Annotated in this window: 60 protein-coding genes and 2 pseudogenes (1 of these 62 running past the window's edge); 33 read left to right on the top strand and 29 right to left on the bottom strand. The window is 43.8% G+C overall.

Translation table 11 applies throughout. From position 1 onward, the window contains the following. A protein-coding gene (locus F6K53_RS14525; RefSeq protein WP_293066518.1) for a HEAT repeat domain-containing protein crosses the window boundary here: on the top strand, positions 1-1,003 show its 3' portion. 2,795 nt of this gene lie to the left of the window's left edge; only the last 1,003 of its 3,798 coding nucleotides appear in the window; the start codon falls outside the window, past its left edge; the stop codon is at positions 1,001-1,003. A gap of 254 nt (positions 1,004-1,257) precedes the next feature. Here the strand turns inward: F6K53_RS14525 and F6K53_RS14520 are convergent, their stop codons facing one another. The 3 genes from F6K53_RS14520 to F6K53_RS14510 form a co-directional block, all read right to left on the bottom strand. After that, a complete protein-coding gene (locus F6K53_RS14520; RefSeq protein WP_293066521.1) occupies positions 1,258-1,968 on the bottom strand; it encodes a CatA-like O-acetyltransferase in 711 nt (236 codons plus the stop codon). A 497-nt stretch (positions 1,969-2,465) separates the two neighbouring features. Further along, entirely contained in the window at positions 2,466-2,618 is a 153-nt protein-coding gene (locus tag F6K53_RS14515) for an element excision factor XisH family protein (protein WP_293081181.1), read from the bottom strand. Further along, on the bottom strand, positions 2,615-2,680 hold the full coding sequence (locus F6K53_RS14510; protein ID WP_293081196.1) for a hypothetical protein: 66 nt from the start codon (positions 2,678-2,680) through the stop codon (positions 2,615-2,617). Before F6K53_RS14510 ends, F6K53_RS14515 begins: the two co-directional genes overlap by 4 nt. A gap of 43 nt (positions 2,681-2,723) precedes the next feature. Here F6K53_RS14510 and F6K53_RS14505 point away from each other — a divergent pair. Together F6K53_RS14505 and psbA are read left to right on the top strand one after the other, a co-directional pair. Then, positions 2,724-2,849: pseudogene (locus F6K53_RS14505) on the top strand (photosystem II protein D); the annotation flags it as partial. A gap of 488 nt (positions 2,850-3,337) precedes the next feature. Then, on the top strand, positions 3,338-4,417 hold the full coding sequence (psbA, locus tag F6K53_RS14500) for a photosystem II q(b) protein (protein ID WP_271968296.1): 1,080 nt from the start codon (positions 3,338-3,340) through the stop codon (positions 4,415-4,417). A 292-nt stretch (positions 4,418-4,709) separates the two neighbouring features. On the opposite strand, the gene F6K53_RS14495 is transcribed toward psbA, so the two are convergent. The 3 genes from F6K53_RS14495 to F6K53_RS14485 form a co-directional block, all read right to left on the bottom strand. Next, a complete protein-coding gene (locus tag F6K53_RS14495) occupies positions 4,710-5,099 on the bottom strand; it encodes a CVNH domain-containing protein (protein WP_293019211.1) in 390 nt (129 codons plus the stop codon). 625 nt (positions 5,100-5,724) lie between these two features. Next, complete coding sequence (locus F6K53_RS14490) at positions 5,725-7,626, bottom strand: iron uptake porin (RefSeq protein WP_293019212.1); 1,902 nt, start codon at positions 7,624-7,626, stop codon at positions 5,725-5,727. Positions 7,627-8,125: 499 nt separating this feature from the next. Continuing rightward, positions 8,126-8,338 (bottom strand): hypothetical protein, encoded by a 213-nt coding sequence (locus tag F6K53_RS14485; RefSeq protein ID WP_293071338.1) that lies wholly within the window; start codon positions 8,336-8,338, stop codon positions 8,126-8,128. 308 nt (positions 8,339-8,646) lie between these two features. On the opposite strand from F6K53_RS14485, the gene F6K53_RS14480 reads away from it, so the two are divergent. From F6K53_RS14480 to F6K53_RS14450, 7 genes are all read left to right on the top strand, one after another. Then, on the top strand, positions 8,647-9,063 hold the full coding sequence (locus tag F6K53_RS14480) for an element excision factor XisH family protein (RefSeq protein ID WP_293071339.1): 417 nt from the start codon (positions 8,647-8,649) through the stop codon (positions 9,061-9,063). Further along, a complete protein-coding gene (locus F6K53_RS14475) occupies positions 9,051-9,386 on the top strand; it encodes a XisI protein (protein WP_075900259.1) in 336 nt (111 codons plus the stop codon). Before F6K53_RS14480 ends, F6K53_RS14475 begins: the two co-directional genes overlap by 13 nt. An 88-nt stretch (positions 9,387-9,474) precedes the next feature. Continuing rightward, the gene (locus F6K53_RS14470; RefSeq protein ID WP_293081178.1) at positions 9,475-10,764 is read left to right on the top strand and encodes an AAA-like domain-containing protein; all 1,290 of its coding nucleotides are present in this window, start codon (positions 9,475-9,477) and stop codon (positions 10,762-10,764) included. Next, on the top strand, positions 10,761-14,210 hold the full coding sequence (locus F6K53_RS14465) for a CHAT domain-containing protein (RefSeq protein WP_293071341.1): 3,450 nt from the start codon (positions 10,761-10,763) through the stop codon (positions 14,208-14,210). The genes F6K53_RS14470 and F6K53_RS14465 overlap by 4 nt, the downstream gene beginning before the upstream one ends. A gap of 297 nt (positions 14,211-14,507) precedes the next feature. Next, the gene (locus tag F6K53_RS14460; RefSeq protein ID WP_293071342.1) at positions 14,508-14,762 is read left to right on the top strand and encodes an AbrB/MazE/SpoVT family DNA-binding domain-containing protein; all 255 of its coding nucleotides are present in this window, start codon (positions 14,508-14,510) and stop codon (positions 14,760-14,762) included. A 302-nt stretch (positions 14,763-15,064) separates the two neighbouring features. Further along, complete coding sequence (locus tag F6K53_RS14455; protein ID WP_293019222.1) at positions 15,065-15,271, top strand: type II toxin-antitoxin system HicB family antitoxin; 207 nt, start codon at positions 15,065-15,067, stop codon at positions 15,269-15,271. After that, the gene (locus F6K53_RS14450) at positions 15,261-15,413 is read left to right on the top strand and encodes a hypothetical protein (protein WP_293066560.1); all 153 of its coding nucleotides are present in this window, start codon (positions 15,261-15,263) and stop codon (positions 15,411-15,413) included. Before F6K53_RS14455 ends, F6K53_RS14450 begins: the two co-directional genes overlap by 11 nt. A gap of 176 nt (positions 15,414-15,589) precedes the next feature. Here F6K53_RS14450 and F6K53_RS14445 read toward each other — a convergent pair whose 3' ends face one another. Continuing rightward, entirely contained in the window at positions 15,590-16,189 is a 600-nt protein-coding gene (locus F6K53_RS14445; RefSeq protein WP_293066557.1) for a PAS domain-containing protein, read from the bottom strand. A gap of 401 nt (positions 16,190-16,590) precedes the next feature. Continuing rightward, complete coding sequence (locus F6K53_RS14440; protein WP_293081175.1) at positions 16,591-17,790, bottom strand: HEAT repeat domain-containing protein; 1,200 nt, start codon at positions 17,788-17,790, stop codon at positions 16,591-16,593. 531 nt (positions 17,791-18,321) lie between these two features. On the opposite strand from F6K53_RS14440, the gene F6K53_RS14435 reads away from it, so the two are divergent. The 4 genes from F6K53_RS14435 (at position 18,322) to F6K53_RS14420 (ending at position 21,249) form a co-directional block, all read left to right on the top strand. Next, positions 18,322-18,885, top strand: coding sequence for a globin family protein (locus F6K53_RS14435; protein ID WP_075900247.1), 564 nt, complete (start codon positions 18,322-18,324; stop codon positions 18,883-18,885). A 29-nt stretch (positions 18,886-18,914) separates the two neighbouring features. Continuing rightward, complete coding sequence (locus F6K53_RS14430) at positions 18,915-19,559, top strand: cytochrome c3 family protein (protein ID WP_293019230.1); 645 nt, start codon at positions 18,915-18,917, stop codon at positions 19,557-19,559. Next, positions 19,556-20,395: a cytochrome c3 family protein gene (locus tag F6K53_RS14425; protein ID WP_075900243.1), complete on the top strand. Its 840-nt coding sequence runs from the start codon at positions 19,556-19,558 to the stop codon at positions 20,393-20,395. The genes F6K53_RS14430 and F6K53_RS14425 overlap by 4 nt, the downstream gene beginning before the upstream one ends. 209 nt (positions 20,396-20,604) lie before the next feature. Then, positions 20,605-21,249, top strand: coding sequence for a DUF3365 domain-containing protein (locus F6K53_RS14420; RefSeq protein ID WP_293066549.1), 645 nt, complete (start codon positions 20,605-20,607; stop codon positions 21,247-21,249). 126 nt (positions 21,250-21,375) lie between these two features. Here F6K53_RS14420 and F6K53_RS14415 read toward each other — a convergent pair whose 3' ends face one another. Further along, entirely contained in the window at positions 21,376-21,570 is a 195-nt protein-coding gene (locus F6K53_RS14415; RefSeq protein ID WP_293066547.1) for a hypothetical protein, read from the bottom strand. Between the two features lie 6 nt (positions 21,571-21,576). Here F6K53_RS14415 and F6K53_RS14410 point away from each other — a divergent pair, with 6 nt between their 5' ends. Beyond that, positions 21,577-22,188 (top strand): hypothetical protein, encoded by a 612-nt coding sequence (locus tag F6K53_RS14410; protein ID WP_293066544.1) that lies wholly within the window; start codon positions 21,577-21,579, stop codon positions 22,186-22,188. Here the strand turns inward: F6K53_RS14410 and F6K53_RS14405 are convergent. Further along, positions 22,182-22,373: a hypothetical protein gene (locus F6K53_RS14405; RefSeq protein ID WP_293066541.1), complete on the bottom strand. Its 192-nt coding sequence runs from the start codon at positions 22,371-22,373 to the stop codon at positions 22,182-22,184. The two genes, F6K53_RS14410 and F6K53_RS14405, sit on opposite strands and share 7 nt — an antisense overlap. Positions 22,374-22,388: 15 nt before the next feature. Between F6K53_RS14405 and F6K53_RS14400 the strand changes: the two genes are divergently transcribed. Next, the gene (locus F6K53_RS14400; RefSeq protein WP_293066538.1) at positions 22,389-22,862 is read left to right on the top strand and encodes a thioredoxin domain-containing protein; all 474 of its coding nucleotides are present in this window, start codon (positions 22,389-22,391) and stop codon (positions 22,860-22,862) included. Between the two features lie 231 nt (positions 22,863-23,093). Here the strand turns inward: F6K53_RS14400 and F6K53_RS14395 are convergent, their stop codons facing one another. Next, positions 23,094-23,558, bottom strand: a complete 465-nt coding sequence (locus F6K53_RS14395; protein ID WP_293066535.1) for a pentapeptide repeat-containing protein — start codon at positions 23,556-23,558, stop codon at positions 23,094-23,096. 339 nt (positions 23,559-23,897) lie between these two features. Here F6K53_RS14395 and F6K53_RS14390 point away from each other — a divergent pair, with 339 nt between their 5' ends. The 3 genes from F6K53_RS14390 to F6K53_RS14380 all read left to right on the top strand — a co-directional run bounded on the left by F6K53_RS14390 (position 23,898) and on the right by F6K53_RS14380 (position 28,082). Next, positions 23,898-25,673, top strand: a complete 1,776-nt coding sequence (locus tag F6K53_RS14390) for a cytochrome c biogenesis protein ResB (protein ID WP_293081172.1) — start codon at positions 23,898-23,900, stop codon at positions 25,671-25,673. A gap of 61 nt (positions 25,674-25,734) precedes the next feature. Continuing rightward, on the top strand, positions 25,735-27,459 hold the full coding sequence (ccsA, locus tag F6K53_RS14385) for a cytochrome c biogenesis protein CcsA (RefSeq protein ID WP_293073578.1): 1,725 nt from the start codon (positions 25,735-25,737) through the stop codon (positions 27,457-27,459). Between the two features lie 173 nt (positions 27,460-27,632). Continuing rightward, complete coding sequence (locus F6K53_RS14380; RefSeq protein WP_293073575.1) at positions 27,633-28,082, top strand: Rieske (2Fe-2S) protein; 450 nt, start codon at positions 27,633-27,635, stop codon at positions 28,080-28,082. 303 nt (positions 28,083-28,385) lie between these two features. Here F6K53_RS14380 and F6K53_RS14375 read toward each other — a convergent pair whose 3' ends face one another. The 4 genes from F6K53_RS14375 to F6K53_RS14360 all read right to left on the bottom strand — a co-directional run bounded on the left by F6K53_RS14375 (position 28,386) and on the right by F6K53_RS14360 (position 31,666). After that, positions 28,386-28,682, bottom strand: coding sequence for an SDR family NAD(P)-dependent oxidoreductase (locus tag F6K53_RS14375; RefSeq protein ID WP_293081169.1), 297 nt, complete (start codon positions 28,680-28,682; stop codon positions 28,386-28,388). A gap of 323 nt (positions 28,683-29,005) precedes the next feature. Then, positions 29,006-29,587: a TetR/AcrR family transcriptional regulator gene (locus tag F6K53_RS14370; protein ID WP_293071350.1), complete on the bottom strand. Its 582-nt coding sequence runs from the start codon at positions 29,585-29,587 to the stop codon at positions 29,006-29,008. Between the two features lie 9 nt (positions 29,588-29,596). After that, positions 29,597-29,761, bottom strand: coding sequence for a hypothetical protein (locus tag F6K53_RS14365; protein WP_293071351.1), 165 nt, complete (start codon positions 29,759-29,761; stop codon positions 29,597-29,599). Between the two features lie 615 nt (positions 29,762-30,376). Beyond that, positions 30,377-31,666 carry a glycosyltransferase family 4 protein gene (locus F6K53_RS14360; RefSeq protein WP_364304089.1) on the bottom strand — a complete coding sequence of 430 codons (1,290 nt, stop codon included), beginning with the start codon at positions 31,664-31,666 and terminating at the stop codon, positions 30,377-30,379. 948 nt (positions 31,667-32,614) lie between these two features. Between F6K53_RS14360 and F6K53_RS14355 the strand changes: the two genes are divergently transcribed. Together F6K53_RS14355 and F6K53_RS14350 are read left to right on the top strand one after the other, a co-directional pair. Continuing rightward, positions 32,615-33,979: a tetratricopeptide repeat protein gene (locus tag F6K53_RS14355; RefSeq protein ID WP_293071352.1), complete on the top strand. Its 1,365-nt coding sequence runs from the start codon at positions 32,615-32,617 to the stop codon at positions 33,977-33,979. Positions 33,980-34,452: 473 nt separating this feature from the next. After that, positions 34,453-34,806 (top strand): hypothetical protein, encoded by a 354-nt coding sequence (locus tag F6K53_RS14350; RefSeq protein WP_293071353.1) that lies wholly within the window; start codon positions 34,453-34,455, stop codon positions 34,804-34,806. Between the two features lie 116 nt (positions 34,807-34,922). Here the strand turns inward: F6K53_RS14350 and F6K53_RS14345 are convergent, their stop codons facing one another. Together F6K53_RS14345 and F6K53_RS14340 are read right to left on the bottom strand one after the other, a co-directional pair. Then, a complete protein-coding gene (locus F6K53_RS14345) occupies positions 34,923-35,087 on the bottom strand; it encodes a hypothetical protein (RefSeq protein WP_293071354.1) in 165 nt (54 codons plus the stop codon). After that, the gene (locus tag F6K53_RS14340; protein ID WP_293071355.1) at positions 35,071-36,069 is read right to left on the bottom strand and encodes a DNA cytosine methyltransferase; all 999 of its coding nucleotides are present in this window, start codon (positions 36,067-36,069) and stop codon (positions 35,071-35,073) included. Before F6K53_RS14340 ends, F6K53_RS14345 begins: the two co-directional genes overlap by 17 nt. Positions 36,070-36,214: 145 nt before the next feature. Here F6K53_RS14340 and F6K53_RS14335 point away from each other — a divergent pair, with 145 nt between their 5' ends. After that, positions 36,215-36,685 (top strand): NaeI family type II restriction endonuclease, encoded by a 471-nt coding sequence (locus F6K53_RS14335; protein ID WP_293071356.1) that lies wholly within the window; start codon positions 36,215-36,217, stop codon positions 36,683-36,685. Positions 36,686-37,265: 580 nt separating this feature from the next. Here the strand turns inward: F6K53_RS14335 and F6K53_RS14330 are convergent. Both F6K53_RS14330 and F6K53_RS14325 read right to left on the bottom strand, forming a co-directional pair. Next, a complete protein-coding gene (locus F6K53_RS14330; protein ID WP_293081166.1) occupies positions 37,266-38,717 on the bottom strand; it encodes a BCD family MFS transporter in 1,452 nt (483 codons plus the stop codon). 10 nt (positions 38,718-38,727) lie between these two features. Further along, positions 38,728-38,874: a hypothetical protein gene (locus tag F6K53_RS14325; protein ID WP_293071358.1), complete on the bottom strand. Its 147-nt coding sequence runs from the start codon at positions 38,872-38,874 to the stop codon at positions 38,728-38,730. Positions 38,875-38,945: 71 nt separating this feature from the next. Between F6K53_RS14325 and F6K53_RS14320 the strand changes: the two genes are divergently transcribed. Continuing rightward, positions 38,946-39,182 carry a hypothetical protein gene (locus F6K53_RS14320; protein ID WP_293071359.1) on the top strand — a complete coding sequence of 79 codons (237 nt, stop codon included), beginning with the start codon at positions 38,946-38,948 and terminating at the stop codon, positions 39,180-39,182. Positions 39,183-39,267: 85 nt separating this feature from the next. Here F6K53_RS14320 and F6K53_RS14315 read toward each other — a convergent pair whose 3' ends face one another. Continuing rightward, positions 39,268-40,077: a hypothetical protein gene (locus tag F6K53_RS14315; RefSeq protein WP_293019647.1), complete on the bottom strand. Its 810-nt coding sequence runs from the start codon at positions 40,075-40,077 to the stop codon at positions 39,268-39,270. A 197-nt stretch (positions 40,078-40,274) separates the two neighbouring features. Between F6K53_RS14315 and F6K53_RS14310 the strand changes: the two genes are divergently transcribed. Beyond that, complete coding sequence (locus F6K53_RS14310; RefSeq protein WP_158069405.1) at positions 40,275-40,451, top strand: hypothetical protein; 177 nt, start codon at positions 40,275-40,277, stop codon at positions 40,449-40,451. Positions 40,452-40,522: 71 nt separating this feature from the next. Here F6K53_RS14310 and acsF read toward each other — a convergent pair whose 3' ends face one another. From acsF to F6K53_RS14290, 4 genes are all read right to left on the bottom strand, one after another. Continuing rightward, a complete protein-coding gene (gene acsF, locus F6K53_RS14305) occupies positions 40,523-41,599 on the bottom strand; it encodes a magnesium-protoporphyrin IX monomethyl ester (oxidative) cyclase (protein WP_075896692.1) in 1,077 nt (358 codons plus the stop codon). A gap of 30 nt (positions 41,600-41,629) precedes the next feature. Continuing rightward, complete coding sequence (locus tag F6K53_RS14300; protein ID WP_293081161.1) at positions 41,630-41,785, bottom strand: hypothetical protein; 156 nt, start codon at positions 41,783-41,785, stop codon at positions 41,630-41,632. A 351-nt stretch (positions 41,786-42,136) separates the two neighbouring features. Beyond that, a complete protein-coding gene (locus F6K53_RS14295; RefSeq protein WP_293081158.1) occupies positions 42,137-42,334 on the bottom strand; it encodes a hypothetical protein in 198 nt (65 codons plus the stop codon). Positions 42,335-42,396: 62 nt separating this feature from the next. Beyond that, positions 42,397-43,554 carry a pentapeptide repeat-containing protein gene (locus F6K53_RS14290; protein WP_293081155.1) on the bottom strand — a complete coding sequence of 386 codons (1,158 nt, stop codon included), beginning with the start codon at positions 43,552-43,554 and terminating at the stop codon, positions 42,397-42,399. A gap of 288 nt (positions 43,555-43,842) precedes the next feature. On the opposite strand from F6K53_RS14290, the gene F6K53_RS14285 reads away from it, so the two are divergent. Then, the gene (locus F6K53_RS14285; RefSeq protein WP_293019638.1) at positions 43,843-44,025 is read left to right on the top strand and encodes a hypothetical protein; all 183 of its coding nucleotides are present in this window, start codon (positions 43,843-43,845) and stop codon (positions 44,023-44,025) included. A gap of 208 nt (positions 44,026-44,233) precedes the next feature. Here the strand turns inward: F6K53_RS14285 and F6K53_RS14280 are convergent, their stop codons facing one another. Both F6K53_RS14280 and F6K53_RS14275 read right to left on the bottom strand, forming a co-directional pair. Further along, the gene (locus F6K53_RS14280) at positions 44,234-44,659 is read right to left on the bottom strand and encodes a pentapeptide repeat-containing protein (RefSeq protein WP_293081152.1); all 426 of its coding nucleotides are present in this window, start codon (positions 44,657-44,659) and stop codon (positions 44,234-44,236) included. Between the two features lie 286 nt (positions 44,660-44,945). Next, positions 44,946-45,860: a DUF2996 domain-containing protein gene (locus tag F6K53_RS14275; RefSeq protein ID WP_293081149.1), complete on the bottom strand. Its 915-nt coding sequence runs from the start codon at positions 45,858-45,860 to the stop codon at positions 44,946-44,948. Positions 45,861-46,148: 288 nt separating this feature from the next. On the opposite strand from F6K53_RS14275, the gene F6K53_RS14270 reads away from it, so the two are divergent. Together F6K53_RS14270 and F6K53_RS14265 are read left to right on the top strand one after the other, a co-directional pair. After that, positions 46,149-46,298, top strand: coding sequence for a hypothetical protein (locus tag F6K53_RS14270; RefSeq protein ID WP_293066754.1), 150 nt, complete (start codon positions 46,149-46,151; stop codon positions 46,296-46,298). A gap of 388 nt (positions 46,299-46,686) precedes the next feature. Further along, entirely contained in the window at positions 46,687-48,033 is a 1,347-nt protein-coding gene (locus F6K53_RS14265; protein ID WP_293081147.1) for a serine/threonine-protein kinase, read from the top strand. Between the two features lie 18 nt (positions 48,034-48,051). Here the strand turns inward: F6K53_RS14265 and F6K53_RS14260 are convergent, their stop codons facing one another. Next, positions 48,052-48,201, bottom strand: coding sequence for a hypothetical protein (locus F6K53_RS14260; RefSeq protein WP_293072356.1), 150 nt, complete (start codon positions 48,199-48,201; stop codon positions 48,052-48,054). Between the two features lie 387 nt (positions 48,202-48,588). On the opposite strand from F6K53_RS14260, the gene F6K53_RS14255 reads away from it, so the two are divergent. From F6K53_RS14255 to pth, 5 genes and pseudogenes are all read left to right on the top strand, one after another. Continuing rightward, positions 48,589-48,915, top strand: a complete 327-nt coding sequence (locus F6K53_RS14255) for a cryptochrome/photolyase family protein (protein WP_293072355.1) — start codon at positions 48,589-48,591, stop codon at positions 48,913-48,915. Between the two features lie 429 nt (positions 48,916-49,344). Next, positions 49,345-50,541 carry an RNA-guided endonuclease TnpB family protein gene (locus F6K53_RS14250; RefSeq protein ID WP_293072354.1) on the top strand — a complete coding sequence of 399 codons (1,197 nt, stop codon included), beginning with the start codon at positions 49,345-49,347 and terminating at the stop codon, positions 50,539-50,541. Positions 50,542-50,603: 62 nt separating this feature from the next. Beyond that, a pseudogene (locus F6K53_RS14245) lies at positions 50,604-51,743 on the top strand (cryptochrome/photolyase family protein); the annotation flags it as partial. Between the two features lie 728 nt (positions 51,744-52,471). Continuing rightward, complete coding sequence (locus F6K53_RS14240; RefSeq protein WP_070391159.1) at positions 52,472-52,696, top strand: DUF2811 domain-containing protein; 225 nt, start codon at positions 52,472-52,474, stop codon at positions 52,694-52,696. A 208-nt stretch (positions 52,697-52,904) separates the two neighbouring features. Continuing rightward, positions 52,905-53,549, top strand: coding sequence for an aminoacyl-tRNA hydrolase (pth, locus tag F6K53_RS14235; protein WP_075896664.1), 645 nt, complete (start codon positions 52,905-52,907; stop codon positions 53,547-53,549). 201 nt (positions 53,550-53,750) lie between these two features. On the opposite strand, the gene F6K53_RS14230 is transcribed toward pth, so the two are convergent. Beyond that, on the bottom strand, positions 53,751-55,037 hold the full coding sequence (locus F6K53_RS14230) for a hypothetical protein (RefSeq protein WP_293081143.1): 1,287 nt from the start codon (positions 55,035-55,037) through the stop codon (positions 53,751-53,753). A gap of 554 nt (positions 55,038-55,591) precedes the next feature. Between F6K53_RS14230 and murF the strand changes: the two genes are divergently transcribed. Further along, positions 55,592-56,965: a UDP-N-acetylmuramoyl-tripeptide--D-alanyl-D-alanine ligase gene (gene murF / locus F6K53_RS14225; protein WP_293081141.1), complete on the top strand. Its 1,374-nt coding sequence runs from the start codon at positions 55,592-55,594 to the stop codon at positions 56,963-56,965. Positions 56,966-56,987: 22 nt separating this feature from the next. Here the strand turns inward: murF and dapF are convergent. Beyond that, positions 56,988-57,671, bottom strand: a 684-nt coding sequence (dapF, locus tag F6K53_RS14220) for a diaminopimelate epimerase (RefSeq protein ID WP_293081138.1), incomplete at its 5' end; no start/stop codon positions are given.

The raw sequence follows: 57,671 nt of genomic DNA, 5'->3' as shown, positions 1-57,671 counted from the left end.
CATGTACATCCTCCACCTCTCGGACCTCCACATCACCACCCCTGAGCAAGCTACCCTTTGGTCAAACCAACTCGCCCAAGACCTAATCCAAGACCTTCAAATCCCTCACCTTGATGCTCTTATCCTCTCCGGTGATATCGCGAATTATTCCACTCCAGACGAATACCAGGCAGCACAACAGTTTCTCGACAACCTCCGCCAAGACTTTTCCCTAGACTCGAAGCAAATTGTTCTAGTTCCTGGTAACCATGACCTCAATTGGGAACTAGCAAAGCGGGGTTATCAGTTATTGGATCTCGAAGACTACGATGGTGAACTCAAAGAGGGTCACTACATCAAAGGTGAAGATGTGATTCGAGTCCGAGATGAAGCCAAATACCAACAACGGTTTACCCACTTCAGCCAATTCTATCAAGCTATCAAAACTGAACCCTATCCCCTCGACTATGACCAGCAAGCCATTATCGACTATTTCCCAGAGCAAAACTTGCTGATCCTAGGACTAAACTCCGCTTGGGAACTGGATCGCTACTTCAGAGACCGTGCTAGTATCCACTCCGGTGCTCTGAGCAACGCCCTGACCGAAATTCGCCGTAACCCAGACTACGGCAACTGCCTGAAAATTGCGGTTTGGCACCATGCCCTGAATAGTGCTGGAAGCGATAGGATTACCGACCAAGGATTCATGGAACAACTCGCCCAAGCTGGATTCCGCTTTTTCCTCCACGGACACATCCACAAAGCCGAAACCAGCCTTTTCCGTTACGACCTCAGTCCAACTGGGCGCAAACTCGACCAAATTGGTGCTGGCACCTTTGGCGCACCCACCAGAGAACTCATACCCGGTTATCCTTGGCAATATAATCTACTGAAAGTAAAGGATAATCAGCTCACTGTCTACACTCGCCGTCGGGAAGAAATCAATGGTGCTTGGAAACCTGATTCACGGTGGACTCAGGGTGCGGGAGTTGGTGCTTTGGATTATTATTCGATTGAGTTGTAGGGAGTAGGGAGTAGGGAGTAGGGAGTAGGGAGTAGGGAGTAGGGAGTAGGGAGTAGGGAGTAGGGAGTAGGGAGTAGGGAGTAGGGAGTAGGGATTGAGCGCAGTTTTGCCTATTGATCTATAGCGGTTTTTAGCCTAATGAGGTATACAGAATTTTTGCCCTGTTCCCTCTTCTGTCTTCCCTATTCCCTGTTCCCTGTTCCCTGTTCCCTAAAACCAGAAACTCTGTACTCACCCAAGTAAAAACTACTGTATTAAAGCTTACTTAATTCAGCTAGATAATCCTTAACTAACAATTCGATTAGGAATGGATCTAAATTGCTATGGTGAAATTTTATAGCTAAAGGAACCGTTAATCTTTGCTGATTTTCGTAGTAGGTTCGCTTCCCAAAGTAGAAAAAACTCTGGGTATTTCCACGACCTGTCTGCATAGCAAAACTTAAAAAATCCAAGCCAGGAAGATTACCAACAAATTGACATAGTTGGTAAGCATAGGAGATATCTCTATTATTAGAGCATATAGGATTAGCGAAAATACTGTCTTTGGTATTTTTGTATAGTTCTGAAAATTCAAGCCATCCTAATTTTGTGGCATTATTAATGATTATTGGTAAAAATCGAGCTTCGCCTCCCACTGCTGTCGGACAAAATAATGGTGGGTTATTAATTTGATACCATTTCTGGTTAATAAATCTCCACCAAAAAGAAGGATGATCTTTCAGGGCTTTAAGTAATTTCCAGATTAAGAAACACGTAAAGGTGGAATAGTCATTCTTAAAATTATCCTTATAATTAGTTTCCGCATCGGTTAAGTCTAATCGTAACGTAATATCTAAATAAGGATTTATTACCTTTGTTTCATCAATAAAAAAGTCTAGTGCCCAGCCGACATAACTATTTTTGTATTGATCAGTATCTAAGGGTATAGCATCGTATTTGTCTAAATAGTAATTTAAATCATCCATGATTTAACTATATAAATTCTCATAGCTATGAGGTACAAAATTTCTGGATTTTAGGGAACAGGGAACAGGGAACAGGGAATAGGGAATAGGGAATAGGGAATAGGGAATAGGGAATAGGGAATAGGGAATAGGGAATAGGGAATAGGGAATAGGGAATAGGGAATAGGGAATAGGGAATAGGGAATAGGGAATAGGGAATANTGTTTGTAACTGGCATATTGACTGAGTAGTTGCTTGATTATGCTGCGATAAGTTTGAAGCTTTTCTAGCTTTTCCATGATACAATTACCTCATTATCAATGTCATAACTTATAGCAAGTATTATACCCATGAGGTACAAATCTCTGGGTTTTAGGGAGCAGGGAGCAGGGAGCAGGGAATAGGGAATAGGGAATAGGGAATAGGGAATAGGGAATAGGGAATAGGGAATAGGGAATAGAAAAAAAATAATGTGTACCTCAAAGGTATGATAAACGCTATAATAGTTTAAGTTGGTACTATTGAATAACAATTTGAGGGAATTCTTTCTGAAAAAACCTTTGGTAGGTGGTATCGGGAATCGCCAGAAATAATTGTCGTTCTGGATCTTTTACCTTTAAGGCTACTCGATAGTTAATGAATTGACCAATGTGAAGATATTCAGTTTTCATTCTTTGTCGAGTTCTGCTAATGCTTCTTCCAAACTTAAAGGTGTTTCATCTTTAACTTCCATCATAGCACGATATAGTCCTTCATCTTCAAAGCTTTCAATTAAAGTACTAAACCGTGCCAACCTAGGTTTCGAGGTAATGCACGAGCGTAACGCTCACAACTTCCCTCTAGACCTAGCAGCTGCTGAAGCTACTCCTGTAGCTTTGACTGCTCCAGCGATCAACGGCTAATTTCAACTTGGCTTAATCTACTTGAATAAAAAAAGCGCTCTCCAGATGGAGAGCGCTTTTTTGTTTGTCTGTCATTAATCATTGCTTCTTTGTCAAGACCCTTTTACCTGTGGTTTAATCATTAATCGCAAAAACCCGATGGGGAAGTCCTAGTAGCGAGCGATCGCATTTGATCTGTTTGCGATTGACCTTTGGTCACACTTTAGGCAAAGCCCGACGCTGCGCGAACGCGCCCCGCGTGGCCTACGGCCAAACGCGAACGCTATTTTTGTTTCACTATTTTTGTTTGCTATTAACACATTTATCTTAATTTGTCAATACTTACGTAATATAAGTCTTACTTATTTACATTATTTAATAAACTGAGGGACAATTACTCGCAAAACCCTTTACAAAACTAAACATATTACTTAACATAAGTACATGAAGGCACACACAAGCCGGACGAACCTCGATAACTTCATATTCATACCCGCAATCATTAGAACATGACTACTGTATTACAACAGAGCAATACCTCTGTGTGGTCTCAGTTCTGCAATTGGGTTACCTCCACCAACAACCGCCTCTATGTAGGTTGGTTTGGTGTATTAATGATCCCAACCCTGCTAGCTGCTACCACCTGCTTCATCATTGCATTCATCGCTGCTCCTCCTGTGGACATCGATGGTATCCGCGAGCCCGTTGCTGGCTCCCTGATGTATGGAAACAACATCATCTCTGGTGCTGTTGTTCCTTCTTCTAACGCCATTGGCTTACACTTCTACCCAATCTGGGAAGCTGCTTCTCTAGATGAGTGGCTATACAACGGTGGCCCTTACCAGTTGGTAGTGTTCCACTTCCTGATTGGTGTATTTGCCTACATGGGTCGTGAGTGGGAACTAAGCTACCGTTTAGGTATGCGTCCTTGGATCTGCGTCGCTTACAGCGCACCCGTTGCAGCTGCTAGCGCCGTGTTCCTGATCTACCCAATCGGACAAGGTTCTTTCTCCGATGGTATGCCTCTCGGTATCAGCGGAACCTTCAACTTCATGTTTGTGTTCCAAGCTGAGCACAACATCCTAATGCACCCGTTCCACATGCTAGGTGTAGCTGGTGTATTCGGTGGTTCCTTGTTCAGTGCAATGCACGGTTCTTTGGTAACCTCCTCCTTAGTACGTGAGACTACTGAAACTGAGTCTCAGAACTATGGTTACAAGTTCGGTCAAGAGGAAGAAACTTACAACATCGTTGCAGCTCACGGCTACTTCGGTCGTTTAATCTTCCAATACGCTTCCTTCAACAACAGCCGTTCCTTGCACTTCTTCTTGGGTGCATGGCCTGTAATCGGCATCTGGTTTACTGCACTGGGCATCAGCACCATGGCATTTAACCTGAATGGCTTCAACTTCAACCAGAGCATCATTGACTCACAAGGTCACGTGATCAACACCTGGGCTGATGTACTTAACCGGGCTAACCTAGGTTTCGAGGTAATGCACGAGCGTAACGCTCACAACTTCCCTCTAGACCTAGCTGCGGCTGAAGCTACTCCTGTAGCTTTGACTGCTCCAGTCATCAACGGTTAATTTCAACTTGGTTTAATACGCTAAGTTAATAAAAAGCGCTCTCCATATGGGGAGCGCTTTTTTGTTTGATAGTAAGCATTCAGCTATCAGCTCTCAGCTATTAGCTCTCATCTCTGAGCTATCAGCTCTCAGCTCTCAGCTCTCAGCTCTCAGCTTAATTAGTAATGGGTGAAACCGACCAAAATTGGCAGTTTCACCCATTACTAATTCAACTAATTGTTGAGTTTTGATTGAGCACAGCTAGCCACTATTTGGTAGGGATGCTCACCAGACAGAATTCAATAAATTCTATCTATGGCTCGTATACGAGATTGCCATCATCGTTGGCAATGTGCTCATCTAGATCAATGCTGGTCTCATTCAAGTCTCCATTACGTTTCTGGCACTTAGCATTCATGATACTTTCACCGGAGATGTAAGTATCCTGGCAAGTCTCAATGAAGTTGTAAGGTTGCCAGACAAGATTACCATCAAGATTTTCAATGTAAGGGTTCAGGTCAATACAAGTGTAGTTTAAATCATGATGGGCCGTGTAACAATAAGCGCATAACTCAGAATCACTAACATGGGGAACAGAGCAACTGCGGCTAAAGTCACCTGCAAAAGCATTATTGGCCAATACACCAAAGGAGATTGCCACGGTAAACAGAAAACAAGCAATTGTCTTCAAAAGACCTTTCATGATCATTAACTCCAAAAATGGAAACTAACTAGCATCTAAAAACCATTGCAGCGTGTTAATAAATCTGCCGCATGGTGTCAGGTAACCCTGATTTAGGCTTACAAATCAAATCTAGTTAAAAATTTCTGGGTGGTCAATACTTCACTATCTAGATCGAAAAGTGCTTATAATCCTGCAAATTTGTATCAAAATTTACTAATTGACAAACTGCTCAAAACATGAATTGGTCAGTGGCGATGGCATGGACGCTTTGGCCTTTCCCTTTGCCTAGCCTAGGGTTCAACAGGGAATCCCAAAGGGGTGAAAGTGGCGAATTTGTATTAGATTTTACAAATTGACAAATTTCTCAAAACATGAATTGGTCAGTGGCGATGGCATGGATGGTTTGGGGTCCCGCTTCGCGATTAGCCTGAAGGGCTAGCGCCTTCAAGGGATCGCTACCGATAGTGAGGCTATGGAGGTTTTGGGGTCCCACTTCTTGTAAGCAAACGGATGACAGTGGTGAGGAGGCTTGCTCGGTAATAAAATTTTCCTAGTAAAATTTCCAGCCAAATTTCCCTAAAAGCTTTGATACCGACGCTCACCAACCATAGGTGGGTCGAGCGCCGGACGTCGAGCCTAAAGTTTAAAAGGTGAAAGTGGTTCTGAGGGTACCGATCACCACGTCATCATTGTCAGAACTTTGGTTAGGATTCAAAAGCCAAACTACACCAGGAGTAACGGAGATGTTGTTGTTGAGTTTATACTTATAGAACGCTGAAACCTGGTAGGCAAAATCATTGTCAAAGTTACTGTTGCCATCATCTAAATCCAGTCCTCTGAGGGTTGGTGCCGCACCACCAAAAATTCCCGCCAGATTACCTTTTTTGCCCAAATCGGGAAAAGCGATACCAGCAGCAAAGTTCCAAATTTCAGCATCACCCAAGCCAATCAACTCAGCATCGGTGTAGCCTGCCCAGCCATTGAGTACGATGTTGGGGGTAAGTCTCAAAGAGGTTTCAACACCGAAAGAGTTACTTTCCACTCTTGCTGTATCAAAGTTAACCCTGTCTAAACTGGTAGCATTCCCCAAGGCTGCTGGATTGAGATTAGCCAGGGCCGTGCCAGTACCCCCTAGGATTAAACGGGGTCGTCCATCAGCATTATTTTCGTAACCCCGAATGTAGGTGAATCCAACTTTGAAATCACTACCATAGACCAACTGAGCGATCGCAGAAAAGTTGCCATTGAATAGACCCTGGCCTTCTTGAGGATTGCTAGCGGTGTTGGAGATGTAACCTAAATCAATCCGAACATCCTTGATGGGCTTGATGGCAAGAGCAGCCCCAGCACCGAATGGCCCAATCCGATAGATGGGATTACGTTCAGCAAAACGGGTAATAGCATTGGAACCACCAGCACGACCTTCAAAGAAAGGGTTAACGGTATCGACGTAATAGTGATGCAGTGCTCGGTTAGCCAACAGTTGAACCGTTACTTTATCCCCTAGGGGGAACTTATAGCGCAAGATATCAATAATAACGTCATTACCGCTCGGTCCATCGTAGGTAAAGCGACCTTCTTGAGTTCCGGCCAGTTCACCACCAGCCCCTGTGATCAAAGTTGGGGCATCCCCAGCCTGGAGACGGGTTTGGAGCATGTCCTTACCGGTAAAACTGGTTAAGAAGTTGAGACGAGTCCGGTTGTGAAAAACGGTCTGAACATCATCAGCATCCCCTCCAAAGGCATCAGCTAGAGCAAAGATCACCTCACCCTTGAGTTTAGTGGTGGTGGAAAACTGATGGTCTTCTAAGAACGCTACTCGTCCTTCTAGGTTATCTACTCGTGCCCCTAGGGTAGCCAGTTCTGTTTCAAACTCCTGTATTAACCGTTGCAGACCTTCTAAGTCCTCACGGGTGATAAAATCTCCAGTAACGCCCCCCAGTAAACGCTCAATCTGGTTCAAACAGGAATTCAAACCAGCAGCAAATTCGTAGCGAGTCAAGGCTCGGTTACCTCGGAAGGTAGCATTAGGATAACCAGCAATACAGCCGTAGCGTTCTACCAAAGAGCGTAATGCTTCATAAGCCCAATCTCCAGGGGAAACATCTCTGAGTTGAGACACATTAGTGACTTGTTCCATGGAGTCATCTTCTACAATCTCTCCATTTAGTTGAGAAACACCAGTCACCGGTCCCATCAAGTCATCTTCTGCAGTTTCCCCATCACCGTATGAGGTAACTGATTCTATAGCAGAATCACTATTGGAATTACTGATATCAACCGTATGCCCAGTAGAGGCATCAGCCACTAATGGTAGATCAGAGGGAAGAACAGACTGAGTTAGGGAGGTGACCTCAGGGAGTGCTTCTACTGTCAGTGTTTCTACTGTAGTGGTAGGGTTGACAGCGGATTCTTGAGAGATTGTCTCTTCTGGCAAAGCTTCCTCAGTTGCTGCTACTGCTGAGGATGAAATCAATAGGGTTGCCCCAACAAACAAGGTGGGCGATTTTAGCACAGAGAGCCACAAATTTTTTGATCTGTTCACAGGGTTTCCTCACACACAATCAGGGTTTTGATAGGTGCGCTTTCCGGATCTAATTATTAAATTCGCCACGGGTCGCACCTCTGGATCAAGTCAACACGACTACGGTCTCTTTTTAGGTATGTCACTAATTTATGACAAATTGATGACAATATGGCACACAGAGATAACAGATCAGGAAATACCAGCTTCAGAATTCTGGTAGTTCTTCTGCTCATCTTCCGATACCGTCATGGTCGTTTGTCCTGACTTAGTCTCATTTGAGCCATTTTTGATCAGTTTTTGATCAAGGGATAGTTTAAGAGACGATTAACTTTACCGATTTAAGAATTACCTTGGATGGAGGTTTTGTTTGTATTTTTTAATACAAAAAATTTTGGCTTTATGGGATTAGAGCATAGTATCGATGTAATTATGACAATAAAATCCGATATTAAATCGGGTTTAACCGCTGTAATCCAAATTTTTGATATATTATAAATATTTATTTTAATTAATACTATTATAAGTAACAATAAACAATTATTAAATTCGGGAATCGGGAATCGGGAATCGGGAATCGGGAATCGGGAATCGGGAATCGGGAATCGGGAATCGGGAATCGGGAATCGGGAAACAGACTCAGGTGTGGGGTCTGGGTTTGGGGAGTAACTGGCGTGGCCATTGCCAATGCGATCGCATTAGCCAAGGGAACCGGGAATAGGCAAGCTAGCAACAGGGAATAGAGAAACAGGCGGAAGTGAGTTATGCGTGAGTTGTACTTGAGTTGGGCTAACTCACAAGCAAAGAGGGCTTACGCCCTCTGATTTTTGGTCAATATAAAAATTGAATATAGTTTGGCTAGTATACTTAGAGTGTACCACTTTTTTTGAGCGAGCGATTAAGTGGAGAGCTAAGTAATGACATTTATCAGCCCCAAATTTTCTGAGCATAATATGGTAAAATCTCATTTTTATTTACGATAATATAGCACCAACATTAGCTATATATAAAATTACTAACCTCTTATAATCATGCACTTTTATGGCCGCTAAGGACTTTTACCATGAAGTAGTCAAAACAGCTCTCAACAAGGACGGTTGGACTATTACTCATGACCCTCTAATTCTAGAACTATCATCTGGTCGTCTTGAGGTAGACTTAGGAGCAGAACGTTTAATTGCTGCTCAAAAAGATCAGAGGCGAATTGCTGTAGAGGTCAAGAGTTTTTTAGCACCTTCTACTACCTCAGAATTTCACACTGCACTCGGACAATTTATGAATTATCGCGTTGTTTTAAAGGTAAAAGAGCCAGGTAGAGTACTTTTTCTAGCCGTACCGAGTAAAGTATATCGCAACTTTTTTCTTGAGGAGCTAGGACAGTTAAGCGTAAAAGAGTACAAGGTAAAACTAGTAGTTTTTGACCCAGACGAGGAGGTAGTTGTACAGTGGAACGATTGAACCAGTATCGGCAATGGATTCAGCAGGTTTTAGATCGACATAAACAGTTTGTACCTTCTTATGGTGAGATTGAACAATTTACAGTTTTTGACCACAACGATGATCATTACTTACTAGTAACAGTTGGCTGGGAAGGTGACCGCCGAGTTTGTGGTTCGTTGATCCATATTGATATTAAAGGAGGAAAAATCTGGATTCAACATGATGGTACTGAGGTGGGTGTAGCCAATGAGCTCGTAGAATTAGGAGTACCTAAGTCAGAAATTGTCATCGGTTATCATGACCCCAATGCACGTAAGTTGACAGAATTTGCCGTAGGATAAAAGGTGAGTTATGCCTGAGTTGTAACTGACTTGGGCTAAGTCCCTAGGAAAGAGCGTTATAGTTTGAGTAGCTCATCTCACCTAGACCATGCCACGCTCACTGAGAGTTCGCCCAGAGTATATTGACCAGGTCAAACTAGCCGTTCAACGCAACGGTTTCCCTCGCCAGAAAGACCTAGCTGACGAGTTATTGATATCTCTATCAACCGTCAATAATTATCTCAATGGCAGACCTGTAGATAACCTGAATTTCAAAGAAATTAGTGAAAAACTGGGGCAAGACTGGAACGCCATAGCATTCTTTGACGAAAATACTAATGATACGTCAGCCCATGGAACAATAAACTCAGAGGTAGTGATCACACACTGCCCTGAAGAAGACTCTTCATTGATTTATGTCCAACGTCCTCCCATTGAACAGTCTTGTTATCAAGCCCTTTTAGGTCCCGGTGCGTTGGTCAGGATTAAAGCCCCGAGGCTGATGGGGAAGACATTGCTGATGGTGAGAATGTTGGATCAGTTTGCGGAGAAGGGCTACCGAAAGGCCTATGTAAATTTCCACTTAGCCCATAGCAATGACTTGACCGATGTCGATCGATTGTTCAAGTGGTTTTGTATCAGTGTTGGCCAAACCTTGAAGATACCGAATCGGTTAAGAGACTATTGGGATGAAGACTTTTCCACGGCTAAAGTGGATTGTACCGAATACTTTGAGAACTATCTTCTGCCTGAAGCTGGCGCTCCCGTGGTTTTATGTCTCGATGAAGTAGACCGAGTTTTTCCCTACCCTGAGGTAGCTTCAGAATTTTTGGGATTGCTGAGGGCGTGGCACGAACGGGGGAAAGTGGAACAGGTCTGGAAACGGTTGCGGTTGGTGGTTGTCCATTCCACAGACGTTTATATTCCCCTCAATATTAATGAATCCCCGTTTAATGTGGGAGTGCCCATTGAATTACCAGAATTTACCCCCCAACAAGTCCAGGAATTAGCCCGACAACATGGACAGGATTGGAGTGAATCCCTTGTGGAGCAACTGATGGAGATGGTGGGAGGTCATCCTGATCTAGTACAGCAAGCCTTATCTCACTGCCAAATCAACGGTAATGACTCCCTAGCGCAACTGTTGCAAGCCGCTCCTACAGATGCTGGCATCTACGCTAACCACCTGCGACATCTGTGGCGGATGCTGCAACCACACCCAGACTTGGCCAAAGCACTGTTACAGGTCATTGATGCTAACGCTCCTGTGCATCTGGACTTGATCGCAGCCTATAAGTTGTACAGCATGGGGCTAGTCAAAAAGCAGGGCAATCAGGTCAGGCTCAGTTGTAATTTATATCGACTGTATTTTAGAGACCGCCTTGGAGAACTGCTATGAGTACAGGAGCCTATCAGGTTGGGGGATGCCTACCACCGGATGCTACTACTTATGTGGTGCGTACCGCTGATGGGGAACTTTATCAGCAGTTGCTGGCTGGAGAGTTTTGCTATGTCTTGAATTCCCGCCAAATGGGGAAGTCTTCCCTGAGAGTGCGAACCATGAAACGGCTGCAAAACCAGGGAGTGGCTTGTGCATCAATTGATATTACGGAATTAGGAACCCAACAGGTTACCCCAGAGAAATGGTATGGCGGCTTAACCAAAACTCTGATTAACCGATTCGGTCTCCAGGATAAATTATCATTTCGCAGCTGGCTCAATGAGCACAAAGATATTCCCCCAGTACAGCTTTTTCGAGAGTTTATCGAAGAGGTATTACTGATCCAAATTGCCGAACGGATTGTTATTTTTATTGATGAAATTGATAGCGTTCTGCAACTGGCGTTTAAAGATGACTTCTTTGCCCTAATTCGAGCCTGTTATAACAAACGGGCGGAAAATTCTGCTTATAATCGCATCAGTTTTGTGCTGTTGGGGGTGGCGACACCAGGGGATTTAATAGCAGATAAAGACCGCACCCCGTTTAATATTGGACGAGCTGTTGAGTTACATGGCTTTCAACTCCATGAAGTTGAGCCGTTAGTCAAGGGATTGGAGGGACATGTCAGTAACCCCCAGGCTGTGATCCAGGAGATAGTAAAGTGGACAGGAGGACAACCGTTTCTTACTCAAAAGCTTTGTCAGTTGGTGGTGAGTTCTGGGTGTTGGGATCCCCCCCAACCCCCCTTAACAAGGGGGGAGAGGGAGAAGGTATGGATTGAGAAGGTGAGTTCTGGGTGTTGGGATCCCCCCCAACCCCCCTTAACAAGTTTGGATCCCCCCCAACCCCCCTTAACAAGGGGGGAGAAGGAGAAGGAATCGATTGAGAAGCCCTTGACAAGTTTGGATCCCCCCCAACCCCCCTTAACAAGGGGGGAGAAGGAGAAAGCATGGATTGAGAAGCCCTTGACAAGTTTGGATCCCCCCCAACCCCCCTTAACAAGGGGGGAGAGGGAGAAGGTATGGATTGAGAAGCCCTTAACAAGGGGGGAGAGGGAGAAGGAGTGGATTGAGAGGTTAGTGCGATCGCATTTTATCGACAACTGGGAAGCTACCGATGAACCAGAACACTTGAAGACTATACGCGATCGCATTCTTTGTAATGAGCAACGGGCTGCCTATTTGTTGGAATTGTATCAGCAGGTGTGGCAGCAGGGGGAAGTAGTTGCTAATAACAGTTTTGAGGAGGGGAAGTTACAGTTATCTGGGTTAGTGGTCAAGCACAGACTTGGATCGTCTCCAGTTCTTAAAGTCTATAACCCGATCTACCGTGAAGTCTTTAATCAGCACTGGATTAACCAAGAATTAGCCCAGTTACGTCCCTATTCGGAAGCCTTTAGGGCTTGGGTGGCGTCGGATTGTCAGGATCAGTCACTATTGTTGCGCGGTCAAACTCTAAAGAATGCTCAAGCTTGGGCAAAGGGTAAGAATTTAAGTTATCAGGATCAACAGTTTCTGGCAGCAAGTGAGAAAAAGCAGATAGAGGAGCAAATCGCTCAAAAAGAACGAGATGCGGAATTAGAGAGAGAGAGGAAAGATAGGGAAGCTGCCCAGAAGATAAATCTGGTACTAACTGAGGCGAATCGGAAAGCAAAACGACAGATGCTTTTCGGGTTGGGTGTCTTAATTTTAGCGTTATTGGGAGCTGGGATTTCTGTAAAAATAGCAGCAATTCGAGTGCTAGAAGCGAATCGCCAGGTTGATTCTGCCAAAATAGAACGTGACCAGGCAAAGGAAGAAGTTAAATATGTCTCGCAGCTATCTGAACTAGGTGGAGAACTTTACAAAGCCAATAAGCGCTCTAAGGCAGAAAGAGCCTGGGAACAAGCCGCTCTGTCCTTTCAGATTCAAGATTATGAACTCAAACAAGCCATGCTGCTGAGCAATATTTCCATTGCTTATCAGCAACTTGAGGAGTTTGATCAGGCCAAGAAGGCAGTTTCAGAAAGTTTGAAACTATTAGCAAATTCAGATAAGATCAACTCTCTAGAACACTCAGCTCTTCTTGCCCAATCTTTAAATACCCAAGCTCGTTTACTCGCAGCTCAAGGAGATACTCAAGGAGCATCGTCTGCTTACGCCAAAGCTTTTGATACTATCCAATTAGTAGGTAGTGATTTAACTAGGATAAATCCAGCTATACGGGTTTATTTTGGAGAAATTGTAGAGAGTGTTTATCAGGAGTTTATTGGGTCACTTTTAGATTCTGAAGAAACTGGCTCTAACCAGCAAACTCTGATAAAAGTTCGTCAGGTTATTGAATCTCTCCATTTGACTCAACTCAATAACTTCCGTGAGATAGTTCCCTTGAATCCTAATCTAATCCAAATTGATCAGATTGATTCCCAAGCAGCAGTAATCTATCCTATTATTTTGGACGACCGGTTAGAAGTAATTCTTCACTTGCCCGGTCAACCATTGCACCGCTACTCAACACCTTTATCTGCAGAAGAAGTTGAGGAAACGCTTAAGAATATGCAACGACTATTATTGAGTCCATGGCGACGTCTGAGATCTTATCGAAATCAAGTTTACAAATGGCTTATTAAACCAGCAGAAACTGAATTAGCTAAAAGCAGCATCAAGACTCTCGTATTTGTGCCAAATATTGGGCTAAGAGATATTCCTATAGCAGCTCTCCACGATGGTCAGCAGTATTTAGTAGAAAAATATGCCATTGCTGTTACCCCTGGTTTACAGATACTAGAGCCTCAGCCCCAGGTACACAGACCTTTAAGAGGTTTGATTGCTGGAGTTTCTCAAGGTCGCCAAGATTTTGGAGGCCGCCAATATTTTGGATCATCACCTGGAGTTGAGAAGGAGGTAGAACAAATTAGCTCAATGATACCGAGTTCAGTTCTACTCAATCAGAGCTTCACTAGTACAGCCCTGAAAAACGCACTTAACTCCTCTTCCTTCCCTGTAGTTCACTTGGGAACCCATGGACAGTTTTCTTCAGAAGATACATTTATATTGGCTTGGGACAAAAAAATTACAGCCAAGGACTTTGAGGAGTTACTGGGTTCAAGAGAACAGGAAAAATTCGACCCGATTGAATTACTCGTGCTCAGTAGTTGTGGAGGTGCTGTAGGGAATAATCAAACACCTTTTGGATTAGCGGGATTAGCCCTAAGATCTAAAGTAAGCAGTATCCTGGGCACTCTGGTGGCTGTTAACGACGAATCCACTGCTGAGCTTATGGTTCAGTTTTACCAAGAATTCACTCAACGGAACGTTACCAAAGCTGAAGCCCTGCGCCGTGCTCAGTTAACTCTGTTAAAAAATGATCCATTCAGTCATCCCAATTACTGGGCACCCTTTGTTCTAATCGGTGACTGGCGCTAAGGAGCTATGACAAGGATGTTAGTTTCGGTAATTCTTGATTAGAGCTATCCAAAAAAATAAAATATATAGGAATTGATCAGCTTTCCACTGCTCCAAATAATGCTATCAAAAAATCTCCCTTTATGGTCAAACCATTTTGATATTCATCAATGCCATATTTATCGTTTCATCTATCGTCTACTTTAAGAACATTTCGACAGCCTATAAAATACAGGATAATCGACTTAGATGCCTTATGAAAATAGTTTATTGGTTTGTTAAACTATCAGTAAAAGCTTAATCACAACCATCCTAGCCATGTTCAGCACAACAGTCACCGATACCGGGCAAATCACTCTCCCCGAAGAAATTCGGGAGCATCTTAACCTTGTCAGCGGTAGTAGAGTCGAGTTCGTTATTGACGAAGACGGTCAAGTGAAAATGTTTCCTCTCAATGTTCCAGTGGAAACCTTGTCAGGGATCCTGCATCGACCAGGTAAAGTACCAGCTACCCTCGAAGACATGGAAAGCGCCATCTCTGAGAGAGCCAATATTAGCTTAGAGGTTGTCTGAGAAGTCTCATTTGCTACATCCAAGCCCCTTAAATCCCCATCTGTAAAAAAGCGAAGCATCCGCTAATTCCCCCCAGAATTGGGGGGTTAGGGGGGCGGGGGACTTTTACCAGCAAATTGATTCTTGTTCCCCCCAAAATTGGGGGGCTAGGGGGGCGGGGGACTTTTACCAGCAAAATGATTCTTGTTCCCCCCAGAATTGGGGGGCTAGGGGGGCAAAATTCAATATCAAAAAACTTTTCAGATATCCTCTTAATCAAAATCTAACTGTTAACATCTTATTAAATTAAAAAATATAATTTCATGAAAACATTTACTGCAATTGTTGAGCGAGATTTGGATACCAATCTCTACGTTGGTTATATTCCAGGATTTAAAGGCGCACATTCTCAGGGAGAAACCTTAGACGAATTAAAGGAAAATTTGCGAGAAGTAATTGAAATGCTGCTAGAAGATGAAAAGTTAACCTTTGAAACAGAATTTGTCGGTATACAACAAATTGTGGTCTGATAGTTACAGCATTTTTCATACCTATCAGGTAAACAGTATTTTTTACCGATTCCCGATTCCCGATTCCCGATTCCCGATTCCCGATTCCCGATTCCCGATTCCCGATTCCCGATTCCCGATTCCCGCCACACTAATCGGTTAATAGAGGCTCAGAGACGTTAATTGATTATCGAAAAAGATCGGAATAGCTAGAATCAGCCATCTGTGCTAGTTAATTGATGATCTTATTCAGGGGTTTGCTCAATTCCAGAGAAACGGTAATGCTAAAACTGCATTGTAGAGCCCTGATGTTTTTAACTTCAAGTTCTTTTAGCAGTTCTAGAACCCAGTGACATGGAGTATCAGCCAGTGGATACTAACAACATTGCCTTGAGGGTCACAACAGACAGATACAGACATATCAACCGCTACAGGTTTACCTTGCCGTGGACACAACACCACTTGCCAGTCCTTGAGCTTTTGCAATTCCTGGAGCTGGTGGAGTTGGTGGTGGAACCGATTAGACTCAGCTTCACTGATAAAGCTCATCAGCGGTTTACCGACCAGATAATACTGCTGTACGTTGAGTAGACTAGCCGCTGCATAGTTTGCTTCTTGGATAATTCCTTGAGCATTGGTTACCAGGTAACCCTCAGGAGCCAATTCAAACAAATTATGGTAGTGTTTTTGCTGTGCTTGTAACACAGCGTAAGCCGCTTGCAAAGCCTCATACTTCTCGCTGAGTTCCTCAAGACCCGTAGAGAGTTCCTCTAGAGCAGCATAGAGCAGCTCCGGCTGTAGAGAGGATTGCTTAGTATCTAGTGATTCAAGTTTGAGGCACTTTTGAGCTGGAATCTCGTGCTTGGTAAAGTCAAAGCCTGGATTTGTGTTCAGTGAACTCAGAAGTGCTTTGAATACGGGATCTTCGTTTATATTCACTCGTATTTCTCCATCCACAGAGCAAGTCTAGGAACAATTGAGGCTGGACTACTCAACGGCCTTCTGCCAAATCGTCCCCTAGGGTTCGCGAGTGTACTTGATGCTAGCAAATTTTTGTGGCAAAATCATGAAGCAAACGCCCAGAATTGGCTAATAAACCACGCTTGCTCCGCAATATCTTTGCTTTTTATTGATTTTTCTGTTTTCTCTATGGATGGCTCAGATCGGCTTTCCTCAATCAAAATCCGCCTTAGGGATTTGAGTTAAGGGGTAGCCCACTTCTGAATTAAACCACAAGTATAGAGTATAGCACAAAAAAATGCAAGCGTTAGCAACGGTAGGCCCTGAAGGCTTGACGCACCTAGACTAATGGGAATTTACTGGGAATTTACAATCAAAATTTACAATGGGAATTTTTTGAGGGCTGCGATCGCATGCAAGCTCACGGAGTGATCTGAGTCTGCCACCAAGTCTTTCAGTAATGGTATTGATTCACATTGAGCTAATTGTCCTAGGGACATAGCTAGGGTTTGTTTGATTTGCTGATTTTCCGTAGCCACTTGCCCTGATTGACAAAAGTCGATCAAAATCTCAGCTGCTTTGGGTTTCAAATAGTCTGACTCTACCATCCCCAGGACGCTAATGATTTCCCGACAGACTGGTGTGGGTGCCGACCTCAGCACTGCTTGCAACTGTTGTAGGGAATTGGTAGTAAACTCCCAACTGAAAGCACGGACAATCTCGATTTGTAAAGTGATTGGTGTAGGTGGTGACTGGAGTGCCTTAACTAACGCTTGATGGGCGTCCAAGGTAGCTAAACGCCCGAGTGCGATCGCAGCTTGGTGGCAAACCTCCAAATTCAGGTCATAAAGCAATGGTTTAATCCGCTTGACTAGATCTAAATCTGGCAACAGAGTGCGTAGTAACCCTAGACCAATCACCGCTTCTTTCCTCACCGCTGCCACATTATCGCTTAAGGCGTTCAGGAGCACTGGAGTAATTGAAGGTGAGCGAAAATTACTGAGGGTTTCAATAGCAGTAGCCCGTATTTCCCAGCTGGGGTCATTAACCACACTCAGCAATGGCTCAATCACTTCCGGACGGTGAATATGAGCCAGGGCTTGCACTGCCAATAATCTGGCCTCTGGGGATTCTGGGAAACAGCTTAAAGCCGCCACTGCTGAAGTCCCAATGTTTGCCAGTGCCTCAGCTGCCATATAGGCTAACTCTTCATCCTCACCATCCTTCAGCAATTTGACTAACACCATCACAACTGCCGGGTCATCAAACTGACCTAAGATTCGACCAGCAAACCAACGGACTTCCAAATCTAGTGCTTCATCTTCTAGGATGCTGATCACCGGAGCAATAACAGCTTTCCCCAGTTTTGGTAGCACCTTTACTAAATCCCATTTTTCTTGAAAATCCCCACTCTTGAGCACCTGTAATCCCAGACTCAAGGCTAGCTGAAACTCTTCATCATTTAACCGCTGCTGTGTCTGACCATTTTTCCCTAAGGACAACTGCTGAAGATGGTGAGTTAGTAATGAAAAATTTTCCTGCTGTCCAGCAAGACTGGCTTGTTTTAAAATGTTCAGCATTGTTTAATCGTTGCCTCACGGCAATAAAAAATTAACTGCACCAACCAAATTAAGTGCATTTGACTACTATCTCGATCACAGAGGAGACTGATCCGACGAACAGCTGATTTTCCGACCCGAATATCGGACTCTAATTTAAGCGTTCTCCAACCAAAGCCTAATTATCAAATCGAAAATGTATTACATGCAATAGTTTAATGCATACTATTCATTTTTATAAATTATTTGTAACCAAAGCTACGATGTTTCCCAATTGTGAAACCTATCGTTAGATCTCGATATGGACTATTGATCTAATCACATCGACTTAGTCAGTTAGTCAGTGGGAACCTTACACAGTTAGACATCTTTACAATCCTGCCTGGTGGGAGGTGATCTCCACTGGGCATCTACCTTTAGCGGATGTCAAGCTCTCAACCTCAATAACCCCAACCCAGAAGTGGGCTTAAGTAATTATCGGGTGCTGGGTGCCAAACTAACAGTTAAATCCCATGTAAATAACATGTAAATCACACGGAGTAATATAGAACAATGTCTTTACAAGTTGAACTATTAGAACAAAGCTTTGATCAGGTTAAGCCTCGCGCTACAGAATTTGTAGCCAGCTTCTACGAAAATCTATTCACCGATTATCCAGCCGCCCAGCCTCTGTTCGATACCACAGATATGGTGGCGCAACAGAAAAAACTGCTGGCTTCCTTGGTACTGGTAGTAGAAAATCTACGCAAACCAGATACCCTCGGTGCAGCCCTCAAAGGACTAGGAGCGAGACATGTTAAGTATGGAGCGCTTCCAGAACATTATCCATTAGTGGGCAATAGCCTCCTAAAAACCTTTGAGCAATACTTGGGTGCGGATTGGACACCAGAGGTCAAGCAAGCCTGGGTAGATGCCTACGGAGCGATTACCACCATCATGTTGGATGGTGCGGATTATTCCTCTGAAGAAGTGGAGTTAGATTCCCCAAAACCAGAGGCGACAACAGCCAGCCCCCAACAGTATGAGGTGCCGGAAACCAACATTAACTGGCCATTATTCGGTGGAGTGTTTGGAGCTGGTGCAATTGTTACCCTGATCCTGGCCATGCTCTTGTAAGCCATGGGGTTGTAAATAGTTAAAAATAAATGGCAAGCAATCTGGGTAAGTTTTTTAAGCCCACTATTCTCCAATCCAAGGTAGTCATCATCGGTGTGATGGTGATCCTACTAACGTGGTTAACCGCTGCCTTCGCGTTAGATCATCGCAGTGTGTTCCTTCCTGGCACTACCTCGGAGGGGCATGTTTTGTTTGAGGTCTCCTGTAACTCCTGTCATGAGGGGTTTAAACCGGTCACCAACGAAACCTGTATGCGCTGTCACGAAGCGGAAATGGCAGCAGATGCTCACGGAGCTAAAAAGTTCCGTGACCCCCGTTGGGCTGAACTTTTAACCAAGATAGATGTACTGACCTGTACTGCTTGTCATAACGAACACGTCCATATGTTTGGGCGAGGAGTTCACCTAAAGCCAGACCTATGTATGGCTTGCCATGAAGGCATCATCACCGGTGACTTAGCCAGTCATACAGGATTTACTCGGGATGGTTGCTGGACCGCAGGCTGTCATAACTTCCACGACCACCGCTCCATCTCTACAGGATTCCTGCGTCAGAATATCGATCAGTTGCCGATGTTGCCAGAACCTGTACTGTTGGAGCGGACAGTTACTGGGGAATTAGAAGAAGCGCCTACTCCCGATTTAGGTGAAGAATTCCTGGGGAGCGAGTCATGAAAAAACTGATTGCCATTGTACTCGTCCTAATTGGCTTGGTATTGGTCAGCGCTATCCGAGGTAACGCAAACAACGTTATTGATGTAGCCAATGGGGGTGTGCCCAAAGACGCCGCTGCATCGCTTTCCCAAGCGGAATTAGTTGAGATTAATCAGTTGTGGCAAGGCAGTGCTCATGCCTTAGCAGACGTTAACTGCTCTAGCTGTCACCAAGACTCTGACACTAAAGAATTAGTGGTTAAACCAACCCAGGAAAGTTGTCAAAGTTGCCATGAGGTAGCGGTTGAAACGTTTCTGTATGGTAAGCATGGCATTCGGATCTCAGAAGGACTATCTCCCTTGACACCAGCAATGGCTCATTTGCCGATGAAAGAGTCAGCGATGGACAAGCAAATGAACTGCAACAGCTGTCACAATGTCCATTCTGTAGATACCTGGCAAGCCTCTGTAGATTCCTGCTTGACCTGTCATAATGACAGCCACTCCCTCAACTATCAAAACTCAAAGCATGCCCAACTATTTGCTGACCAAGGCACCTTACCCAGACCTAATGGTGAATCGGTGACCTGTGCTACCTGTCATCTACCTCGTCAGCAGCTGGAAAATACAGAAAACACAATTGTCGTTAATCACAACAATACGTTTACTCTTAAACCACGCGATCGCATGGTTAAGGAAGTTTGTATGAACTGTCACAGCGTCGAGTATAGCTATAACAGCATCTTCGACGATGAGCTAGTGGAGGAAAACTTTTCTCAACCTCCTACCCTGAAGCTAGAAACCTTTGATCTAGTTCGTGCATTTGAGAAGAAACGGTCGAGTCAGGCTGAAGAGTAGTAAAAGCTACTAATTAACGCTACTAATTAACGCTACTAGTAGTTAAAGCTACTAACTAAAGCTACTAATTAACGCTACTAATTAACGCTACTAGTAGTAAAAGCTACTAATTAACGCTACTAGCTAACGCTAATCATTCCTAGCCCTAGTCATAGCTACGTCATAGCCACGTCATACCAATTAAATACAACGAGAGGAGATACGAAATCATGGCAATCAAGACATTGCTACATCGCATGAAAACCAAAGCTGTGGGATTAATTGCCTTAGGTTTAGCGATTTGCGTCACTGTTGTAGCTTGTGGCGGCGGTTCCAGTCAGCAAGCTGGAGGTGTTGCTCCAGAACTAGTTGTGGATTATATCCATACCGTGCTGTTAGCAGACCGCACCGCTTACACCAAGCACGTCATTAACCGCTTGACGAAATTAGAAGGTAAAGACAAGCCAAAGGGAGTAGTTGATGCGGAAGCCACTGAAGGTTGGCAACAAACTGGTGGTATTCCGCTACCAGCTCAGATGTTCCGTCTAGGAGCAGAGATTGCTGCTGACAAAGGAGAGTTTACCTACGGCTTAATTTCCCCTTGGAATATCAACGATAACCAAGCGCCAAAATCTGAATTTGAAAAGAAAGCGATGGCAGAAGTGGTTGAAACTGGTGAGCCTTACAAAGACTATCAAGAAATTGCCGGTACAACCTATTATTCTGCCGTCTACCCTGATAAAGCTGTCGCTGAAGCCTGTATCACTTGCCACAACACCCATCCTGTACACAAAGAGCGCTATCCCGACAAAGTCTTTGAGATGGGCGAAGTCATGGGTGGCATCATCATTAATCTGCCTCTAAAAGGCACCTAATTTTTAGGGTAAATGTGTGAGCTATCAGCTATCAGCTATCAGCTATCAGCTATCAGCTATCAGCTATTAGCTATCAGCTATCAGCTATCAGCGATTAGCGCTACGCGCACGCTACTTGAGGTGCTATCAGCTATCACCCAAATACTGACTGCTGACTGCTGACTGCTGACTGCTGACTGCTGACTGCTGACTGCTGACTGCTGACTGCTGACTACTGACTGCTGACTGCTGACTGCTGACTGCTGACTGCTGACTACTGACTGCTGACTGCTGACTGCTGACTGCTGAATGCTTACAAAATAGGTTTAACCGAAAAGCCACTATGTTATGAAGCCCAAATTTTCTACCTTAATCATCCTCACCTTCATCTGTGTGGTAATTCTGACTCCCTTTGCCCTCAGTCCCCTTTATATACCGATGCTGCGGGAGAATTACTTTAAATGGTATCAGCTTTTACAAGGGGAACTTTATAAGCAAATTACCGGCTATCTATCCCTAGCCTTTGTATTGTTTGAGATAGTACTAACGGCTAGAAAGCGTAGTAGTGGCTGGATGATTAAGTTTACTATTCCTGGTTCCATACAGCTGTGGCGGAGTTTACATATCTTTTTGGGAGTCGCCCTTTTAGGGACAACATTAATTCATACCATTGGGGCGACAGGGAAGAATTTTAATTCTATATTCCTGTGGCTATTTTTTGGTGTAACCCTATCGGCTCTAGTCGGTGTTGTGGCGGAAACCGGGGTGCTGGAATCTCCTAGAAAATATTTTGGTTGGGTGCCAGCAAAGGATGGCATTGGTAGGATGCTACCGGGTATATCTAAAGGCCCCTTAATTCGTAATCTACGCTCTATCTGGCTATCTACCCATATCTTCCTAGTCAGTGTCTTCTTTGTGATGCTAGGATTTCACATATTTCTGGCCTATTACTATCAATGAATAGGGAACAGGGAATAGGGAATAGGGAATAGGGAATAGGGAATAGGGAATAGGGAATAGGGAATAGGGAATAGGGAGCAGGCAACAGTGGCGTAGGGTGTGTTAGGGACGGGCTCGCCAAGACACAAGCCATAGCAAGTGTTGGGACAATCCGTCCCGTAACGCACCACCGCGTCAAAACCCAATTGAGAAATACTATAATGAATAGTGAGAAAGGAAAACTCAGGGCAAAACTCAGCATTGTTGTAGGAATAATCACTGTTGTATTCGCAGCTGGAACATTTTTCCTAACTCGTTCTGATGTATCTAGCCTTAGCACTTCGACCGTGGCTGGGTTAGCTCTAATCAAAACAATGGTAAAACAATCCCTACCTTATGAAGTTGCTTTGAGCAATAATAAGCCCACTTTAATAGAATTTTACGCTGACTGGTGTAACACTTGTCAATCCATGGCTCCCATCCTAAACAAAGTACACCAGCAGTATGGAGAAAGTGTCAATTGGGTGATGCTAAATGTAGATGACCCCCAGTGGGCTAAACCGATTGAAAAATACCGAGTGACTGGTGTGCCTCAATTCACATTTCTAGACACTAATCAGCAAGAGAAAGAAATCCTAGTTGGCAAAATCCCTGAAACAATTATCACTAAAGTGCTGCAAGAGCTATTATCCTGAAAACAGGATTACCATAGGTGACAAGTTGCAGGTTAGAAAGTTGCAGGTTAGAAAGTTACAGGTTAGAAAGTTACAGGTTATTAACCCTTAAACCAAACAACCTACCCTACTTCGGACGCCAAAGGCGAACAACAAAACAACCTTCAACCTTCAACATTCAACAAAACAACCTTCAACCTTCAACATTCAACAACACAACCTTCAACAAAACAACCCAGAAACAAGATCTGTCTAGAAAGCTGCCAACTTTAAGATACCGATATCAAAACTATGAGACATTACTGCACTAGTTAAGTCCGCACCCATAAGGTTAGCACCACTCAAATCCGCACCCATAAGGTTAGCACCACTTAAATCTGAGCCCTGAAGGTTAGCACCACTCAAATCCGCTCCACGCAAATCGGCTTTGTGTAAGTTAGTTTCAGTCAAATTTGCCTTGATTAAAGTAGCTGCAGTTAAGTCTATCCAACTGAGGTTAGCTCTAGTAAGGTTCGCTTCGGTAAGGTTAACCCCTTCTAAGATAGATACATAAAGCTGAGCACCACTGAGATTTATCCCCTCAAGATCTACCCAACTCAACAATTCCTCACTCAGATTTATGCCCCGAAAATCCCGTTCTCCCCTAGCATATCGCTTCAGTACTTCCTCAGGATTGGTTGTGGTAAGTTGGCTAGATGGACTAGTGTACAACAGCATAGATAACCTCAAACGTGATCTGGATTGGGTCTGGTGTTAGTCACAATTCCTTACAGATGAGAAATTATAGACAGACCGTGATATGGCCAGTATCGAAGTATGATGTTAGCGATCGCGTTTACGCAACCGTTTAGCAATGTCTAATTTAGTAGACTATTAGTAGAAGAATTGAGTACACCTTTAAGATGAAAAACTTGATATAGTGGTTTTCATAGTAATGTGGTACACAGGATTTTTGACCACTTGCGACTTTGATATTACCTATTACCGTTTTCCCATTCCCTATTCCCTAAAATACCAAAGTTATTGTGTACCTCACCTATTTTAGAACTGCTATATATGCTTGAGCATACCTTGAAATTTATTGGCTCGATTAAACTAGCTGTCCCTTTACTTAGTATTATTGTCGCTATCTTAATTGGGGCGACGTTTTACGAATCTCAGATCGGGTCAACAACCGTGCAACAGGAGATTTACAAAAGTCCGTGGTTTGGAGCCTTAATGTTCCTACTAGCCCTCAACCTAGCGGTATCAGCTCTGTATCGCTATCCCTGGCGAGGTGCGCGTAAAATCGGCTTTGCTCTGACCCATCTTGGTATCATCGTAATTATCGCTGGTTCAGCGGCTGTAATCCACTTAGGTGTAGAGGGCATGTTACCTTTGCGCACCGATACGGCTTCGAGCAATCAGATTCGGGTTGAAGGGGAATTTGTGGAAGTGATGACACCATCATCACAGTTGCAGCAAACTGATGTATTGATCAAGCCAGATGGTTCAGTCATCCCCAAGCAAATTGGTAAACTGTCTTTGGTAGGCTACAGCGACAACACCATCAAAACAGTTAGTTTTACCGAAGGGGCAACGGCAGATAATCTAGCAGTAGATAATCCAGCAGTGCGATTACGCTTGAAAAGCGATCGCATGGGGCAAACCCTAGAGCGGTATATAGCTGTAGCCCCAGTAGCCTATAGCAAAGTAGGGATTGGGCCAGCTGAATTAGAAATCATTCAGGTTGATACGGTAGCGACAGGAAAAGGAAAATCTCTGCTATCCCCCCCTCAAGAACAAAACTTGAGTCCTTGGGGTAGCATCAAGGTAACGTCAAAAGAAAGGGACAAGATAGATACAGAGATTATCGATATAAAACAAGCTCTGTCATCCCAAGCCCCAGACTCCTCAGTCAAAGTCGTCGATTTTTGGCCGGATTTCCGACTAGACGCCGACAACCAACCGACAACGGCCTCCCAACAACTGAGAAATCCCGCAGTACAGTTAGAGGTATCCACACCAGAAGGGCTTGAACGCTGGTTTGTGTTTGGAAAGGAAAACTTTCCCCCAATTCGTTCAGTGGTATCAGGAAAACCCCTAGAAGGAATTGAGATTAGCTATAACATTCAACCCCAGCAATCACAGGATTATTTCCGGGTGATCGTGACTCAATCAGGTCAGCTATTCTATGCGGCCCATTCCTCGAAAGGATTTAAATCTGGAACCTTAGAGGTTGGAAAAGCTGTCAGTCCCGGTTGGGCAGACTTCCAAATTACTCTAGACGAGTATATTCCCCATGGCAAAATCAATCGTCAGGTCATACCTGTATTTGACCCAACCGTTAAGGGAGTACCAGCCTTATTAGTCAGCACCGAAACCGGAATCCAAACCTGGTTACCCTGGGGCGAACCGACTACGATTAACGAACCAACAGGAGAAATCTTTGCTGCCTTTAGTCCCAAACTCTTGCAACTGCCGTTTGCGATCGCATTAGAAGACTTCATCGTTGAACGCAATGAAGGCAGTGATTCCGTTGCTATGTGGACTAGCAAAATCCGGATCGAAGACCGGGATCACCATGTCATCTCCCACCGCAACGTTTGGATGAACCATCCAACCTGGTATCAAGGCTGGAAAATAGCCCAAGCTTCCTGGAATCCCGGTGACTTAAAACAATCAACCCTACAAATCAAGCGAGAACCAGCCTGGGTAACTGCTTTAACCTGGACAGGCTCCGGTCTAGTAATCGGTGGCATCACCATCATGTTCTATGGTCGAGGGATAGCTAAAAAACTGCGCCGCCAGCCAGAGGAGTCCGGAGTTCCCTTGTACTATCATTCTCCCTAGCATACTTTGTTCTAGTTCAGATTAGCGTTTACTTCTGTTTAGCGTTTACTCCTGTCCTCTGATGAAACCACTCCAACTCCTGATCGGACTTTGTCTCGGAATCGTAATCCTGATCATACCTCCAACCCAACTCCAACCATCACCCCTAGACCCCTTACAAACCCTAGCCGTCCAACTTGATGGGCGCAAAAAACCCTTAGACACCGTAGCCCGAGAAACCGTAGCCAAAATCCACGGTTCCACTAACTACCGCCTAGAAAACAATCAAACCCTCAACTATTTCCAAACCTACCTATCCCTATGGTTTAATAACCGAGACTGGAACCAAGAACCCTTCATTCTACTTACCTACCGCCCCCTCAAAGAAAAAATTGGTCTTGACCTAGAACGAAAATACTTCTCCTTCGCAGAATTAGTCAGTTCCAACCTAGGTGCCATCGTTCTGGAAGCCAATCAAAAAGAAGCGGACAACATTGAGCTGACTAGAGACGAACGAGAAGCCCTCACCATAGAAGACAGACTGGCATTAATGTTACGCACGGTAGGTACTGATACCCTACCCCTAGTTCCCCATCCCAGCGAGAGTAAAGGCACTTGGGTAAGCATACCTCAATCGCAACAGTATTACACCAACGAACAAATTACCCCCCTACAGCAAAGTTACCAAACACTCAAACAAGCCTATCGTTTAGATCCCCTACTGACTACTGTGGAGGTTGGGCAAGTCGCGGAAACACTACATCAGCAGTTAGCCGCTCTTAGCCCTGAAATTTACCCCAAGGATTCCTTGCTGCAACGGGAAGTTAACTTCTCTAGTTTTCGCCCCTTTAGTAAAGCCTGGAAAATTTATGCGATCGCATTACTAGTCCTGTTATTAGGATTATCCTTCAAACAATTCGACCTCTACTCAGGTGCAGTAGGAATTTTCCTGACAGGTCTTTTCATCCAAGGCTACGGCTTTATCACCCGCATGGAAATTGCCGGACGTCCCCCAGTCACCAATATGTATGAATCCGTAGTGTGGGTTGGATTTGGGATAGCCGCCATTGCCCTAGTATTTGAGCTAATCTACCGGGCAAAATACTATCTGTTAGCCGCTGCTCCTTTATCAATCCTTTGTCTTCTTCTAGCAGACAGTCTTCCAGCCGTGCTAGATCCAAGTATTGCCCCCCTTGTACCAGTACTACGAGACAACTTCTGGCTAAGTATCCACGTTCCCACCATTACCCTCAGCTATGCTAGTTTTGCCTTAGCGATGGGATTAGGACATATTATTCTAGGACATTATCTAGTTGCTCCCCAATCCTTTCAACGAATTTCCTATCTATCAAAATTCAACTATCGAGTCCTACAAATTGGTGTTTTACTGCTCACTACTGGCATTATTCTCGGTGGCATCTGGGCTCACTTCTCCTGGGGTCGCTTCTGGGGTTGGGACCCCAAAGAAACCTGGGCGTTGATTGCCCTAATGTGTTACATAGTCCCCTTACATGGTCGTCTGGTAGGATGGTTAGCAGACTTTGGGATGGCAGTCATTAGTGTAGTTTGTTTTAATGCTGTGTTGATGGCTTGGTATGGCGTTAACTTTGTTCTCGGTACTGGTTTACACAGTTATGGATTTAGTACTGGTGGCTCAGAATTAATTGTCGGGACCCTAGTTGGTTTAGACTTATTATTTGTAGCAGCTGCAGCTACCAGATATAACCGTTGGTTGCTCTCTAAATCTAGTAAAAATATAGTGAAACAATGGAGTCAAAATCAACCAGTTATGGCTAAAGATAATTAAAATTAATTAAAACCAACTAAAAATGCATAATACCAACTAATGAGGAAGAAATTATCAACCTAATTTAGCTGGTCATGTTTTCGATTAAAAATTCCTAGATTGAGAGATAATATAATTAATTGTTAATTATGGTTTATTATTAAAATAAATCGTTTTCCAGGTAGAGGTATACTATGGATCGTCGTAAATTTATGGGCTGGTTTGGTGTTGGTGCATTAGCTACTTATCTACCAGTAGCATTAGCTGCCTGTAGTCCTGAGCCAAGTCCGCCACAAGCAACAGAAAAGGAAAGCCCTAAGATTGATAAGTCGGTGCGAGAGGATGGATTCCAAGCCGTTGGCACAGTGCAGGAGTTAGAAGACAAAGGCAAAATTAGCGACAAGATAGCAGATATTCTAGTCGTGCGTAATCTGAGCAACAATAGTCTTGTTGCCGTAAACCCTAGGTGTACTCACCAAGGCTGTAGCGTGGATTGGAAGCAAGAGGATAAAATATTTAACTGTCCTTGCCACGGTTCTAAATTTGATTTAGATGGCAAAGTAACGAAAGGACCTGCAGACAAACCCTTGACAAGCTATGAAACAAAGGAAGAAGATAATTTAGTTTTGGTAAAAGTAAGCTAGTCATTTAGGAGCAGGTTTGATATTGCAGCTGAAGTCCCCCTTTTTAAGGGAAATTTAGGTGCAGCTGAAGTCCCCCTTTTTAAGGGAAATTTAGGTGCAGCTGAAGTCCCCCTTTTTAAGGGAAATTTAGGTGCAGCTGAAGTCCCCCTTTTTAAGGGAAATTTAGGTGCAGCTGAAGTCCCCCTTTTTAAGGGAAATTTAGGTGCAGCTGAAGTCCCCCTTTTTAAGGGAAATTTAGGTGCAGCTGAAGTCCCCCTTTTTAAGGGAAATTTAGGTGCAGCTGAAGTCCAGGGCTATTTCATTCTAAATATAAACAAGATATGGTATAATTGAGCGCAAATTTAGTCTAATCCATCTACTCTTGTGTCTCAAATCGCAATTATAGAAGCCTTTGCAGAGCTCGAAGACCCTCGTCGCTAACTCACCCACTACCGTTCCATATTGACTAAGTTCCGTTACTGCTTCTTCCAGTTTAGGCTGACGTGAGCCAATTAAAACCGCAGCACCACCCTGCTGAAGAATTAATTGAGCAACCGCTTTACCCATACCACTGGTGCCACCAACAACAATGATTTTTTGTCCCGCAAATGCCTGTGTCATGATTATCTCCTTAATTGATTGATGGATTGATTTTATTTTAATTACCTACTAGAAGGTAGACGATGGAATAAAAAAAATTATTCCTTTATTAGCGGTCAGCCGTCAGCCGTCAGCGGTCAGCTGTCAGCTTATTTTATTCTCAAGTAGTGTGGAACAGGCTTCTAGCCTGTGACTTTCGCATCAGCACCTCAAGTACCGTGGAATAGGCTTCTAGCCTGTGACCCATAGCCCATTAGCTGATAGCTGACCGCTGACCACTGACCGCTGATAGCTGATAGCTGACCGCTGATAGCTGTTCGCGTAGCGTGCGCGTAGCGCTTAAGCTAATCGCTGACCGCTGATAGCTTCTCTTCCAGACATGCACCAGTAATCTGATCAAAAGCAGCACTACTATCTTCCGCTACCCGGGCTAATAATTGCGCTCCTTGTAACATCGAAAGTAGCATTTTTGCTTCTACTTCCACCGATTTGCTACACTGCCAATCCTCGGTTTCACAGCCACGGTGCAATAGTCTGGCTACCCAAGATTCAGTGACAGAAAAGAAACTTCTGATCTCTGCTTTGATTTCGGAATTTAAAACACTCAAATCTGCTGTCAACATTCCACACAAACAAATTTTATTGTCTTGCAAACCATCTCGATAGAGATTCACAAACTCTCTCAATTGTGCTTGTGGTGTTGTTTCCTGTTGCTCAATTTCAAAACATTTCCGTGCCAAGTTTTTTTGGTATCGTTTAACTAATTCCTTTACCAAATCATCCTTAGATGGAAAATGGTAATGGATACTAGCCTTACGGATACCTATTTCTTTGGAAATGTCCGCGTAACTAAAGGCGCTGTAGCCTCGGTTGCGCACCATGGATTGAGCTACGTCTAGGATTTGTTGAGCAGTTTTCTGTTTCATGACTTTAGGCTACCTACTACTAGGTAGACTTGTCAAGTCTTTTTTGGAAAGGGAGTAGGGAGTAGGGAGTAGGGAGTAGGGAATCGGGAATCGGGAATCGGGAATCGGGAATCGGGAATCGGGAGTCGGGAGTCGGGAATCGGGAACACAGATGTAGGGTGGGCAGTGGATCACACCGATTCAGTTGCTTGCCATCGCCTTACTACGCACTGCCCACCAACGGACTAGTTGATGTCGGTGAGTAAAAACACCTCCAGACGGCATTAACCGTGATATTAAGAATTAATACAGCAATAGCAAAACTTAGTGATACAAGTGGTATAATACCTCTACTTTAGATTTATGCTGTGAGTAAAGCTCAAATCGCCATTAAAATTCCTTCAACCCTTCTCCCAGAACTCAATAGCTGCTAGGTTGAGCAAACTAGCCGGTCAAAGACTGATGTGATTGTTGGTGCGATCGCGCTTATACCTGGCTGTGCTGAAAACATTCCCATCACTCAGACAATGGCTGAATTTGAGAAAACGGGCTCTCCCGAACTTGATGTGTAAAATCACTAGTTGTGTAGCACTACCCTTCCATTATTTCAAATGTCGATTGTAGTTCATCCCTCAACACTCATACACAGTTGCTGCTTGATCTACTCTATACCTGATCGATGACTCCTTACTTTCCCCTTTGTAAAAAACCTACACTTGTGAGGCTCCATACTTCCCTTCTTTTTTACAAAAATGAGTCCACCCAACAGACTTTTTGTCAATACCCCCTACCGTAATTCTTACCCTTTTTTTAGCGATCAGATAATTTTTTGCTAATCATTTGATGGTAAACATTAACAATTTGTTTGGCTTTGTTGCTCCATTCAAATTCTTGAACTCTTTCGATAGATTTAGCTGACATTTTTTTTCGTAGTTCTTCATCTGTAGCCAGTACTTGGATTTTATTGGTTAGTTCTTTCGTCAGATATTCTCTCGAAATAGGTTCGATTTTAAAACCCGTTTCCTCAGTTACATATTCACCAATACCGCCATTATTTGCCACAATACAAGGTAGCCCACAAGCCATCGCCTCTAAAACCACTGCTCCACCAAACTCCCTGATAGAGGGGAAGCAAAAAATATCGGACTTACGGTAATACTCAAGTGTTTCCTGCTGGGTAACCCAACCCACCAAATTTACTACTTTTTCTAAACCAAGTTCTTGCACTCTGTTCAGAAGATTGTCTTTCTCTGAACCATCGCCAACTATTGTTAGTTGAATTTTATTTTTGATGCTTTTGTCCAATTTACTAATTGCTTCTATGACGATATCAGGACACTTATAGGGAACTAATCTCCCAACAAATAGTAAATGAAGCTTGTTACCATTACTGCGGGTACTCACTTGTGTTAAAAAATCCTGGGATATCCCATTCTCATAGAAAAGCTCGATCTTATCATCTGGAATTTTAAACAGGTCTTTTAACATATTTAAAGTATAGGTAGATCCTGCTAAAATTTTGTCTGCTTTCTTGTAAGTAGCCACATAGCCTGGTATGAAGTATCGACCAATAGCTCTCAATAAATTTAAATGAGCATATTCTTTTTTTGCTATTTTTTGAAATCCTTCTGGAAAGGGAACACCACCGTTAACTGGACCGAGAAGGAAAGGAGTTTGCTTACATGCTTTGATTGCCTTAACAGGATATCTTGGCATTATCGGAGTTAGTGCATGCACCACATCATAATCTCCATTCAGTATTTGTCTTCGGAATTTTTTATAAACCAGGTGATTAAATTCTTCGTAAATAGGGTAGCTTAATGTATGTAATAAAGGCCAATTTATTCTACCCCTTATTGTAGTAATTTTTTCCAAAAAGCTATAATACAATTTGCTGAATTTACTCTCGCTAAAATAAACTATTTTATGAGTATTTTCCCTTGACTTTTCAAGAGCTTCTTTATTTCGTTCGTGGGTAACAAGAGTTACATCAACAATTTGGCTAATTTTTTCAAAGTATTTGTAAGCTAATAAAGGTACAGACGGCCACTCAGGATTACATTGCTCTATTATTAGTAATACTTTTATTTGGCTAAACATTATATTTTTTATCAAATTAAAAATAAAAATAATTTAATTTATATAATTCATTCTGTATATATCTATTTATTCCGGATTTTTTTTGATGATAAAAATTACATAATAAAAAAAAATAGTTAAGCACCTAAACAAAATTAATTGCCTACTATCAATCTATGTAACCCATATATTGCAAGGGTTTGAGTTTTAGAAAATGTGTAATTAATTTTATGCACCTGCTTATTAATATCGGCTCTTCCGTACTTGTTATGCTAAATAAACACTGTGCCAAAGGGAGCAGGGACTGAGGCCGTAGGCCACGCTACGCGAACGGAGCAGAAGAAAGAGGCCGTATTCAGAACATTTTGTTAGTTAAAGAGCCTCATAACCCTTGTAGAGTAACCTTTATGAGTTTCTGAACTGAAAATTTAGCATAGCAGGTACTGAAGAACCTTAATATCTAGGGTGGGCAGTCCATCTCACCGATTTATTTGCTGGCAACAGCCTTACTACGCACTACCCATCCTGCTAGAGGGGCGACAAGCGCCCCTCTAGCTTTTTGTTGCTTTATCTGGTCGTGATAGGATTGGGAAATGTCTTCTGGCCTAAGGTTTCGCAACCGTTGCTGGGCTTTCTGTAAAGCACTAGCTGATGTCGGTGAGCAGAAATACCTCCAGAGCAGATTTGCCCTAATGTTAAGAATTAATACAGCAATAGCAACACTTAGTCATACAAGTGGTATTTTAACGCTACTTTAGATTGATGCTATTACTAAACCTCAAATCGCCATTAGGATTCCTCCAACCCTTTTCCATAACTCAATAGCTACTAGGTTGAGCAAACTGGCCGGTCAAAGACTGATGTGATTGTTGGTGCGATCGCGCTTATACCTGACTGTGCTGAAAACATTCCCATCACTCAGACAATGGCTTAATTTTAGAAAAGGTTGTTGTAATCTGAGGCAATTAAATGTCAAGTCAGCTTATGCCAGGAGAAACTCCTAAGACTAACTCTGCTATATCAACGTTAGAGTCTGCTATTCAACGTTATACTCATGCACTGACTAAACTTGAAGATACTAGCTCGTCAGGGAGCATCCCACTTTGGCAAATATATCTTTTTAAGTGGGCAGTAAAATCACAATCATACAGCTTAATGCGGTATGTTTCTTCCAAAGTGGGATCCTCCCGCTCGCCATCAAAAGAAATAGTTCTAGAAGTTTTGACTGCTCGTGATACAGTTCAAGCAGAATTAACCAATCAATCACAGATTCCTACAGGAAGCTTGATTAAGGTTAACGATCTAGATAACCGATTAAAGCAAGAGACTAATAAGATTACCACAGTAGTCGATCTAACTGAATGGCATTCTATTTTGAATCCTAAAGTAGACGCTTGGTGGTGGTTCTTCAAACCTCCAAAGCATCGATGGGATTATCTTGACTGGCTATGGAAAATACTGACCGTTGTATTTCTAACATCGTCTTTGAGTTTAACCGTAGACATTTACTCACGCTTTCTGACTGGTGAACCAAATATTGTAAGGGCTTTTGTTACTGCTACTCAGAGCGTCTTAACACTATTGGCTGGTAGAAGCGCTCTAACAAAAGCTGGACAGGATTCAATCAAACGTGCTCTTACCCGTTTGAATATTCCTCAATATTTTTGGGCAGAAGTAAGTTGTGGTATTGCCTTCAGTATTTTACTAATTTCTGTTACCTTTCGTTTGTCGTTACCTCAGATTGCGATTTTTTACAAAAATCGTGGTGATCAATACACTAGCAATAATCCTCCGCAATATCCTGCCGCCATATCAAGCTACAAACGAGCACTAGTACTGAATCCTTACGACGTTGAACCTCATCATCAATTAGGAAGAATTTATGAGAAACTACAAGACAAGGAAAAGGCTATCGCTGAATACAAAATTGCTTTACAAGGTGACTTTTATTATTCTTATAATAACTTAGGAAGAATTTATATTATCGAAAAAAACTATGATCAAGCTAGTTCCTTGTTACTAACAGGTCTAAACCTAAATGAGAATGATGAAGTGAGATACTATTTGCTTAAAAACCTGGGGTGGGCTCGGCTCAAACAAAATCGCTATGCTGAGGCAAAAACTTATCTACAGGAGGCTATTACTTTAGATAAGCAAAAGGCAGCAGCTTACTGTTTGCTAGCTCAGGTACTAGAAAAAGCAGGTGAAAAAAATACTGCAATAATTATGAAGAATTGGAGATATTGCTTTATATATGGCTCCAGTTATGATATAGATGAAGACAAATGGATTGACCAAGCTAGACAGCGCTTAGACACTGGGTTAAATAAATAGTTGCCCAATAAACAATGAAGGATCTTCGGTATTTGTTATGCTAAACTCTTAACTTAGAATTGGGTGCATCTCATTTTTACTGTTTGAACCAGTGGGTGCAACGGGCATCTTTCCCGTTATAATTTTCGGACGGGCTTTCCCAATGCTGGCGACGAGGCGTAAAATGAGAGCAAGCTCAAAGTTAGTGCCTTAGGAAGTGGTATTGGTGGCTAAGTCCTGTGGGATATCAACCTGGTATTGAAAGTTTGCTGCATAATTTTTGGTGCTTAGTCGGATAAGTCTATAGATACTTGAAAATCAGCTATAAACACTCAGGAGTCAGCAGGTAGTGCATTAGCTTAATGCTTACAGTTCTGCTAGTCTTAAAAACTGCTGGAAGCCTACACTTCCCTGTCGGGTAAGTGTAGGAGCGTCACGCTAAATAGCATCTCAAGTTTCTGAAAAATTAGCATACTCAGTATGGAGTAACCACAATGAAAAAGATAGTAACTGCTTTGACAATTGTTTGTATTATCATTGCACAAAGTTTTACGAATCAAGTTCTTGCTGATGAATTACCTCAATTTTTGGCTTATCAATCACCTATAGGAATTGTGGTGGAAGCTAAGGGAAATGGTAAGATCACACGCTTCAATAAAAGCGTTATTTCTATATCCAAAGGTGAAAAGCTTTATCGTGGTGACTCACTAAAAATAGCTAAGGGATCTAAAGTAGTCATCGAGTGCTACAACAACAACAACAAAAAATGGAATATACCTCAAAATACTTTGGTGGCCGTGCATAATGGTTGTGCACCAATCCAACTGCCTCAAGTGGAAGTACTGTGATCAACTCCCTTAAGCTTCCCAAAGCGGAAGTACCATAGAGTACATGTAGGGTGGGCAGTGGATCACATCGATTCATTTGTTTGCGATCGCCTTACTACGCACTGCCTACCCTACGATTAATCACTTTTGAGTATCTGGGCTTCCACCTCAACCGGAGCAGCCAGCATCCCAGCGAAAACCTTGCTAGCCATAAACCAGCCTAAGGATTTTCTCTTAAGATTCCCCTTTCCGGTCTGCTTGTGACCAAGCCAGCAACCCCTAAATTCAAGCCACATCGGCACTGAAAAGTTCCAATTGCTTGGGTTTGGTAGCACTGACTTCCACTTTGTTGAGAGCACACACAATAGACCGTCCAACATGGCGAGAGACTGCTGGAGGAAGTGCATTCCCAATTTGACGATACTGGGCAGTTTTTCCTCCTACAAATTCCCAGTCATCGGGAAAGTTTTGTAGCCGAGCCGCCATGCGCAGGGTTAATCGGGGCAATGCATCAATCGGGGTTTCGGAACTGGGCGGAGAATTGGCAATGCCTTTACCATCGACTCCTAGTTCTGCCCACTTTTTCTTGGCTCGTGTCGGGCCAAGGTCAGCCCCGCCATGCTTCTTGGAGCCACCAACTAATGTGGGAGCGATCGCTTGTGCTTTACTCATCCATGCCTCTGCCCCAGGCCAACCGTCAGAACCCATCAAATCTCCAATCGTGTTAGCGACAGTTGGAGGTTCAGGAATAGGTTCAGGCCATTCAAAAAAAGGGACATACTCTTTTCTGAGGGCAACCAAAATAAACCGAGGACGGAGTTGGGGCACACTATAATCCGATGCATTCAGTACCCGCCACTGCATGATCATACCCATCTTCCGAAACTCAGAATTTAATGCCGTTCGGTAGTCAGCAAACTTCTTACTGGAAAAGCCTCGCACATTTTCCAACAGTACAGCTTTGGGTTGTACCTGATGAATTAACCGTAGGGCATCCGGAAATAAATCACGCTCATCATTCCCCCCCTTTTGCTGCCCCGCAATCGAGAAGGGAGGGCACGGAACCCCTGCTGCAAAAAGGTCTACATTTTCATAGGAAGAGCAGTCTAAGGTGCGGACATCACACAATTGGGGGTTCCAGCCAGAACGATTCTTCAGAAGCGTTGCATGGGCATACTTGTCATTATCAAACACGACCAGGTGCTTAAAGCCAGCCTGTTCTAAGCCCAATGCCATTCCCCCAGCACCCGCACAAATTTCAATAGCAGTTAACTGTTGTGTCACCTTTGCCTCCAGTTATTGTTCAGATATTGGGTTCAGGTAAGAGCGTTCGCGTAGCGTGACCTACGGTCAATCGCATCCGTGAAGGACTAACCCTAAATTTACACTACACGTTACACTTGTATGAGCTTTATCAAGGTTAAACAATTTGGACGCCAAACTCGAAAAGCTCTTCAGCACCCTTAATACTATCAAAAACTTTGAATCCCGCTATGGCAAAGTAATTCGAGATGCGATGGATTACGTTATTGATGGTGAACGAATGGGGCGCACTCGACTTGCAGAAGTAGAGAAAGCGGAGAAAACGATTTTCGGAATAAAAGTAGAAGCTTATCTGCGCCATGAGTTTAGATGGGAAAGAGGAACCAAATTAGATTTCTACTTGATTGACATTGAATTTGATTCAAAAGCAACAATTGGGAAAACGTGGATGATACCTCCTGAAGCAATTGGGGAAATATGCCTCCTGACACGCATCAATGAAGACGAGATGTTTTTCCAAGCAGGGCTTCTGAGAGCCAACCCAGATATGTTGACTAAAGGTAGCAACCAAGACAAGAAAAAAAGTGTTTCCGCTGTGGGTAAGCAACACATTAAATGGCTTATCCCAAACGGGTAAATACCAAAACTCTCTGATTTCTAACTAATATCATCTCCGGGGGTAGTGATTGAAAACACTTTTATCTGCTGGTGATAGAAGTTTTGGAACACCTAAAGATGTGCTGGGGTCTTCCGTTTGAGGAGATAAAGGGACAAGGCTACTAATCCAAGCTACTATTTGCTTTTTTTTGATCACTCATCGTATCTTTTGCTGTAACCCTACATCTCTATATCGGTAGCCACAGCAAAATTTACTTTTTTTATTGACCTATCCTACACCTCTTCTACAAGTCACCAACTTCAGCTCAAGCAACAGGTGATAAGAATTGGCGGTAGTACAACAGCATAAAACTTCTAACGCTGCCAGGTCTATTAAAAGCGATCGCATTCAACAGACCTAATAACCTTGGCCTTTTGGCCACGCTACGCGAATAACCTTCTGGTGCGTTACGGGGCGGGCTTTCCCAACACTTGCTACGAGGTTTAATATGATGGCCAGCCCACCCCTAACGCACCCTACGCCTGCTATTAAAAGCGATCGCATTCAATAGACCTAATAACCTTCAACCTACTAACCTTCAACCTTCAACATTCTGCCTTCAACCATCCAAATCTCCTTCCATCACAGCAGCGATCGCATGTTGAGCATTATCCTGGAATTCCTTAAAATTCACTTTACCCAGGAACCAAATTGCCACTATCATCCCTGCGGATTGGAGAGCAAACACGACACCATAAGCCAAGACTGGGGTAGAAAAAATGGCTCTACCTATATCAAGGATCACACCACCGCTGGCTACTGCTATGCCTCGTGCCATGGCTTGCGCTAATCCCCACGCCCCCACAAAGGTGCCAGCCGCTTCTGCTGCGGTTAGGTCTAACATCAAACTCAGAGCCCCTGTGGTAGCGATACCAGTAGATAAACCAAATAAGAGTAAGGTTCCCTGGAATAGCTGAGCATTTCCGGTAAATCCTGACATAATAATCAAGATAAAGCAGATAGATACCGCTAAACAGCCTAATTGAGTGGTTTTGCGCTTACCTAAATTGGGAATTAGGAAAAAGCCAGTTGCGCTCAAGCTCATCAACATCCCAATCCCCCAGTAGCTATTGAGTAGAGAGGTTTCAGGAATTGACATATTAAAGACCTCTCCCCCATAGGGTTCTAGCACTGCTTCCTGGAGAAATAGGCTGATGGTCATGATCACCAAAAAGGTGAAAAACAGGCCAGTTTGGGGACTAGCCGTTAATAGTTTTAGGGCTTGGCCCAAGGTAATCTGGTCTTCGCGATTCGCTAGGATAGAACGGGAAGAATAGCGCGAGTATTTTTTCTCGATTCCAAAGGTGGCTAATACCGCTAGCCCGAACACCATTAAGGGTACGAAGAAAAACAGCCCAGTAATTGATGACCGCAATACTTCCAGGGATGTATCAATATTATCTAATCCCTTCAGCAAAATTGTGCTACTGATGCCGCCAATGGCAATACCTACAGTCATCATTGACCAGATAATACCGATTAATTTGCCACGGTTGTCTTCATCAGAAATATCCACTAATAAGGTAAAAAAGGTAGTGGAACTCATACTCACAGCCATACCGTAGAGAGCAAAAATTAGAGCCCCAAGAGCGACCCAACTATAGGCTGGAATTGACCATGTCCAACTTCCAGCCCCTTCGACGAGATTGCCCAATTGCCAGGTGATTTGTACCGCTAAGGATAGGATAATCATAAATAACCCGCTTCCCATCCAGACGTAACCAGTACGGTGATATCCAAAGACGGGTTTAGTATCCGAGAGCTGACCAAACCATACCCTGGCTGGGGCAACAAACAGCGAAATGGCTAGGAGGCTCCCGGTAATTGAGGCTGGAATACCTAGCTCGTCGATCATCACTCGGTTGAGCACTCCTAGGGTCAGCACTGCCAAGATCCCTAATCCCATCTGGAATAGACCAAGCCGGAACATGGTAAATAGATTAATCTTGGGAAGTCTGTGGTGCTGTGCTGAGGAGGGAAGCTCAGACTTGACTACATTACTGGTTTTCATCGGTAGAGTTTTACTTTAGTGTGGGGAAACAGAGGGAATCGGGAATCGGGAATCGGGAATCGGGAATCGGGAATCGGGAATCGGGAATCGGGAATCGGGAATCGGGAATAGTAGGAAAGAGATCCGAGGATTTTTTGGTGTTATCAGAAATCAGCATTGGGTTTCATGATCGATTTGGATATGCTATAGGTAAATGCTATAGCTAAATGGCTTAGATCAAATCCCTAAATGGGTTATCTTGATAGGCTCGATAAATGCGATTGGCCTACGGCCACGCTACGGGAATGGCCACGCTACGCGAACGCTCTAGACTTCCGATTCCCGATTCCCGACTCCCGATTCCCGATTCCCGATTCCCGATTCCCGACTCCCGACTCCCGACTCCCGACTCCCGACTCCCGACTGCCGACTCCCAATTCCCGATTCCCGATTCCCGAACCAGATGTAAAAAACCTACCCCTGTGAGCTCCGTGGAATGGGCATCTTGCCCGTTTCCTCCTTATTTTCGCGCGGGCAGGATGCCCACTCTACTCCTAACCCTCTCAACATCTCAGGGCATCCATTCCAACCCAATCCCCACCCGACTATCCTTATTTTCGATAGAATTCTGTTTCTCAATATCCGTAGCAAGCCGCAAATTGGGAGTAAGGGCATAACCAAAGGAAAGCTTGCTTATCCCGACCTCATCACTACTGCCAATAGAAACAAAACTTTGAGTGAAGGAAATATCAGCGGCACCAGTGCGAGACAAAACCAATAGCAACCGCGCTCCCACATTTACCCCATCGGTAGAGTAACCATCAGTTTCCAAATTGCGATAACCCACCATCGGGGCAACATTAAAATAACTCCCTAAGGGCAGTACATAATACCGCAAATCTACCCCAAAGGTTTCTCGCTCACCATTAAACGAAGCCTGATAATCCCCACTCACCGTCAAGCCAGAATTACCAATAAACACATCTTCCACTCCCACATTCACCCCTGCGGCTTGTCCATTAGAGGGAAACTGGGAGTAACCCAACCGCAAGCGAGTGCGAAAACTGGGTTGATTGCGAATATCCTGCCAAACATCCGGCACCTCCTCTAGCCAACGCTGTAGCACTGGACTGCCTTCGATTATCTCTGGACTTAAATCCAACTCCTGGGCTGCTGAATTACCAGGAGGATCAGACTGGGGGGACTCTGGTAATTTCTCTGGAGTAGGCTGAGGCGGATTCCCCTGGGTTTCCTCTGGGTTGCCTGTAGTCGAGTCCGGTACTGGCACAGTTTGACTCCCAGCTCGGTAAGCAACTGTGAAGGTAAACGTTAGTCCCAGTAATCCCGTTTTTAGATACTTAAGTCCCAAATTTTTTAACACTCAACAATAAAAAATACACTAACAGAACTGACGCACCTATACCGATAAAACTTCTGTCATTCTTGTATCATTTCCGGATCTAAGGGAGTAGGGAATAGGGAGTAGGGAGTAGGGAGTAGGGAATAGGGAATAGGGAATAGGGAGTAGGGGGAGAGGGTTTTACGGTTTGTTTTATAACGGAATAATATTCAATTTAAATGCACAACAGGTTAAGTATTAGAAACGCTATAATTACCCTTACTAAAAATCTCCCCCATCTCCCCATCTCCCCATCTCCCTATCTCCCCATCTCCCTATCTCCCCAAACTTACAGCACTTACAACCCGATTCCCGATTCCCGATTCCCGATTCCCGATTCCCGACTCCCAGGGTAAATCAAAAAAAAGTGATCCTACATAAAGTAGAATCACCACAAAAACGAAGCTAACAGTTAGCGGAGCAAACTTTAGATCATAGAACCATGTTTAGCCGTCATATCAATCGGCTTAATCAGGTACAATTTTAGGAGCTGCCAGGCATTAGACATGTAGAGTGGCAACTTCTGGAATATTTGCAAGAACTTAGGCGTATTTGAATTAGCGATCGCTCTTAGCTTATCATTATTCCGGACACAAATCTCCAGACGCTCATAAAATTCCGGATGGTCTACATCCAGAATAACTGGGAAGACCCGTCCTGAGGTGTCGTTAGTCTTCTCAATCACATGCTTATCATACTCACGAGCATCTAAACCAATGGAGGCATAAAATCCAGACCGCTGAACATCATTCAGATACATAGTGGCAAACACCGACAGCAAGAAGAATCTCGACCAAAGCTTAGCCTGCCAATCATTCAGCGTATTCGGCTGAGCTCTCATGATCGCATCAAAGAAATCCCCATGACGGTTTTCATCCTGACACCAGTTTTCAAAGAACCGGAAAATTGGATAGACCCGGTCTTCAGGATGAGCTTCTAAATGGCGATAGATAGTAATATACCGCCAATAGCCAATCTTCTCAGACAGATAGGTAGCGTAGAAAATAAACTTCGGCTGAAAGAAGGTGTACTTCTTGCTCTTAGTCAGGAATCCCAAATCCAGCTGTAGATTGAAATCTGACATAGCCTTGTTCAGGAATCCCGAATGACGTGCTTCATCACGAGACATCAGGGTAAAGCACTCTGCCAGCACAGGATTTTTATGCTTTAAGCGCCGTCCCAATTCCTTATAGAGCAAGAAACCAGAGAATTCCGCTGTACAGGAACGTTCCAGAAATTCAACAAATAACCGGCGTTTTTCCCCATCAATGTGATCCCAGGATTGATTAAACTCCTCATCCCGGACAAAATGGTGACGATTGTAATCAGCTCGAAACTCTTCCAGGATGGCTTCCAGTTCATCCTGATTAGGCGAGAGGTCCATCTTCGCCATTGCTTCAAAGTCAGTAGTGTAGAACCGGGGAGTTAGGATCGTGTCCTTCGCCGGTACCTTTATACCGGGTCGGATTTCATCAAAATCAGGTTTTTTAAGGGAATCTACCATCTTAAGCTCTTGCTTGCTTGTTATAGTTGCTTACCATTCTCGGTGGCCTGGTGTGGACAGATCCGGGTCACTCAACCCAGCCCAAACCAATGACAATGATCTAGCAATCGGGATCAGCTCGTGAAACCAGAAAGATTCCCCACACAGGGAACACAAGGAAACACCTTGCCCCAGGGTCAGTTTCACCAATCAATAACGATTGCTATATATTGCTGCTATATATTGCTCTCTGAGTTTACCAGGGTATTGGTGATCTCAAACGCCTGTTTAGGTTAAGAGTTACAACGTAATTTAAAGTTTTATTACATTTTGCCCCTGCCGTAGCTTAAACCTGAATCCTTAAGCAAACCTGAAAGCTTAAGCAAACCTGAACGGTGAAAGCTGTTACATAACTTAACTAAAAGAATTATTTAATAAAGTTATTTAACAATCAAGTTATTACCTTTTTCGTTATCATCTTTATAGTTTTGACCTAAAAATCGGGATTGTCAAGGGGGAACCGTTGCGACTCCCCCTTTTTTTTAGGTAAGCATTTAGCTATTGGCTGATAGCTAAATGCTTAGGGAATAGGGAATAGGGAATCGGGAATAGGGCACAAATATTGTGTACCTCATTACTATGATAAAGGCTATATACTCTAGAATAAATGGTTGAGCATGTTGAGTATTTGTAAGCGTTCGCTTTTAGCGGAAGCTTCGCTTCATCGCGCCCCGCGTGGTCTACGGCCAATCGCATTTCTTTGATTGAAGCTTACCGGATTCCCAAAAATTATCAGTACTCCCTAATTTCGCTAATCCCTATCTTTTGCTAGGGGTTAAACTTTCAGAGCGATCCCCTGGCAAATCCTCAAAAATTGCGCCTCGTTGAATTAGGTCACCCTTCATCGATTGATCAATTCCTGAGTTATATCCAAATTGGGCGTTTTTCACTTCAGCACCAATCAAGTTGGCACCACTCAGCTTGGCACCGCTGAGGTTAGCATCAATCAGGTTGGCACGACTCAGGTTGGCACGACTCAGGTTGGCACCAATCAGGTTGGCACCAATCAGGTTGGCATCAATCAGGTTGGCATCAATCAGGTTGGCACCGCTGAGGTTGGCACCACTGAGGTCGGCACTAAATAGCTTGGCACTAAATAGCTTGGCACGCCTCAGGTCAGCACTCCTCAGGTCCGCATCACTCAGGTTGGCACCACTCAGGTAGGCAAGCCTCAGCTCGGCACCACTCAGGTCGGCATCACTGAGGTCAACACCCCTCCAGTCTCGACCCACAGCTCTACGGCTAGCAATCTCTTCAACTAGACGCCATTTAGAATCAAGTTCATTATTTTGATCATGCTCTGACCTTTCGCTCAAAATTTGAATATCTTGAACAGGAAAACCGCTTAATTCTTTGATTTCTCCTGATTCTATTCGAGCTCTAAGCCGTTCGATATCCTCTGGAGAACCCTCTATAATTAATCGGATGCTGCCTGGTTTAATATCAATAATGTTTATACTGTATCCTGAATAGTCTCGTAAAATAGATTGAATATGTTTTAAATTTTGAACTGAATCGATATCCCCTTCTAAGACAATAGAAGCTTTAATGGTTTCACTTTGTTTATCGATTACAGTCACTTTGCGCCTAGGTGCTTGCCCTTGCTCCACCCCCTCCAACAGCTCTGAACTACTGCCATCATTTATGCTTAGCAGTTCGGATTGGTTTTCGTCTGCTATTCCCGCGATTTCTTTCCAGTCTAGGGTCAGGGCCTGGCATATCCTTTTAAAAGAATCCAACTGAATTGGCTGGGATTGAAAAAACTTTGTTACTGTACTGCGACCTATAAATTGTGACTTTGCAAATTTACTTTTAGATTCAAATCCTAGCCTGATTAAAGCTTTTTCAGCTTTCTCTATACCTTTTGACGAGGCAGTAATAGTTAGTTTTTTTTTTACTTGGCTAGCTTCTTTCATAGTCTGGCTAGTTTTTTTTTACTATAGTAATAGTTTGAATAGTGTTTAAAAATTCAAGATAGTAAGCGATGCAACCCTAAATGACCAAACTCAATAATTCCCTGAGCCAAAGTTTCCTATTCCCTGCTGCCAGCGCCATAACCTTTAGCGCAATCACAACTCAGTCACAAAACAATCAAACAAAACCCAAGACATATTAGCAACTAATCCATTGGACAGTCAAGGGTTGGGGTTTTGTCGGTAACCATTAAAAGTAGCAGTCAAGCGTACCAGTTACAACAAAAACCTATGGCTCATAAAACTCTGACAATCAAAGAAATGGTTCAAGCTACTATTATCTCCATATTACTTGGGGGGTCACTTACCCTAGCGGTAATTGATGAACAATACCGCCCCACGTTTATGGATATGGCAAAAATAGGTCTTGGAGGCTATCTGGGACTGTCACTTCCTAAGTCTCAAGGGAAATAAAATGATAGCGCTAGTATAGGGAACAGGATTTTTTCCCTGTTCCCTAAAATCCACAACTTGTGTACCTCACCTAATTGAGAACTGCTATAGCTGGATTATGCGATCGCTCTACACTAATTCGTTGGCATTGCTTAATAATGGAATGATTTGAAGAGTTTTGTGGAACCGGCATCTTGGTGGAACCGGCATCTTGCCGGTGATCAATATTTCACCGTGGAACCGGCATCTTGCCGGTGATCAATATTCCCAGGCAGGCAGGATGCCCACCCCACTGATATTGATCCCAAGATTTAGCAATGCCCATTTTCTGGTTTAAGCGATCGCATAAACAAAAAAAATGCGATCGCATTATTTGCTTTAAGCGATCGCGTTTTTTGGTTGATGCTATCGCATTCTTTCCTTTGATCGCATTTGTTTGCGGGATTTGGCTAGGGGTAAGACTTTCCGAGCTATCCCCTGCTACATCCTCAAACATTGCCCCTCGTTTAATTAAGTCACCCTTCATGGATTCATCAATTCCTGAGTTATCTCCGAATTGGGTATTGTCCACAATAGCACGACTGAGCTGGGCATTAGTGAGGTCAGCACTCTTGAGGTTGGCATCACTTAGGTCAGCACTACTAAAAAATGGCATTGCTGAATCAAGGAATGAATATGAGTGGGGTTGGCATCCTGCCTGCCCGGGAATTGTAACGGGCAAGATGCCCGTTCCACAAAACTCTTCAAATCATTCCATTGTTAAGCAAAGCCGAATTTAATAGTTTCATATTTTACAGACTTGAAAGTCTGGGAAAAAGCCCTTGGCCGTTGGCCACGCTACCCGGATCAGCTGATACGCGACACGCTGATAGTTGATAGCTGATACGCGACACGCTGATAGCTGATAGCTTAAAATCTACCTAAACATTAGCCAAGACTTACTAATTCCACATTAGCCACTTCTGAGCATTTAGCCGTTGTATAGTGTAATGAACCATTAGATCAAGAGTAACTCTCCGTTCATCAATCATAAAAGATTCGATCGTACTAGGTTGAACACCATTAGCTGAGGCCGAAAAAGCCTTTTGCTTTTTAATATCTTCGTCTAGGAAATAAACGTTAAATTTCCGTTGACCATTTTGCCAACTACCCATTACTTGCCAACAGTCATCCATTTGACTCAAACTCGGAATCGGGATTTTCTGTTTAGCAAAAGTCACATCTACATCATCAATACCTTGTTTGGCAAAAGCAGTCTTAAGGGCTGGTACATAATGTTGTTCCACAAATTCAGTAAAGGGTTTCTTTTCAATTGCTGGTGGTTTGGCTTTTTTAGCTTTTGCCTCTGTAGCCGCAGGCTTTTTGGCCGCAGGGGCCTTAGCCGCTGGTTTCTCTTCTGATTTGGCCGCAGGCTTTTTGGCCGCAGGGGCCTTAGCCGCCGGTTTGTCTTCTGATTTAGCCGCAGGCTTTTTGGCCGCAGGGGCCTTAGCCGCCGGTTTGTCTTCTGATTTAGCCGCAGGCGGTTGGTCTACGATCGCAGCAGGTTTCGGTTCAGTTATTTCCACCGGCGGTTGGTCTACTACAGCAGCAGGCTTCGGTTCCGTATTAGCAGCAGGCTGGTCTGGTGATGGTGTAGGAGGTTTCGGTTCAGTTATTTCAACCGGCGGTTGGTCTACTACAGCAGCAGGCTGGTCTGGTGATGGTGTAGGAGGTTTCGGTTCAGTTATTTCAACCGGCGGTTGGTCTACTATAGCAGCAGGCTTCGGTTCCTTATTAGCAGCAGGCTGGTCTGCTGATGTATCAGAAGGAGTATTTGCGTCCTCAGGGTTAGGTAAGGGTAGGGTTTCTTCCGCCATAGCTTACGTAAGTCGTTTCTTTAGTCTGGATGATCCTATCTTACTGGCCAAGGGCTAGACAGATGGCTCGGGAGTCGGGAGTCGGGAGTCGGGAATCGGGAATCGGGAATCGGGAGTCGGGAGTCGGGAATCGGGACAAGCAGGAAATGGGGAAAATTCTGCGGACTTAAGCTAAATGCGATTGACCTACGGTCACCCTACGCGAACGCATTTGTCATCCCATTTCTCAGTAGCTTTCATGAGTATAGCGGTTTCTAACCTAATGAGGTACACATAATTTTTTCTCTCTTGCCTCTTGCCTCTTGCCTCTTGCCTCTTGCCTCTTGCCTCTTGCCTGTTCCCTATTCCCTATTCCCTATTCCCTATTCCCTATTCCCTATTCCCTATTCCCTATTCCCTATTCCCTATTCCCTATTCCCTATTCCCTATTCCCTATAGCTAGCTTTTTTCTCTTCACAGAGTAATTAACGGCTAACACCTGATGCTCCAGAGGATGGCAAACCTGAATGAATTATACTAAAGTATATGAGTACTGAAAATTAATCCTCAAAAAATTAATTATCATATTTAATAGCATGTAAATAATGTAAGCCGTCAGCCGTCAGCCGTCAGCCGTGCGCGTAGCGCATAAGCTGATAGCTGATAGCTGATAGCTGATAGCTGATAACTGATAGCTTAATACTTACTCAATAATGCTATAGCATTATTTGTATTATCAATATTATTTGAATTGAGGGTGTCTTAAACTAGTTGATAATCCTCCTAGGAGCCAGGGTAAATCTACTAAACCTAAACACGAATCATAAACAACTAACAACTAATATATATGGTCTGGTCAGAGCAACAGCTGTTACATGGTGGTAAATACAAGATCGATAAAATTATTGGACGTGGAGCTTTTGGAATTACTTACAAAGCAGTCCATCAGTTACTTAATCAAGATGTTGTAATTAAAACACCACACGAAAGCCTGAGATTGGCTCCAGACTACCCCAACTATGGCGAAGAATTTATCAAGCAAGGACAACTGCTGGCTCAACTGTCTGCTGACCTTGAATCCCTGGTGCCGGTCAGAGACTTGTTTCAAGAAGGAGATACCTACTGCCTCGTGATGGATTTTGTGTCGGGGGAAAGTTTATGGAAGTTGGTACAACGCACAGGACCATTACCTGAAACTGATGCAGTAGCCTACATCACTCAAATTGGGTCAGCCTTGAATCTAATCCATGGAGTAGGGCTAGTGCATTTAGATATCAGCCCTCATAATATCGTGGTCAGTAACAGTGGCAAAGCCGTGTTGATTGACTTTGGCATTCCTGGGGATATACTCCGAGATAGTAATGTGTCCAGCCATATTGACAATAAACCATTTCGACCCTACGAGCTATACTACCAAGGCAGTCGTCACGCCACGGTGGATGTCTACTCTCTAGCCGCTTCACTTTACCATGCCGTAACTGGGCTAAATCCTACCGAGTCAATTTACCGCAAGTATGACGGTGAAGACCTGGTGCCACCAAACCAACTGGTTCCTAGTATTAGCGATCGCTTAAATCAAGTAATTCTTCAAGCCATGGCCTTAGAGCCAAAAGACCGTCCTCAGTCAGTGCAGGAATGGTTACAGCCCTTGACTGAAGACGATTATTTCATCTGTTTGAGTGAAGTTGATGACCTTAGTTCTGATGTAGGAGTAGATTACCGCCCATTACAGGATTTACTAATCCATAGAAAGTGGCAAGAGGCAGATCAAGAAACTCTCGCTGTTATGCTCAAAGCAGCAGGACGAGAAGAAGAAGGCTGGCTTGACATCCCAGATATCAACAAGTTTCCTTGTAAAGACCTCTATACTCTCAACACCCTCTGGGTAAAGTACAGCAATGGGCGCTTTGGCTTTAGTGTACAGAAGCGAATCTGGCAGAGCATCGTCACCGAGAGTGTGCAGGTAACTCCTGGTGCCGATTATGACTATGAAACTTACTGTCGCTTTGGCGATAAACTCGGATGGCACACCAACGAAAAGTGGCTAGATTACGTTGACCTGCCCTTCACCCTCAATGCTCCCCAGGGGCATCTACCAGTCAGCTATGTCGGATTCTTTTCCGGTTGGGCATACTTCGCCTTTTTTATGGGTGGCGTATCTCTCTTCTCTCGCCTTGAGATATGTAGTATTTAGCAGTTTTTATAGCGGTTTTTAATTCGGTGAGGTACTTTCGTTCTGGATTTTAGGGAACAGGGAGTAGGGAGTAGGGAGTAGGGAGTAGGGAGTAGGGAGTAGGGAGTAGGGAACAGCGGATCTGGGAATAGGGAACAGAGAACAGGGAAAAAATACTGTGTACCTCATTAGACTAAAAACCGCTATATAACCGCTATATAGAGCAGTTATAAACCAATTTATAGCTGCTCTATATAACTATTAGATTTATTTTACCTAAAAAAACACATAAAAATTAATTATTATTACTGCTGAATTAGGCTCGAATTTGGCAGCATGTAAGTTTTGTTAATCTCTGATTAATATCCCCATAAATCACCCTTAATAAGGGGTACTTTTTAATCTAATTACCCCCTTTTTTTGACTACTCCCTACTCCCTACTCCCTATTCCCTATTCCCTATTCCCTACTCCCTACTCCCTACTCCCTACTCCCTATTCCCTACTTCCTAAAACTCAAGACAAAAATCCCTGAAGTTATTGTATGATATCAATACAGTAAAAAGCATCAGCCATAATGACTATCGGGATTTGGGTACTAGGGGATCAACTTTGGAATGAACAATCAGCCCTAAACAGTTGTCAAAAAAACCATCAAAATACGCCAGTAATTCTGATTGAATCCCTAAGCTACGTCCAACAAAGACGTTACCACCGCCAAAAACTGGTATTCATTTGGTCAGCCATGCGGCACTTTGCTGAGGAATTACGCACCCAAGATTGGCCAGTCAGCTATAAAACAGCAGACGACTTTGAAACGCCTCTCCAAGCCTGGGTCACAAAAAATACGATTACCGAACTACGGGTAATGACGCCCAATGACCGACCCTTTGCAGAAATCTGAGGGGGTGACAACAAGGCATTAAACTAGACAGGGTGTGGGGTGTGGGGTGTGGGGTGTGGGGAAAATAGAAGGGAATTTGGAGTGAGCCCAGGGATTTTCTTGGGTCCGAAACCTGATTAAACCGTCCCGTCGCAACGTAACCAGCTCCTGATATTCCCCGTTCGCCCTCACCCTACACCCCACACCCAGTAAGGCTTTTAAGCCTGTTTGTCACTCCTTCAGGCCGAAATAATTGGCAACCTAAAACTAACTTGCCAAATTACCTTTATCTAAAAGAGCAAGAAGACTCACGTTATACCCGTAGGGTTAGCGGGAGACGGGGCGTATAAAGTGCGGACGCAGGTTCCGCACACAGCCCCTCATGAATTGCGTCCACTTGACATCTTACATATAAGAGTTTAAAATGTAAGTGTACTTCAAGGAGTAAATATGGTCGAAAAAGCTTACCGTTACCGTTTTTACCCAACCCCTGAACAGGAAACTCTGTTGAGGAGAACTCTAGGCTGTGTAAGACTTGTTTACAATAAAGCTTTAGATGCTAGGACAAAAGGTTGGTATGAACGCTCCCGACGTGTAAGCTACAAGGAAACTTCTTTGATGTTGACAGGATGGAAAAAACAAGATGACTTGTTTTTTTTGGGCGATGTCAGTTCTGTGCCCCTTCAACAAGGGTTAAGACACCTCCAAACTGCTTTCACTAATTTCTTTGCAGGTCGTGCTAAGTATCCTAACTTCAAGAAAAAGCGTAATGGTGGTAGTGCAGAGTTCACTAAGTCAGCTTTCAAATGGAAAGATGGTAAAATCTATCTTGCCAAATGTAAAGAACCTTTACCTATTCGTTGGAGTCGTCAATTACCTGAAAACTGCAACCCAAGTACTGTTACGGTTACTTTGGATCCATCTGGCCGTTGGCATATCTCTATAAGGTTTAATGACTACAGAGATTTGAGTCTACCACCAACGGATAAACAAGTTGGCTTTGACCTAGGAATTTCTAGTTTAATTACAACTAGTGACGGAGACAAAATCGCTAATCCCAAACACTTTAAGAAACTTAGGAAAAGATTAGCTAAGTACCAAAAAGCTTTGTCGCGAAAACAAAAAGGATCTAACAATCGTTACAAGGCAAAGTTAAAAGTTGCCAGGATACACGCAAAAATTAAGAATACTAGAAAAGATTTTACTCACAAGCTAACTACTCAACTAGTCCGAGAAAACCAATTGATTGTGTTTGAGGATTTAGCTGTGAAAAACATGGTTAAGAATCACAAATTATCTCAAGTTATCAATGATGCCAATTGGGCGGAAATAATTCGTCAGATTAAATACAAATCAGACTGGTATAATCGTGAAGCTATTTCCATTGACAGATGGTTCCCTAGTAGCAAGCTGTGTTCTGTATGTCTAAATCGTGTTGATTCTTTGCCTTTAAATATTCGGGAATGGGATTGCCCATTCTGTAACGCTCATCACGATCGTGATATTAACGCATCAACTAATATTTTGGCGGCAGGGCTTGCCGTTTCAGTCTGCGGAGCGACCGTAAGACCCGAAGAGAGTAAATCTCGAAAGGCTGGTGCGAAAAACTCCCCAAAGGGGAGAAGGAAACAGAAACCTAAGTCGTGAGTCTTAGGAATCCCCCGCTATAATCTATGATTTAGCGGCGGGAGGATGTCAATCCCAACAATCATTTTCTGTGGAGCGAGTCTGATTTTCAAACCTGGGCGAAATCTCAAAAACGTCTGATTATGGAAAACTTCTATCGGGTCGGGCGCAAGCGATTTAATAGTTTGATGGCAGGAAATAAGCCAATTGGTGGGAAATGGAATTTCGATAAACAAAATCGTAAACCCCCAAAACGTAATCTAAATCCACCAGACGCCCTTTGGTTTGAACCCGACCCAATCACCCAAGAGGTGATCAACTCCGTTAATGCTCAAAACTTTCCCAGCTACGGAAAAACAGAACCATTCCGTTGGGCGGTCAATCGCCATCAAGCTCTTCAAGTATTAGACTTTTTCATTCACCATCGCCTACCCAATTTTGGTCCCTATCAAGATGCCATGGTCACCAACGAAGATACCATGTGGCACTCCCTAATTTCCCCTTACCTCAATATCGGCTTACTCCAACCTGAGGAAGTAATTAAAGCAGTCGAGAATGCTTATCACCAAAACCAACTCGACTTAAGCAGCACAGAAGGATTTATTCGTCAAGTCCTGGGTTGGCGGGAATATATGCACGGTATTTATATCTATATGAACCCTGACTACTCCCAAAGCAATTGGTTCAACCACACCCAGCCCCTACCTGACTTTTACTGGCATGCTGAGAAAACAGACATGAACTGTTTACGCCAAATTTTGAGTCAGGTTGAACGCACCGGTTACGCCCATCACATTCAGCGACTGATGGTGTTGAGCAATTTTGCTCTAATTGTTGGAGTTTCGCCTCAATCTATAGAAGAATGGTTTCATGGAGCCTTTATCGATGCCCATGATTGGGTGATGCAAACCAATGTGATTGGCATGGGTCAGTTTGCCGATGGCGGCATCCTAGCATCCAAACCTTACGCTGCATCAGCTAATTACATCAATAAAATGAGCGACTACTGCAGCAGTTGTGGTTACAATCCTCGGAAGCGCACTGGCCAGGGAGCCTGTCCCTTTAATTTCTTATACTGGGATTTTCTTTGCCGCCACCGTGACCAACTCAAGGCTCAAGGCCGCATGAGTTTAGTCTTGTCTCACATCGACAAAATCTCTGATCAAGACATACAACAAATTCATGAAGAAGCTTTTAGGTGGCGTAAGAGACAATCTACCTGACAATACCACATAATTAGGTTAGAAGCAATTAGTCAGTGGTTAGATTTTTTTTCCTTGTTTTTTCCTTAAGGAGTCAAGTCAAGAGTTTGCTAATACTAGTTCAATCACACTAGTATACTAATACATCAGGATTCACAATCTACAATGACCCCATCTGTGGTCACCAGTTTTCCACCGCCAACGAAACTGTAAGAATTCTTATCGTTTCTCCCAAATTTCCCCCACAGATTCCCCACTGTTTCCACACAGAGCTTCAAGCTTTTCCACAGTTTTCCCATAGTTTTCCACAAGCCTCAACGGTGGCATTAGGTATTCCAGTTTTACTGGGGATTTTCCCGACTTAGTATTCCGCAGTAGTTAAGACCACAGTTTATGTAAAGTTATGTAACAAAAAAGCGCCTCAAACCCTGATTATTTCGTATACATTTCGGAATGTCAACAAGAGTTGTAATATTTCGCAGCATTGACAAACCCACCCCATTTCAGATGAAAATGGTGCGACCAACCTATAAAAAAATTTGCTCTCAGCTAACCTACGCCGACTAGCAGGGGTTAGCACGGACTACCCTACCTGATTTGGGGATAGTTCTGAACTAAAGCAAGGGTGACATCAAAATTCAGTGCTTCGGTGCTGGCTTGTCTTGGCTTTCTTTTGGCCAAGGCAGTTATCTGAAGTGCTTGAAATCAGGTGGCTTTTTCCAAAAATACCTTTATATGAAGAGGTGACTATGAACGCAACCGTAAGTATCCTGGCAGAAATCCCCGAAGACCTGCACGAGTCTCTCAAGCGCTACCTAGAAACCCATCCTAGCTGGGACCAAGACCGGGTCTTCGCAGCAGCACTTTCCCTGTTTTTGCTCCAAAATGGTATTGGTAAGACTCCAGAAACGTCCCAGAGTTATCGCGCTTGTGCTCGTGTCTATCTGGAATCCCTCTTTCAATATCCTGCGTAGTTAATCCGGGATGGGGAAAGGTATAACGTTTGAAATATAACGTGTGAAATATAACATGTAAAGTATGACGTGTCAAGTTCCGCACCCATGCCTGCACGGCTTCGCCCTACTCCCCACTCCCTTGTTATGATGTCCGGAAACATCTAGATCATAAAGGGTAGGTAATGGGTAACCCATTACCTACCCTTGACCCAAACGATTTTTGACCATGAGCACTATCGAAACAACCGGACAAATTATAATTCCTCAACTGATTGTGGGTTTAGGTAATCCGGAACCCAAGTACGATAAAACGCGGCACAATATCGGTTTTGAAGTGGTCGATGCGATCGCACGTCGATTACAGATTTCAGGGAGCGAAAATCGCCGCTTTCAGGGATGGTTTGGTCAAGGAATTGGACTAAAAGGAAATAAGCTAAGCTTGCTCAAGCCCCTTACATACATGAATCGCTCTGGACAAGCAATTCGGGCGGTGACTGATTGGTACAAGCTCACACCTGAGTCGGTCTTGATCATTTATGATGATATGGACTTACCAGTAGGGCGTTTGCGTCTGCGCCTTTCTGGTTCAGCTGGAGGACACAATGGGATGAAATCCGCAATTGCCCATCTGGGTACCCAAAACTTCCCTCGCCTGCGGATTGGCATCGGCAAATCCAGTCAGAAGCCAGACACGATCTCCCACGTCCTAGGAAAATTTTCACCTCAGGAAACCAAGTTAATGTCGGAAGTAGTCCAACTAGCCGTTGAGGCAGTTGAACTTTCTCTTAAGCAAGGTGTAGAAAAGGCCATGAGTCTCTACAATAATCGGAATTTGGCAACTATAGCAAAGGGAACAGGGAGTAGGGAGTAGGAAGTAGGGAGTAGGAAGTAGGAAGTAGGAACTAGGGAGTAGGAACTAGGGAGTAGGAAGTAGGGAGTAGGGAGTAGGGAGTAGGGAGTAGGAACTAGGGAGTAAGGAAGTGGTAAAAAATCCTGTGTACCTGATCGGTCTGATCAACCCTATAGTTATAGCGCTAGGCTACAATTCACAGAATCCGATCACATAATCTGATTAAGGCAGGAGATTAAGGCAGGAAATATCAGCTGAGCCAAAGTGTACACTCAAGGCAATATTCAAGTTTTCCAGAGACGGGACTAACCAGGGTACGCTGTTTCTAGTTTCGGACTCGTAGTGGTTAAACAGAATCGAAAATCGCTTTTCTAAATAGGGCTTGACTTTACCGCAGATCAATACTATCTTGAGCAATAGTCCAGTGGTAATGGTGGTTCCTAGATTGGTAATCAAATCAACAAATGTATAGTGATGGGGACGCTGAGGGCTTTCCACCACCAAAAAGTTTAACAATTGAGTACAGGTGCGCACCACCATAAATTCATTGGGCGTTTGGTAATCCCATTCAGGCAAGGTGTTTTGCAAATGAGTATACAATCGCTTGTTAAACTGTTGCTTCCCATAGGCTGGGTCAATCGAGGCAATCAAATATTCATATAAATCTTCCTTGAAGTCTTTGAAACAGGCTGTGTGCTGACTGTGGGTATGGAAGCTACGAGCAACATCTTGGTAAGTGTAAGACCCTTGCACTTTGCCAAAAAACTGCTTGAGAGCACTCACCAACTCTCCTTCGGTCAGCAATGTGGGATTTGACACTGGTTGAATAATTCGTCTTGGACTCGTGATAGCCCGATTTCGCCTGAGATTGGCGCATCGCACCTGATAGGTTACGTACTTAGATAAATCACACTCAAAGCGCCGTTGAACCCTAGCTTGAACTTGCCGGACAGTTTGCTGATATTCCTGAGAGCTGTCTTCACTGAGTAAGCAATGTTCATATAAGTAGGGGTACCGCTGAATCAAGTTTGCCACTGGCTTAGAACCATTAGAGTATTGAGGTGTATCACTCATTACTCTAGACAGACGTTGCAGAGTTAGATATTGCTCTGTTCTTTTGAACAGCTGCATTAGTTCCCGCAGGCGTCTAGGAGCCCGAGAGTGAACCCTCAAAGGAGACGGCACATGATCAAACAGAGCTACCAATTCTTGGACTGCTCTTCTGGTGTTTGGTTTCAGATGCCAGTGATTGATCAGAATATGGCAGCAGCGATTGATCACAAATCGGAACTCTGTCGGAGCCCGCTTATCCATTACTATCTTTTCCAAGGCCAACCAGATTTCAAAATCTTCGTATCCCACTCCATCCAGGAAGAGCCTTTGGAAGCGTTCAATTGATTGCTTTGGTGATTCTACCCTTACCCACTGGAGTAAGTGATTGTAGACTTGCTGCTCTGGCAAGCTAATATGTCGAATTTCCGATTCTTTAGAGTCTCTCCAGGTGGTCACTTTAGGTAGCTCTCCTAGGTGCTAAAGCTAGGGCTCATCAATGGTGGTTGGCTTGAGAAGATGAAAATTCAACTTTGAGTGGCTTAGCTAACACAAAGAGAGTTCGGTGTATCACAATATATCTACGGTGGTAGATATATTCTAATGATCACCTAAACTTTAGGTGACCTCTTCTAGTATTAGTATATCTTCATCTTCTTTAGAGTCTCTCCAGGTGGTCACTTTAGGTAGCTCTCCTAGGTGCTAAAGCTAGGGCTCATCAATGGTGGTTGGCTTCAGAAGATGAAAATTCAACTTTGAGCGGCTTAGCTAACACAAAGAGAGTTCGGTGTATCACAATATATCTACGGTGGTAGATATATTCTAATGATCACCTAAACTTGAGGTGAGCTATTATATTATTAGTATATCTTCATCTACTCTTTACCTAATTGTGCCAATGAGTGGAAATTGTGAAAATTAAGTAAAAACCATGTGAAAGTTATTGGCTGACCAGGAAAATAGAGCGTTTAGAGAAAACAGCACAATTAGGACACTGGGGGAACAAGAAATTTATGGTGTGTCGGCTTCTTGTAGGAAAATTAGTTGACATTCTCGCCGCCAAGACCGTAGACATTCCAGAAAAAATCCTGGAAAAGTCATTCACTGGCATTACCACTGATACCCGTCACCTTGAGCCGGGTCAACTATTTTTAGCGCTGCGGGGTGAAAAGTTTGATGGTCATGATTATGCAGCTCTGGCTGTAGAGAAGGGGGCATTAACGGTCATTGCTGAGGCGACTAAAGTTACCCAACTCGAAGGTTTGCCGCTGATTCAGGTAGAAAATACTCTCAAAGCCTACCAGCAAATTGCTCGGTGGTGGCGTGACCAGTTTGAGATTCCGGTGATTGCTGTCACTGGTTCTGTAGGCAAAACTACCACTAAGGAGCTAATCGCAGCAGTTTTGTCTACTAAAGGAACTGTACTCAAAACCCAGGCCAATTACAACAATGAAATTGGTGTACCCAAAACCTTGCTGGAGTTGGCACCAGACCATGACTATGCTGTAATCGAGATGGCAATGCGTGGTTCAGGACAGATTGCTGAATTGACCGAGATAGCCAACCCCACGGCGGGGGTGATTACTAATGTGGGTACAGCTCATATTGGTCTGTTGGGTTCTACTGAAGCGATCGCAAAAGCCAAGTGTGAGTTATTAGCACATATGTCCAACAAGGGTGTAGCGGTTCTCAATCACGACAATCAACGCCTAATTGATACCGCAGCTGAGGTTTGGCAAGGGCAAACCATAACCTATGGTTTAGAGGGTGGTGATGTCCAAGGAGAGTTGATTGCACCGGAAATCCTGAAAGTAGAGGGCATGGAGTTTCCTATCCCCCTCCCAGGTCGCCACAATGCCCTGAACTATGTAGGGGCCCTAGCCATTGGGAAATTATTGGGGGTGGATTGGGAAACCCTCAGGAATGGTTTAGAGGTTGAGCTACCGGCAGGTCGAGCCCAGCGTTATGAGTTACCTAACGATGTAGTGATTCTTGATGAAACCTACAATGCTGGAGTTGAATCTATGGTAGCTGCCCTAGAAATGCTGGCTCAGACTCCTGGCAAACGCCATATAGCAGTACTTGGGGCGATGAAGGAATTGGGAACCAAATCCGGTGAACTTCATCAGCAAGTGGGTCAAAAGGTTGAGCAACTCAATCTAGATGGCTTGCGGATTTTGGTGGATGAAAGTGAGCCAGAAGCGGAAGCGATCGCAACCGGTGTTACTTCGGTGCCAGTTGAGTGTTTCTGTGACTCTAATCCTCTAGTGGAACATCTACTGGGGTTTGTCCAACCTGGGGATCGTCTATTGTTTAAAGCCTCCCATTCCGTGGGTCTCGATCAAGTAGTCAAGCAGTTTAAAGCCGGATTTTCCAAGGAAGATTGATCTCAAGCCAACAAATCTGGGCTTATCCCCAGATTTGTGATAGTTTACCCGTGAAAACTTGCTCAGCTGGCCCAGTCATGTAAACTCGCTGATCGGTTTCGGACCATTCAATGTCGAGACAACCACCAGGAAGCTCCACGGTACAAATGCGATCGCTTTTCTCAGTTAACACACCAGCCACCACAGACGCACAAGCCCCCGTGCCACAGGCGAGAGTTGCCCCAGCACCCCGCTCCCAAACCCGCATCTTGAGATAATCGGGACGCACCACTTGGATAAATTCTGTATTGGTTCGTTGGGGGAAAACTGAGTGATGCTCAAACAGTGGACCAATGGTTTCCAGAGGTATGGCATCGGCATCCTCCACAAAGGTAATACAGTGAGGATTCCCCATACTGACACAGGTAACCTCCCATAATTTGTCTGCTATTTCCATGGGGGTATTGATCACCTTTTGGTCAGCCTCTGCCAAAACAGTGGGAATTTGAGCTGCACTAAGCTGGGGCATCCCCATATCCACCCTGACTTTACCATCGCCCTTGAGTTCAGGAATGATCACCCCAGCCAGGGTATGGATCCGATAGTGGGTTTTGTGATTATCCCCCTCTAAATCAGCCAGAAACTTTCCTAAACAGCGAATCCCATTACCACACATCTCTGGTTCAGAACCATCAGAGTTGAAAATCCGCATCGTATAGTCAGTACC

Origin of the sequence: Moorena sp. SIO4A1 (assembly GCF_010672065.1) — a bacterium.
In the GTDB taxonomy this organism is placed as follows: Bacteria; Cyanobacteriota; Cyanobacteriia; order Cyanobacteriales; family Coleofasciculaceae; genus Moorena.
The sequence above is the reverse complement of the archived record's forward strand: the minus strand, read 5'-3'. Positions and strand labels throughout refer to the sequence as shown.

Coding starts and splice junctions, on each gene's coding strand:
- F6K53_RS14520 (WP_293066521.1), bottom strand. CDS start 1,968: ATGGATGATTTAAATTACTATTTAGACAAATACGATGCTATACCCTTA.
- F6K53_RS14515 (WP_293081181.1), bottom strand. CDS start 2,618: ATGAAAACTGAATATCTTCACATTGGTCAATTCATTAACTATCGAGTA.
- psbA (WP_271968296.1), top strand. CDS start 3,338: ATGACTACTGTATTACAACAGAGCAATACCTCTGTGTGGTCTCAGTTC.
- F6K53_RS14495 (WP_293019211.1), bottom strand. CDS start 5,099: ATGAAAGGTCTTTTGAAGACAATTGCTTGTTTTCTGTTTACCGTGGCA.
- F6K53_RS14480 (WP_293071339.1), top strand. CDS start 8,647: ATGGCCGCTAAGGACTTTTACCATGAAGTAGTCAAAACAGCTCTCAAC.
- F6K53_RS14470 (WP_293081178.1), top strand. CDS start 9,475: ATGCCACGCTCACTGAGAGTTCGCCCAGAGTATATTGACCAGGTCAAA.
- F6K53_RS14465 (WP_293071341.1), top strand. CDS start 10,761: ATGAGTACAGGAGCCTATCAGGTTGGGGGATGCCTACCACCGGATGCT.
- F6K53_RS14460 (WP_293071342.1), top strand. CDS start 14,508: ATGTTCAGCACAACAGTCACCGATACCGGGCAAATCACTCTCCCCGAA.
- F6K53_RS14455 (WP_293019222.1), top strand. CDS start 15,065: ATGAAAACATTTACTGCAATTGTTGAGCGAGATTTGGATACCAATCTC.
- F6K53_RS14440 (WP_293081175.1), bottom strand. CDS start 17,790: ATGCTGAACATTTTAAAACAAGCCAGTCTTGCTGGACAGCAGGAAAAT.
- F6K53_RS14435 (WP_075900247.1), top strand. CDS start 18,322: ATGTCTTTACAAGTTGAACTATTAGAACAAAGCTTTGATCAGGTTAAG.
- F6K53_RS14430 (WP_293019230.1), top strand. CDS start 18,915: ATGGCAAGCAATCTGGGTAAGTTTTTTAAGCCCACTATTCTCCAATCC.
- F6K53_RS14425 (WP_075900243.1), top strand. CDS start 19,556: ATGAAAAAACTGATTGCCATTGTACTCGTCCTAATTGGCTTGGTATTG.
- F6K53_RS14420 (WP_293066549.1), top strand. CDS start 20,605: ATGGCAATCAAGACATTGCTACATCGCATGAAAACCAAAGCTGTGGGA.
- F6K53_RS14410 (WP_293066544.1), top strand. CDS start 21,577: ATGAAGCCCAAATTTTCTACCTTAATCATCCTCACCTTCATCTGTGTG.
- F6K53_RS14400 (WP_293066538.1), top strand. CDS start 22,389: ATGAATAGTGAGAAAGGAAAACTCAGGGCAAAACTCAGCATTGTTGTA.
- F6K53_RS14395 (WP_293066535.1), bottom strand. CDS start 23,558: ATGCTGTTGTACACTAGTCCATCTAGCCAACTTACCACAACCAATCCT.
- F6K53_RS14390 (WP_293081172.1), top strand. CDS start 23,898: ATGCTTGAGCATACCTTGAAATTTATTGGCTCGATTAAACTAGCTGTC.
- ccsA (WP_293073578.1), top strand. CDS start 25,735: ATGAAACCACTCCAACTCCTGATCGGACTTTGTCTCGGAATCGTAATC.
- F6K53_RS14380 (WP_293073575.1), top strand. CDS start 27,633: ATGGATCGTCGTAAATTTATGGGCTGGTTTGGTGTTGGTGCATTAGCT.
- F6K53_RS14375 (WP_293081169.1), bottom strand. CDS start 28,682: ATGACACAGGCATTTGCGGGACAAAAAATCATTGTTGTTGGTGGCACC.
- F6K53_RS14370 (WP_293071350.1), bottom strand. CDS start 29,587: ATGAAACAGAAAACTGCTCAACAAATCCTAGACGTAGCTCAATCCATG.
- F6K53_RS14360 (WP_364304089.1), bottom strand. CDS start 31,666: ATGTTTAGCCAAATAAAAGTATTACTAATAATAGAGCAATGTAATCCT.
- F6K53_RS14355 (WP_293071352.1), top strand. CDS start 32,615: ATGTCAAGTCAGCTTATGCCAGGAGAAACTCCTAAGACTAACTCTGCT.
- F6K53_RS14350 (WP_293071353.1), top strand. CDS start 34,453: ATGAAAAAGATAGTAACTGCTTTGACAATTGTTTGTATTATCATTGCA.
- F6K53_RS14330 (WP_293081166.1), bottom strand. CDS start 38,717: ATGAAAACCAGTAATGTAGTCAAGTCTGAGCTTCCCTCCTCAGCACAG.
- F6K53_RS14325 (WP_293071358.1), bottom strand. CDS start 38,874: ATGCTGATTTCTGATAACACCAAAAAATCCTCGGATCTCTTTCCTACT.
- F6K53_RS14320 (WP_293071359.1), top strand. CDS start 38,946: ATGGGTTATCTTGATAGGCTCGATAAATGCGATTGGCCTACGGCCACG.
- F6K53_RS14310 (WP_158069405.1), top strand. CDS start 40,275: ATGCACAACAGGTTAAGTATTAGAAACGCTATAATTACCCTTACTAAA.
- acsF (WP_075896692.1), bottom strand. CDS start 41,599: ATGGTAGATTCCCTTAAAAAACCTGATTTTGATGAAATCCGACCCGGT.
- F6K53_RS14295 (WP_293081158.1), bottom strand. CDS start 42,334: ATGCGATTGGCCGTAGACCACGCGGGGCGCGATGAAGCGAAGCTTCCG.
- F6K53_RS14290 (WP_293081155.1), bottom strand. CDS start 43,554: ATGAAAGAAGCTAGCCAAGTAAAAAAAAAACTAACTATTACTGCCTCG.
- F6K53_RS14285 (WP_293019638.1), top strand. CDS start 43,843: ATGGCTCATAAAACTCTGACAATCAAAGAAATGGTTCAAGCTACTATT.
- F6K53_RS14280 (WP_293081152.1), bottom strand. CDS start 44,659: ATGCCATTTTTTAGTAGTGCTGACCTAAGTGATGCCAACCTCAAGAGT.
- F6K53_RS14275 (WP_293081149.1), bottom strand. CDS start 45,860: ATGGCGGAAGAAACCCTACCCTTACCTAACCCTGAGGACGCAAATACT.
- F6K53_RS14265 (WP_293081147.1), top strand. CDS start 46,687: ATGGTCTGGTCAGAGCAACAGCTGTTACATGGTGGTAAATACAAGATC.
- F6K53_RS14260 (WP_293072356.1), bottom strand. CDS start 48,201: ATGAGGTACACAGTATTTTTTCCCTGTTCTCTGTTCCCTATTCCCAGA.
- F6K53_RS14255 (WP_293072355.1), top strand. CDS start 48,589: ATGACTATCGGGATTTGGGTACTAGGGGATCAACTTTGGAATGAACAA.
- F6K53_RS14250 (WP_293072354.1), top strand. CDS start 49,345: ATGGTCGAAAAAGCTTACCGTTACCGTTTTTACCCAACCCCTGAACAG.
- F6K53_RS14240 (WP_070391159.1), top strand. CDS start 52,472: ATGAACGCAACCGTAAGTATCCTGGCAGAAATCCCCGAAGACCTGCAC.
- pth (WP_075896664.1), top strand. CDS start 52,905: ATGAGCACTATCGAAACAACCGGACAAATTATAATTCCTCAACTGATT.
- murF (WP_293081141.1), top strand. CDS start 55,592: ATGGTGTGTCGGCTTCTTGTAGGAAAATTAGTTGACATTCTCGCCGCC.